General features: G+C 70.4%; 40 protein-coding genes and 2 pseudogenes (2 of these 42 running past the window's edge). 22 read left to right on the top strand and 20 right to left on the bottom strand.

The genetic code is table 11. The annotated features are described in order from the left end of the window. On the top strand, positions 1 to 2,288 hold the 3' portion of the coding sequence (locus J2S46_RS06580) for a GH32 C-terminal domain-containing protein (RefSeq protein ID WP_307349050.1). It extends 220 nt beyond the left edge of the window; 2,288 of the gene's 2,508 nt are visible here — the last part of the coding sequence; the start codon falls outside the window, past its left edge; the stop codon is at positions 2,286 to 2,288. Positions 2,289 to 2,565: 277 nt separating this feature from the next. Here the strand turns inward: J2S46_RS06580 and mihF are convergent, their stop codons facing one another. The 3 genes and pseudogenes from mihF to J2S46_RS06565 all read right to left on the bottom strand — a co-directional run. After that, on the bottom strand, positions 2,566 to 2,919 hold the full coding sequence (gene mihF / locus J2S46_RS06575; RefSeq protein ID WP_442358317.1) for an integration host factor, actinobacterial type: 354 nt from the start codon (positions 2,917 to 2,919) through the stop codon (positions 2,566 to 2,568). Between the two features lie 91 nt (positions 2,920 to 3,010). Then, the gene (locus J2S46_RS06570) at positions 3,011 to 3,238 is read right to left on the bottom strand and encodes a hypothetical protein (RefSeq protein ID WP_229913336.1); all 228 of its coding nucleotides are present in this window, start codon (positions 3,236 to 3,238) and stop codon (positions 3,011 to 3,013) included. Positions 3,239 to 3,251: 13 nt separating this feature from the next. Beyond that, positions 3,252 to 3,428 (bottom strand): annotated as a pseudogene (locus tag J2S46_RS06565) (NUDIX hydrolase); the annotation flags it as partial. Between the two features lie 128 nt (positions 3,429 to 3,556). Between J2S46_RS06565 and J2S46_RS06560 the strand changes: the two are divergent. Beyond that, complete coding sequence (locus J2S46_RS06560) at positions 3,557 to 3,904, top strand: glycosyltransferase family 2 protein (protein ID WP_191294090.1); 348 nt, start codon at positions 3,557 to 3,559, stop codon at positions 3,902 to 3,904. Positions 3,905 to 4,827: 923 nt separating this feature from the next. Here the strand turns inward: J2S46_RS06560 and J2S46_RS06555 are convergent. Next, the gene (locus J2S46_RS06555; RefSeq protein ID WP_370882169.1) at positions 4,828 to 5,970 is read right to left on the bottom strand and encodes an ABC transporter substrate-binding protein; all 1,143 of its coding nucleotides are present in this window, start codon (positions 5,968 to 5,970) and stop codon (positions 4,828 to 4,830) included. 1,328 nt (positions 5,971 to 7,298) lie between these two features. Beyond that, the gene (locus J2S46_RS06550) at positions 7,299 to 9,707 is read right to left on the bottom strand and encodes an ATP-binding protein (RefSeq protein WP_191294731.1); all 2,409 of its coding nucleotides are present in this window, start codon (positions 9,705 to 9,707) and stop codon (positions 7,299 to 7,301) included. Positions 9,708 to 11,755: 2,048 nt separating this feature from the next. Here J2S46_RS06550 and J2S46_RS06545 point away from each other — a divergent pair. Together J2S46_RS06545 and J2S46_RS06540 are read left to right on the top strand one after the other, a co-directional pair. Then, on the top strand, positions 11,756 to 13,459 hold the full coding sequence (locus tag J2S46_RS06545; protein ID WP_191294730.1) for a CAP domain-containing protein: 1,704 nt from the start codon (positions 11,756 to 11,758) through the stop codon (positions 13,457 to 13,459). A 402-nt stretch (positions 13,460 to 13,861) separates the two neighbouring features. Then, entirely contained in the window at positions 13,862 to 15,400 is a 1,539-nt protein-coding gene (locus J2S46_RS06540) for a CocE/NonD family hydrolase (protein WP_229913441.1), read from the top strand. Between the two features lie 1,159 nt (positions 15,401 to 16,559). Here J2S46_RS06540 and J2S46_RS06535 read toward each other — a convergent pair. Beyond that, entirely contained in the window at positions 16,560 to 19,052 is a 2,493-nt protein-coding gene (locus tag J2S46_RS06535) for an RICIN domain-containing protein (protein WP_307349039.1), read from the bottom strand. Positions 19,053 to 19,707: 655 nt separating this feature from the next. Then, entirely contained in the window at positions 19,708 to 21,024 is a 1,317-nt protein-coding gene (locus J2S46_RS06530; protein WP_307349037.1) for an ROK family protein, read from the bottom strand. 370 nt (positions 21,025 to 21,394) lie between these two features. Between J2S46_RS06530 and J2S46_RS06525 the strand changes: the two genes are divergently transcribed. From J2S46_RS06525 to J2S46_RS06510, 4 genes are read left to right on the top strand one after another with little or no spacing between them, the layout of a single operon-like run. Next, entirely contained in the window at positions 21,395 to 22,702 is a 1,308-nt protein-coding gene (locus tag J2S46_RS06525; protein WP_307349034.1) for an extracellular solute-binding protein, read from the top strand. Between the two features lie 2 nt (positions 22,703 to 22,704). Next, a complete protein-coding gene (locus J2S46_RS06520) occupies positions 22,705 to 23,706 on the top strand; it encodes a carbohydrate ABC transporter permease (protein ID WP_307349030.1) in 1,002 nt (333 codons plus the stop codon). A 20-nt stretch (positions 23,707 to 23,726) separates the two neighbouring features. Continuing rightward, positions 23,727 to 24,599: a carbohydrate ABC transporter permease gene (locus J2S46_RS06515; RefSeq protein WP_229913456.1), complete on the top strand. Its 873-nt coding sequence runs from the start codon at positions 23,727 to 23,729 to the stop codon at positions 24,597 to 24,599. Between the two features lie 34 nt (positions 24,600 to 24,633). Beyond that, a complete protein-coding gene (locus tag J2S46_RS06510; RefSeq protein WP_307349026.1) occupies positions 24,634 to 26,598 on the top strand; it encodes a DUF5107 domain-containing protein in 1,965 nt (654 codons plus the stop codon). A 315-nt stretch (positions 26,599 to 26,913) separates the two neighbouring features. On the opposite strand, the gene J2S46_RS06505 is transcribed toward J2S46_RS06510, so the two are convergent. The 3 genes from J2S46_RS06505 to J2S46_RS06495 all read right to left on the bottom strand — a co-directional run bounded on the left by J2S46_RS06505 (position 26,914) and on the right by J2S46_RS06495 (position 29,753). Continuing rightward, entirely contained in the window at positions 26,914 to 27,282 is a 369-nt protein-coding gene (locus J2S46_RS06505) for a transposase (RefSeq protein WP_191294767.1), read from the bottom strand. Between the two features lie 26 nt (positions 27,283 to 27,308). Beyond that, a complete protein-coding gene (locus J2S46_RS06500) occupies positions 27,309 to 28,505 on the bottom strand; it encodes an ISL3 family transposase (RefSeq protein WP_191294768.1) in 1,197 nt (398 codons plus the stop codon). A 174-nt stretch (positions 28,506 to 28,679) separates the two neighbouring features. Then, positions 28,680 to 29,753 carry a PP2C family protein-serine/threonine phosphatase gene (locus J2S46_RS06495; protein ID WP_191294769.1) on the bottom strand — a complete coding sequence of 358 codons (1,074 nt, stop codon included), beginning with the start codon at positions 29,751 to 29,753 and terminating at the stop codon, positions 28,680 to 28,682. A gap of 646 nt (positions 29,754 to 30,399) precedes the next feature. On the opposite strand from J2S46_RS06495, the gene J2S46_RS06490 reads away from it, so the two are divergent. Continuing rightward, a complete protein-coding gene (locus tag J2S46_RS06490) occupies positions 30,400 to 30,570 on the top strand; it encodes a hypothetical protein (protein WP_191294770.1) in 171 nt (56 codons plus the stop codon). Positions 30,571 to 30,741: 171 nt separating this feature from the next. On the opposite strand, the gene J2S46_RS06485 is transcribed toward J2S46_RS06490, so the two are convergent. The 8 genes from J2S46_RS06485 to J2S46_RS06450 form a co-directional block, all read right to left on the bottom strand. Beyond that, entirely contained in the window at positions 30,742 to 32,043 is a 1,302-nt protein-coding gene (locus J2S46_RS06485; protein WP_191294771.1) for an ArsB/NhaD family transporter, read from the bottom strand. Next, positions 32,040 to 32,561, bottom strand: a complete 522-nt coding sequence (locus tag J2S46_RS06480) for a CBS domain-containing protein (RefSeq protein WP_191294772.1) — start codon at positions 32,559 to 32,561, stop codon at positions 32,040 to 32,042. The genes J2S46_RS06485 and J2S46_RS06480 overlap by 4 nt, the downstream gene beginning before the upstream one ends. Before the next feature lie 2 nt (positions 32,562 to 32,563). Then, positions 32,564 to 33,862, bottom strand: coding sequence for a cation:proton antiporter (locus J2S46_RS06475; protein ID WP_191294773.1), 1,299 nt, complete (start codon positions 33,860 to 33,862; stop codon positions 32,564 to 32,566). 177 nt (positions 33,863 to 34,039) lie between these two features. Beyond that, a complete protein-coding gene (locus J2S46_RS06470; protein ID WP_191294774.1) occupies positions 34,040 to 34,408 on the bottom strand; it encodes an STAS domain-containing protein in 369 nt (122 codons plus the stop codon). A 24-nt stretch (positions 34,409 to 34,432) separates the two neighbouring features. Then, positions 34,433 to 34,564, bottom strand: coding sequence for a hypothetical protein (locus tag J2S46_RS06465; protein ID WP_307349014.1), 132 nt, complete (start codon positions 34,562 to 34,564; stop codon positions 34,433 to 34,435). Positions 34,565 to 34,760: 196 nt separating this feature from the next. Then, positions 34,761 to 35,156 carry a nuclear transport factor 2 family protein gene (locus J2S46_RS06460; RefSeq protein ID WP_191294775.1) on the bottom strand — a complete coding sequence of 132 codons (396 nt, stop codon included), beginning with the start codon at positions 35,154 to 35,156 and terminating at the stop codon, positions 34,761 to 34,763. Positions 35,157 to 35,834: 678 nt separating this feature from the next. Continuing rightward, entirely contained in the window at positions 35,835 to 36,311 is a 477-nt protein-coding gene (locus tag J2S46_RS06455; protein WP_191294776.1) for a CBS domain-containing protein, read from the bottom strand. Beyond that, a complete protein-coding gene (locus J2S46_RS06450; RefSeq protein ID WP_307349011.1) occupies positions 36,311 to 36,775 on the bottom strand; it encodes a DUF5994 family protein in 465 nt (154 codons plus the stop codon). The genes J2S46_RS06455 and J2S46_RS06450 overlap by 1 nt, the downstream gene beginning before the upstream one ends. A gap of 346 nt (positions 36,776 to 37,121) precedes the next feature. On the opposite strand from J2S46_RS06450, the gene J2S46_RS06445 reads away from it, so the two are divergent. The 7 genes and pseudogenes from J2S46_RS06445 (at position 37,122) to J2S46_RS06415 (ending at position 44,741) form a co-directional block, all read left to right on the top strand. After that, positions 37,122 to 38,429, top strand: a complete 1,308-nt coding sequence (locus J2S46_RS06445) for a PP2C family protein-serine/threonine phosphatase (protein ID WP_191294022.1) — start codon at positions 37,122 to 37,124, stop codon at positions 38,427 to 38,429. Positions 38,430 to 38,985: 556 nt separating this feature from the next. Further along, positions 38,986 to 40,423 (top strand): annotated as a pseudogene (locus tag J2S46_RS06440) (NF041680 family putative transposase). Between the two features lie 31 nt (positions 40,424 to 40,454). Then, on the top strand, positions 40,455 to 40,769 hold the full coding sequence (locus J2S46_RS06435) for a hypothetical protein (RefSeq protein WP_191294023.1): 315 nt from the start codon (positions 40,455 to 40,457) through the stop codon (positions 40,767 to 40,769). 217 nt (positions 40,770 to 40,986) lie between these two features. Next, positions 40,987 to 41,553, top strand: coding sequence for a lytic polysaccharide monooxygenase auxiliary activity family 9 protein (locus tag J2S46_RS06430; RefSeq protein ID WP_191294024.1), 567 nt, complete (start codon positions 40,987 to 40,989; stop codon positions 41,551 to 41,553). Positions 41,554 to 41,848: 295 nt separating this feature from the next. Beyond that, entirely contained in the window at positions 41,849 to 42,841 is a 993-nt protein-coding gene (locus J2S46_RS06425) for a S8 family serine peptidase (protein WP_191294025.1), read from the top strand. 381 nt (positions 42,842 to 43,222) lie between these two features. Beyond that, positions 43,223 to 43,660 carry a hypothetical protein gene (locus J2S46_RS06420; protein WP_229913323.1) on the top strand — a complete coding sequence of 146 codons (438 nt, stop codon included), beginning with the start codon at positions 43,223 to 43,225 and terminating at the stop codon, positions 43,658 to 43,660. A gap of 547 nt (positions 43,661 to 44,207) precedes the next feature. Continuing rightward, positions 44,208 to 44,741: a hypothetical protein gene (locus J2S46_RS06415; protein WP_229913324.1), complete on the top strand. Its 534-nt coding sequence runs from the start codon at positions 44,208 to 44,210 to the stop codon at positions 44,739 to 44,741. Between the two features lie 337 nt (positions 44,742 to 45,078). On the opposite strand, the gene J2S46_RS06410 is transcribed toward J2S46_RS06415, so the two are convergent. Next, complete coding sequence (locus tag J2S46_RS06410) at positions 45,079 to 47,523, bottom strand: phosphocholine-specific phospholipase C (protein WP_191294026.1); 2,445 nt, start codon at positions 47,521 to 47,523, stop codon at positions 45,079 to 45,081. A gap of 1,541 nt (positions 47,524 to 49,064) precedes the next feature. Beyond that, entirely contained in the window at positions 49,065 to 50,066 is a 1,002-nt protein-coding gene (locus J2S46_RS06405) for an ROK family protein (RefSeq protein WP_191294027.1), read from the bottom strand. Between the two features lie 335 nt (positions 50,067 to 50,401). Here J2S46_RS06405 and J2S46_RS06400 point away from each other — a divergent pair, with 335 nt between their 5' ends. From J2S46_RS06400 to J2S46_RS06375, 6 genes are all read left to right on the top strand, one after another. Then, complete coding sequence (locus J2S46_RS06400) at positions 50,402 to 51,718, top strand: ABC transporter substrate-binding protein (protein ID WP_191294028.1); 1,317 nt, start codon at positions 50,402 to 50,404, stop codon at positions 51,716 to 51,718. A gap of 95 nt (positions 51,719 to 51,813) precedes the next feature. After that, entirely contained in the window at positions 51,814 to 52,785 is a 972-nt protein-coding gene (locus J2S46_RS06395; RefSeq protein ID WP_191294029.1) for a carbohydrate ABC transporter permease, read from the top strand. Then, the gene (locus J2S46_RS06390; RefSeq protein ID WP_191294030.1) at positions 52,782 to 53,657 is read left to right on the top strand and encodes a carbohydrate ABC transporter permease; all 876 of its coding nucleotides are present in this window, start codon (positions 52,782 to 52,784) and stop codon (positions 53,655 to 53,657) included. Before J2S46_RS06395 ends, J2S46_RS06390 begins: the two co-directional genes overlap by 4 nt. A gap of 178 nt (positions 53,658 to 53,835) precedes the next feature. Then, on the top strand, positions 53,836 to 54,870 hold the full coding sequence (locus tag J2S46_RS06385) for a LacI family DNA-binding transcriptional regulator (protein WP_191294031.1): 1,035 nt from the start codon (positions 53,836 to 53,838) through the stop codon (positions 54,868 to 54,870). A 166-nt stretch (positions 54,871 to 55,036) separates the two neighbouring features. Then, a complete protein-coding gene (manA, locus tag J2S46_RS06380) occupies positions 55,037 to 56,260 on the top strand; it encodes a mannose-6-phosphate isomerase, class I (RefSeq protein WP_191294032.1) in 1,224 nt (407 codons plus the stop codon). A gap of 536 nt (positions 56,261 to 56,796) precedes the next feature. Continuing rightward, positions 56,797 to 57,671, top strand: partial view of a LacI family DNA-binding transcriptional regulator gene (locus J2S46_RS06375; RefSeq protein ID WP_191294033.1) — the 5' portion only. It continues 151 nt past the right edge of the window; the window shows 875 of its 1,026 coding nt (coding positions 1-875); its start codon is at positions 56,797 to 56,799; its stop codon lies beyond the right edge, outside the window.

Genomic DNA, 57,671 nt, shown 5'->3' with positions numbered 1-57,671 from the left:
ACAACCCCTCGGGGAACACCTGGGGCAACATGTCCTGGGGACACGCGACCAGCCCCGACCTGGTCCACTGGACCGAGCAGCCGATCGCCCTCCCGCAGGACGCCAACGAGATGGTCTTCTCCGGCGGAGTCGTCCTCGACAAGAACAACACCACCGGCTTCGGTACCAGCACGAATCCCCCGCTGGTCGCGATCTACACCAGCTACCACAAGTCCGACGGAGTGCAGGCTCAGTCGCTGGCCTACTCCACCGACGGCGGCACCACCTGGACCAAGTACGCCGGGAACCCCGTCCTCAACATCGGCTCCCAGAACTTCCGCGACCCCAAGGTCTTCTGGAACGCCCAGACCAACAGCTGGCTCATGACGGTCGCCCTGTCCGCCGACCACAAGGTGAGCTTCTACTCCTCCCCGAACCTGAAGACCTGGACCAAGCTCAGCGACTTCGGACCGGCCGGCGCCACCGGCGGCCTGTGGGAGTGCCCGGACCTCTTCCAGCTCCCGGTGGACGGCGACCCGTCGCACACCAAATGGGTCCTGGTCGTCAACATCAATCCCGGAGGCCCCCAGAACACCTCCGCCGCGCAGTACTTCGTCGGCGACTTCGACGGCACGACCTTCACCCCGGACGGGCCCGCCACCTCCACGCCGCCCGCGGGAACGGTCCTTGCCGACTTCGAGGGGAGCACCTACGGGTCCTGGGCGACCACCGGCGCCGCCTTCGGCACCGGCCCCGCTCAGGGCACCCTCCCGGGCCAGCAGAGCGTCAGCGGATACCTCGGCAAGGGGCTCGTCAACTCCTTCCTCCAGGGCGACTCGATCACCGGTACTCTCACCTCCCCTGCCTTCACGGTGGACAAGCCGTACCTGAACTTCCTGGTCGGCGGCGGCAACCACCCCAACTCCCAGCCCAACCCCACCACTGTCAACCTGGTGGTCGACGGCGCGGTGGTCAGGACCGTCACCGGCAAGGACAACGAGGCACTCGACCCCGTCCAGTGGGACCTGCGCAGCGTGGCCGGCAAGCAGGCCCGTATCCAGATCGTCGACAACAACACCGGCGGCTGGGGCCACATCAACGCCGACCAGTTCACCCTCACCGACCAGGGCCCGAATGTCCTCGCCGACTTCGAGGGGAGCACCTACGGGGCCTGGGCGACCACCGGCGCCGCCTTCGGCACCGGCCCCGCCCAGGGCACCCTGGCCAACCAGAACCAGGTGACCGGCTATCTCGGCAAGGGGCTCGTCAACTCCTTCCTCCAGGGCGACTCGATCACCGGTACTCTCACCTCCCCTGCCTTCACGGTGGACAAGCCGTACCTGAACTTCCTGGTCGGCGGCGGCAACCACCCGAACTCCCAGGCCAGCCCCACCGCCGTCAACCTGGTGGTCGACGGCGCGGTGGTCAGGACCGTCACCGGTAAGGACAACGAGGCACTCGACCCCGTCCAGTGGGACCTGCGCAGCGTGGCCGGCAAGCAGGCCCGTATCCAGATCGTCGACAACAACTCCGGCGGCTGGGGCCACATCAACGCCGACCAGTTCACCCTCACCGACGAGCCCGTCCAGAACCAGGCTTCGAACGTCCACTGGATGGACTACGGAGCCGACTTCTACGCCGCCACCTCCTTCAACGACGAGCCCGCCGGCCGCCGCGTCGTCATCGGCTGGATGAACAACTGGCAGTACGGCGGGAACATCCCCACCTCCCCCTGGCGCAGCGCAGACTCCCTGCCCCGGGAGCTCTCGCTGAAGACGGTGAACGGCGCCCTGCAGCTGGTGCAGGTGCCGATCAAGGAACTGGAGCAGTTGCGGACGGGGACGGTCAGCACCGCGCCGACGACGGCCGTCGCGGCCGGTGCCGCCGTGCCCCTGAACACGCAGGGCAGCCTGCTCGACATCACGGCCACCCTGCGGGCCGGCACCGCGAACGACTTCGGCCTCAAGGTCCACACCGGAGGCGGCCAGGAGACCCGCATCGGCTACGACACCACCACCCAGGAGCTGTACGTCGACCGGACACGCTCGGGAGACTCCTCCTTCGGCGGGAACTTCGCCGCCGTGCACCGCGCACCGCTCAGCCTCGACGCGGACGGCAAGCTGCAGCTGCGCGTCGTCGTGGATACCTCCTCCGTCGAGGTGTACGCCGCGGACGGCCAGGTAGTTCTGACCGACCAGATCTTTCCCAACCCCTCCAACAACGGCGTCTCTGCCTACGCCACCGGCGGCAGCGCATCCCTGGACGCCTTCAGTGCCCAGGAACTGAACTCCATCTGGGCCAACCGCTGACCGGCACCGCCCACAGCCCCGGAGCGCACCTCCCCACCCGCGCTCCGGGGCAGCCCTGATCCCTTCGTGTCCTGACGGAACGTCTCCTGGCCAGCGGTGGGCGGCCCCTGCACGGCGTCACTCCGCGTTTGCGGTCAAGTAGCGCTCCGGCATCGCCGCCGCCACCCGCAGGGAGATCCACACCTGGTGGAGCCACCTTGTTCGATCGGCCGGTCGCAGACACTGCAAGAGCAGGAACAGTGCGAGGCGGGGCCGGGGACCTCTGCCACGGGGTCGATCACCCCTGGGATGCCAGGAGTTCGAGAAGGCGTTCGCGCTGGCGCGGGCCCAGGCCCTGGACGCGGCGACTGTCGGAGATCCCGACCTCGGCCATCAGCTTGTCGGCGCGGACCTTGCCGATGCCCGGCAGGGCCTCCAGCAGACGGCGCACCGAGGTCTTCCCGACGACGGTGTCCTCGCGGTCCAGAACATCCGGCAGCGAGACGGCGCCGCTCTTGAGCGAGCCCAGGATCTCGCCGCGCTCGCGGCGCACGGCCATCGCCTTGTCCAGCGCCGCTGCGCGGACCTCGGCGGACAGTTGGGGCAGAGCCACGAGCATCCCGTCGTCGTACGGGTTCGAGGCGATCATCATCACCCCATCGCGAGAGCCGCCACCAGGGGTTTACGGAAATTCTCCACCGCCACCCGGCCCAGGTCGGACCACCGCGCGACGTGGGCCGGGTTCACCGGCGGGTGGTGCCGTAACCGGCGCCACCCGCCGCCAACAGCGCCTGGACCCCGCCGGCGTACCACGGCATCAGCTCGCCGGCCCGCGCCACGGGCACCCAGGCCACCTCGGACACGTCCTCGTCGAAGTGAGGGGCCGACGGTGTGCCCGAAACCAACGTGACACGGAAGACGACGAACAAGTCGTGCAGCTCGCCGTCGATCCGTTCGCCGACGTGCACCACCGCGCCCCGCCTCGACGACGACGCCGGCTTCCTCCTTGGTCTCGCGCACAGCTGCCTCCGCGAGGCTCTCGCCGCCCTCCCGCCGGCCGCCCGGCAGACTCCAGGTGTCCCGGTTGCGCACCAGCAGCACCCGCTCCCCGCCCTCGTCACTCACCAGCGCGTACGCGACATCGACCCGTACCGCAGCCATCACCCGCCTCCTCCCCTCACTACCGATATTCCCGCAACCGGCCACCGACCCCGCCCGGCCGACGCACGCCGCTCATCCGGCAGCAGCCTCCCTTCCGTCGCGGGCGAGGCCCCGCTGGACCTTGGGGTTTGGACCTCTGCTGGCGTCTGGCCGACCTCGGATACAACGGCTGGTACGCCCCCGGGATCGTCGTCCACCACCCCGCAAGCGACCCCGCCCGCCACACCCTCTACCTGCGCCTGGTCGCCCGTAATCGCGTCTGGATCGCCTACCGACGTCTCCCCGCCGTGCTCATCCCCGTCTACCTGACGGTATGGGTGCTGATCACTGTGGCCAGGACCCGGGACCGCAAGGCCCTGGCCACCTGGGCCTCGGGGTTCCACCAGGGCCTGCGCGGTGGCCACGGAGAACGCCGCCCGATGTCCTGGCGCACCGCCTGGCGCCTCACCCGCGCGGGCCGCCCCCCGATCGTGTAGCGCAGGCGCACCGGAAGGCGGTCCGCGTCCTACGCGCAGGCGGCGCGGAGCTGGGGAAGGCTGGTGTGCGGGGTACGGGGTGCGGGGTGCGGGTCACGCGGGCATGGTCCCGCGGCTCGGCCGGACGGTGGACCAGCTGGTCACGCCGGGTTGACCGCACGCGGTGCGCGACCGCGGCGGGGCCTGCCCTGAGGCCCGGGCGAGCAGGCAGCGATGCACCCTCGGAGGTGGGGCCGCATATTGACGGTCCGAAGAACGTCCGTCCCCCGCATCCACCGGTCGGGCCGGCCGTGAGCCTGTAGGTACATCCACGGAAGGTTGCCGTGTCGGACGAGCCGAGTTCCGAGCTGCTCAGGCGGTCGTCGCGCCCGCCGGCGTAGGTCTGGCGGGCCCAGGACCGCAGCGCTTCCCCGTGGACGCCGAGATTGCAGGCGACATGCGCCACTGGGCGTCGACTCGAGCGGGGCCTTGCGGACGGCACGCTAACGGAGTTCATCAGCGTTTCACGTGATGCTGCCACCGCTCGTGGTTCTCCCTACGTAAGGATCGTATGCCAGATTCTCTGGACCGAGTTGCTGTCGGTGGCGCGCGAACCGTGGTTCTGGATCACTTTCAGTGATCCAGAACCCGCTTTCGGCCGTCGCCGACAGTTGCTGCGCCACGCGAGCAGTGGTGAGCGGCTGGCAACGGACCAGCTCGTACAGGCCCTGCACGCCAGCGTGCTCGACATCAGCCGGATGAACACGACCGAGGGGGCTGCGGCCTGGGATCGATTCGCCGGGCGCCGGCACGCCCGGCACCGTACACGGACCGGGCCAGGGACCACCGCCGGCGCGGTTCCTGCACGCACCCACGTCCGGGGCCCGCCGGCCGGCCGGTCATGACATCGCGTCGGACTGACCGTGCCCGGTCCGTCGGGTCGGTCAGCCGAGCACGGCCGTGGGCCAGTTGGTCCGGACGGTCTCGTGCGCCTTGGCCAGTTGCGCCTCCGTCGGGAAGGTGGGCGTACCCTCGACGGTCGGCAGTCCGCCGGCGAGTGCGGTGTCGAGAGTGCCGTTCTTCGCCATCGCGTCCATCAGCACCGGGCGGGCGAAGTCCACCAGCCGCAGGTTCTGGCCCTCCGGGCCGGCGAGGTACTCCTCCCAGAGGCGGGCCGCGGCGGGGTGCGGGGCGTCCTTGTTGACGGCCTGCGCGTAGCTCTGGGAGAAGCTGCCGTCGAACGGGATGGAGACCTTCCACTGCACGCCCGACTTCTTGAGCTCGTCGGCGTGCTGGAGGTTGAGGAAGTCCCACTCGATGGCGATCGGTGTCTGGCCGCCGGCGATCGCGCTGACCGAGGCGTTGGCGCGGTTGTAGTTTCCGGCCTTGTCCAGGTCGGCGAAGAAGTCGATCCCCGGCTGGATGTTGTCGAACGAGCCGCCGTTCGCCAGGGCGGCCGCGTACACGGCCGCGAAGGCCGACGCGGCGGTCGCCGGCTTGCCGGTCAGCGCGACCATGCCCTTGTACTCGGGCTTGAGCAGGTCGTTGAAGGAGACGGGGCAGGTCTTGACGCGGTTGGCGTCGCAGCCGATGGAGACGTAGCCGCTGTAACTGTTGACCCAGCGGGCCTTGCCGTCCTTCTGGGAGGACGGGATCTGGTCGTACACGACGGTGCGGTACGGGGCCAGCAGACCCTCCCGCACCGCGGACTGGGCGAAGACCTCCCCGAGGTCGAGCACGTCGGGTGCCTGCGGCTGCCCCTTGAGGCGCTTGACGTCGTCGATCTCCTGCTGGCTGTTGCCGTCCGGATTGTCGTCGACGACCTTGATGCCGTACTTCTGGGCGAATCCGTCCATCAGAGCCCCGTAGCCCGCCCAGTGGGGCAGCAGGGCGCTCGTGGTGAGCCGGCCCTCCGCCTTCGCGGCGCTGATCAGTGCGTCCATCCCACCCGCGGCCTGGGCGGACGCGGCCCGGTCCGGAGCCACCGGCTGCCCAGCCCTGACCAAGCCGCTGCCGCCGAGCCCCAGGGCCACGGCACAGAGGCACGCGGCGACGGCGTACGCGCGACGCCGAGGAGAAACAGCCACGATGCCTGCCTTCGGACGCGTGCCTTCGGAAGGGCTTGGAGGTCTCTCGGAACGTTCCGCCCCTCCGAGACGGCTGAAACGTTCCTGGTGGCCGCGGCTACACCGCGGCCTTGAGCACCGTCACGTCGCGCGCAGCCCCGGACGCGCCGGCAACGATGTCGCCCGGACGCGCCGCCGGCCGTCCTCCCGGCCGCGGTGACGGTTAGTTTCAGCCTACTCTGCCGACCTGCGGTTCTACCGCCCGGCAGTCGCGGATCGTAGCCGGGGCCGAGGACTCCGACGAATGCTTCGCCGACCGGGCGAGGCAGTCGCCGGACCCTCGACCGGGTGCGGACCGGGTGCCGGCCGACACCGTCCGCGTTCCCCGCACCAGGCCGCCGTCCATGGCGCGCCGCATGCCGTGCTGAAGGTGTACGGGTAGCGGCCGGAGAGGTGGCGGGACGCCTTCGAGAGCCTGGACGAGGATCTGCCGGCCGAGCCGCGAGCGGGGCCGCGGCTTCAACGCCGGTCCGCCGGCCGCGGGCGACGGAGCGGTGCGACTCTGCTGCGGGAGCTGGCCTGCTGGCGCCGTGCGATCGGCCGAGAGTTCAGCGCGGTCATCTGCGCCCTGCAGGACATCTCCACTCCCCGGCTCGCCGACCTGGGCCACCTGAAGGTGAAGGGGCGCCCCGGCCGGCGGCAGGAGCGGGGCCGCGCCGCCCCGCCAGGATGTCGACCCGAAGTCACCTCTCCCGGCCACCGAAAGGCCGGGACGGATGGGCGCAAGCCGCAGTGCGACGAGGGTGCCTCGGAACAAACGGACGGCGGCACCGCTGAGGGCTGGCCGGGGCGAGCAGGCTGGGACCGCCGCTGCCCGGACGGCGCAGCTGGCCTCCGCGACCACTCAGCGGCAGGACCGGACGGCCAGGAATCCACCCCCCATCAGGATGGTCGACACCACCAACCGGCGGGCCGCGTCTCCCACCTGCAGCGGACCCGGACCCCCGCGCCGGGTCGCAGTGCAGGGAGAACAGCGGGACCTCACGATCACTTGCACCATTGTGATGTTGACGCAAACATGTGATGGTGAGAGCGTCGGGGCAATCGGTTTTGTCAGGAGTTCCGGCTGATTCAGCCTGGCCTCCGATGGTGTGCGGCACGGGGGCCAGGACGCGAGGCACCGACACGCGAACCAAACGGATCATGAGACAGATGCACGGCCGAGCCGCGTTCCCCCTGCTACGCCACCCATCCTCATCCAGTGACCACTACACAGCGCTACCGCCGATTGCGGGACACAGCCGTTCAATGGACAGACCCCGCCCGCGTTTCAACGCCCTCGATCGCCCTCAGGTGTGCTGGCCCGGAGGCAGCGGGGTACCGGCCGCCGGAGGTGGCGACGCCCTCTGGTGCCTCGCGGGGGGATGCTGCACGGTGTTTGCGGTCCGGACGACCCAGGCGGCGATCTGTGTGCGGGAGGAGAAGCCGAGCTTGGTGAGGATGTGCTCGATGTGGCCTTCGGCGGTGCGCTGGGAGATGACCAGGTCGGCCGCTATCTGCTTGTTCGACAGGCCCTCGGCCACGAGATCCGCGACCTGCCGTTCGCGTCTGGTCAGCGGACTGTCACTCCGGCCGGGCCGGTCCATGGCCGCGCTGTCGGCGCCGTGCGCGAACGCGACGGCCTGGTCGAGGTCGAGCCCGGTGCCGTAGGCCACTGCGCCCCGGAATTCGGTTTCGCCGAGTTCGGCGCTGGCCGCGGCTTCGAGTGGCTGCATCGTCGGGCTGAAGAGGGCCGCGATGCCGAGAGACATGCCGGCCTGCTGCCAGATGCCGCGGCAGATTCCCGTGAGCACGGCGCCGCGTCGGTGATCTCCGGTCGCCATGGCGGTATAAGCCAGGCAGAGCAGTGCCAGACCGACGGTCGTGGGGTCGTCGAAGTCGTGGGCAATGTCCATGGCTCGGACGGCGTACGCGGCGGCTGCGGCCGGATTGCCCCGGCCGATCTCGGCGTATCCGATGTGGAGGAGGGCCGCGGCCAGGTACCAGCGGTCGCCGGACCGGGAGCAGAGCCGGCAGGCCTCCTCGGCCGCTACGGCCGCCTGGTCGAATGCGCCGAGCTGGAGCTTGGCCAGGGCTACGAGGAGCGGGAGATAGATGTACTGCTCCGGTGGGTGGTGTAGCCGGCGCAGGCGCTCGGCCGACTCCTGCAGGTAGGGAAGACCCGCTTCGGGGTCTCCTGCGGTGATGGCGGCCTGCCCGAGCATGGCCATGGCCTCCGCGTCCAGGACGCCGTCTCCCAGTCGACGGGCGATGGCCCGGCACTCCTCCAGCGCAGGGACGGCGGTGGCCGCGTCGCCCTGTCTCGCGGCGATGGAACCGAGCCGGCGCAGCCCGCTGGCCCGTTCCGGGGTGGGTTGGGGGTTGAGGGCGAGTGCCCGCTCGAGCCAGTGCCGGCCCTCGGTGATGTGCCCGCATGCCACCCAGTAGTGGATGAGGTCGGTTGCCATGACCAAACCGGCCCGGCCCTCGCCGGGTGTGGTGAGGCAGTGGTCCAGGGCGGCCCGCAGGTTGGCGTGCTCCGCCCGCATCCGCCGGGCCTGCTCGACCTGGCCGGGGCCGAACCACTCGGTGGAGAACCGTGTGGACATGGCGGCGTAGAAGTCCCGGTGGCGGCGGCGGACGGCGTCCTCCTCACCGGCTTCGCGGAGCCGGTCCCGGCCGTAGCGGGCGAGGGTGTCCAGGAGGCGGTAGTGGATCTCGGTGGGATGCCGTTCGGGAATCAGGATCGACTTGTCGACCAGGCCGGTGACCAGGTCGAGGACGGTGTCGGGGGGAATGCTCTCGTCGCTGCAGACCTGCTCGGCGGCGGGCAGGGTGAAGCCGCGGGCGAAGACGGACATCCGGGACCACAGGAGCCGTTCCTGCGGTGAGCACAGGTCGTAGCTCCCGTCCACGACCGCCCCCAGGGTGCGGTGGCGGGAGGGTGCACCACGGTCGGTGGAGGCGAGGATGCGGACCCTGCCGTCGAGCCGCTCCAGGATGTCGCCGGGGGAGAGGACCCTGGTGCCGGCCGCGGCTAGTTCGATGGCCAGCGGCAGGCCGTCCATCCTGCGGCACAGCCGCGACACCTCGGGCCAGTTGTCCTCGGTGAGGACGAAGTCGCTCACCGTCGCGGCCCGTGCGGCGAACAGCGCCAGCGCTTCGGACTCCGGGACGGCGGCGGGCTGACCGGTTCGGTCCGGATCCGGTACGGCCAGCGGCGGCACCTGCCACAGGCGTTCCCCCGTGACTCCGAGACGCTGCCGGCTCGTGGCCAACACCCGCACGTCGGGGGCGGCGCGGAGCACGGTGTTGACCAGATCCGCGCAGGCGTCAACCAGGTGTTCGCAGTTGTCGAGCACCAGCAGCGTCTGCCGGTCCCGCAGGAAGTCCGTGATGACGTCCACCTGGTCGTGCGGACTACGGCTCGCGATGTTCAGGGCATCGCTGACCGTGTAGGCGAGCAGGTCCGCGTCCCGCACCGGAGCGAGGTCGACGAACGCGACCCCCTCCGTGAACGCCCTACGGACCTGGTCGGCGACCCGCAGTGCCAGCCGTGTCTTGCCGATACCGCCCGGGCCTAGCAGGGTCACCACGCGGGCGGTGGACAGCAGGCCTCTCACCTCGGCGATCTCCCGCCTGCGCCCGACGAAGCTGGTCAGTTCGGCGGGAAGACCGGCGTTGGCCGCGCCCCGGCTCCGCCGTTCGGACTCACCCATACCCGCAGGCTAGACCGCCTGCCCCTGGGCGGGCAACGGAGACCGGCGCGAGGGTCCGACCCGGTGCCGGACGACGAACCGCCGGACTCGTCGAGGACCGCTGCCCGGCGATCGCGAGGTCGACGGTCGCGTTTCGCCGACCGTGTCGAAGGTGAGCCGCCGAGCGCGAATGCCTGTCCGACCCGGCCGTGGTGGCGGAGAGCTCCGCGCTGCCGGACACCTCGCAGTCTCGGCTGCCCGGTGAACCACTTTTCGATCGTGATCGACCTGGGGTGCAAGTCATGGCCGACCGGGAGACCGGGAGCGCCGTTGCGGGCCACGAAATGGCGGACGGATCGTCAGGGAGTGGCAGCGTCATGGCGATCACAGGGTCGAGCGGCGCTCGGAGGGGCGCGGCCGATGCGGCCCCGCCCCCGGTCGTGTTGGCGACGATGGCATCCGCGGCACCCTTGATGTCGGTAGCTGTGACGGCACAGCGGAACTTGTTCCAACTGTTCCACCCCATCTGCGGGGTGCGCCCGAGGTGGTTGTCGAGGGCGGCCGCGGGCGGGGCGGACACGACCTGGAGGGCGGTGGTGGCCACGAGCGTGGTGGCGGCCACGAGGGCGGCCGAGGCGGTGGCGGCCAGGCGCCGCCGGGTGGTGGAGCGGGGGTTGGTCATTTTCGGTCCGATCGGTGGGGCCGGTGAGCAGGGGTGGGGTGTGCTCTGTGCTGCAGCGGGGCACGCCTGACGGATTACTGACGGTTGGTCAGAAAAATGTCACACAGGCGTCGGCGGAGCGAAGGCCACCTCGTTCGTACGGCGGCGATCGGGGACCGGGTACCGGGCTGCCGGGAGACCGGGCCCCCTCGCGAAGATTGGGCCGACTTGAAGGGACCTGCCTGCGACTCCGCCGCACAGCCGAGTCGACGCGGACGGCAACACCCTCGACCGTGACGAGACGCAGCCCTGGACAGCCCGGCCCGTGGACGCCGCAGGGCAGGTGCTCAGGACCACGTGCGAACCGGCCCGGCGGCGCTCACTCATACCCGCATCGGCAGGCACAGGTAGTTTCCGCGTAGTACCCCCGGTGTGCGTGTCGGCCTGCCGGGTGAGGGTGGAGGACATGGTTTTCGCAGATGCGACTTCGGATGACCGCTCCCGTGTCAACCCCCTCGTGGCGGAAGACATGCAGAGGAGACCTTCCATGGACACCACCGTCACCATCCCCACCGACACGCCGCCCGGCCTTGCCGACGGTGCGGCGGGTTCCACGACCGCCCCCCCGAGCCGCCCGGCGGCTCACCGCCGAGCAGAACCCCAGCGGTCTGGGAGGTTGCCCACCACTCCGAATCCGCCGGCGCCGCCCGCCGGCGCGCCCGCACCGACCTCAGCGCCTGGGGCATGGACACAGAGATCGACGGTCAAGTCCTACTCGTCGTCGCAGAAGTCGTCATCGACGCCATCGAGCACGCTCCCCCCGATCGGCCTCCGCCTCCACTGCTAGGCGGTCCTGAACCCTTCGAATGCCACCACCGCTCCCTCTCCCAGTAGGTCGTCGGCAGCGACCGGCCCGGCGGCTGCGCGGACTTCGAGCGGGCGGGAAGGCGAAAGGGATCAGGGGGAGGTCTTGACCGGCTCGAACTCGGCCGCTCGGCTTGTCCGACCGGGAGCGAGCAGGGGAGCGGCGGCGCCGGCAACGACGTGAGCGTGGTGAGGCGGAGTCCTTCCGGCCGAGTCGAACCCGCGGAAATAACGTTTTCATTGGGCCCTTTTCAGTGGTGTTCGATCGGATGACGATCCTCCTGCTGTTGACCGACCTGCTGCCTTGCGTTCGCAGCTGGAGCTTCCCTTCTGAGCCGAGCGACGGCCGGGCGCCGGACGGGCTCCGCGGGTAACACAATTTCTTGGTGCCGTTCGTCATTGTTCGAACGCTTCAAGTCCGGATAACGTCCCAGTCGGTCGATAGGTAAGAGCAGGAGAGGATTTTTCGATGAGTCACCCTGACGACGGGCAGCGTTCACCGGCTGCCCTGGTCGTCGCAGCTCAAGGAGGAGATCGGGCTGCTATGCAGGAGCTTTTGAGCTTCTGCCTGCCGATGACGTACGCAATTGTCGAGCGAGGCCTCACCGGGCAGGCCGATATCGACGATGTCGTACAGGAGACAATGCTTCGTGCGATAAGAGACATACGGGCGCTTCGCGACCCGGAGCGTTTCAAGGGCTGGTTGTCGGCCATTGCCCTGCATCAGGTCGACGACCGCCGGCGGCGGCTGCACAGGGATTCCGAGCGCACAGGGATGATCGATGAGGCTGCCGTCCGGACCGGCGGCGCAGGGGCGAGCTTCACCAAGCTGTCGGCCCTGAAGTTGGATCTGTCGGAACAGCGCCGCCGCACTGTCGAGGCCGCCCGCTGGCTCGACCCCGTCAACCAGGACCTGTTGTCACTGTGGTGGCTGGAGATCATCGGTGAGATGAACCGCTGCGACGTCGCCGCCGCTCTCGGTCTGTCACCCGCACACGCCGCCGTCCGCATCCAGCGGATGCACGCGCAGCTGCAGATCTCGCGCACCCTGGTCGAGGCGTTGAACACCCGGCCCAGGTGTGCGGGGCTGCAGGCCACCATCACCGCCTGGGACAACGTTCCCTGCTCCTTGTGGCGCAAGCGCACCGCGCGACATCTGCGCCGCTGCGCCGCCTGCGCAGGTCTTTCGGACCGCCTCGTACGTACTGAACGGCTGTTGGCCGACTTCATGCTTGTCGGTGTTCCAGCCGGGTTGCTCGTGGCCCTGGCCGACAGGCAAGTGGTTCCGACGGGCCTCGCCACAGGGTACGGCCCGTCTGCGATCCCGCCCGCACCGCAGCCAGGGACGCCTTCCGAACTCTCCGCATCGACGTCCTTCCCTGCAGGACGCGACTCGTCCGCCACAGCGGCGGAAACCTTCCGTACCGTTCATCAGGACAGGACCATCAAGGTGACATACGCGTCCCCCTCCCGCCGTCGTGGGAAGACCATTCGCAACGTGGTGTTGGCAGCCTCTGCCACCTGCGCGATCGCAGGGCTGACCGTTGTTGCGGCCAGAAGCATGACCGGCCAGGAACACAAGGCTTCGGGCAGGGTCAGCGCCCCTGCCGCCGACGGGCGGGGCGCCCCCGGGGCCGCGGAAACGCCGGCGGAGGCGCGGTCGGCCACCTCCGCGCCAGCCACGCCTTCGCCGGTTTCGGCGCCGTCTTCCCTTCCTTCCCCCGGAGTCGCGGAGGCAGAGAACGTAGCGCTCGGTGCACCGTCCCTGAAGCCGACAGCTTCGGGTTCAGCATCGCGTGCCACCGGCAGTGGCAGCGGTGACCCCGCCGCCCCTCCGAAGGCCGCCCTCATGACACCGCTGGAGCAAAGGGTTGTCGACCTCACGAACGACGCTCGGGACAGGGCCGGCTGCAAGAGCCGTCTGAAGGCCGACAGCACCTTGGTGCTGATAGCTCGGGATCACGTGAACGAGGAGATGGCCAAGCAGTATTTCGGCCACACCTCTCCTTCCGGTGAAACGGTCAACGACCGTGCCAAGAGGCTCGGTTTCATCGGATCGGTCGGCGAAAATCTGGCGGCCGGTTCAAGCTCACCGGACGCCACGTTCCAGGGCTGGTACTCGGAAGGACCGAGTGGCGGTCACTACCGGAACATCGTCAACTGCGATTACACGCGAATCGGTGTCGGATACAACAGTGGTGGCATCAAGCCCTACGGCAACGGCACCTGGTCCGAGCTGTTCTCCTGACCGGCAGGGTAACCGCTGTAGCGGCTTTCTCATCCACTCGTCCGGCTCGAAGGTGGGGAAGGATTCAAGGTGCACATCCGTCGCTGGTCGGGCCGAAGATTTGTTGCAGATCCCGGTAACCTTGCAATGTCGAGCGGCCGTGCCGGATGACCCGATGGGACCGGCTGACGAGGACGGGTACCACCGCAAACGCCACCCTCGCATCACATGTCCGCCCGGCAAAACACCCCGGCTGGCGGCTGTGGAAGGCACGTGGATCATGACTGAGCGCATGGAAGTCGACTTCGAAGTCCCCGTCGCGATGCGGGACGGCGTCCTGCTGTACGCGGACGTCTATCGGCCCGGGGGCCAGGCCCGTGGCCGGCTCTCCTCGCCAGGACCCCGTACGAGAAGTCCTTGCCGATGATTGCGGCGGGGCTGGACCCGGTCGCCGCGGTCAAGCGCGGCTACCTGGTGATCGTGCAGAACACCCGCGGGCGGGCCTCCTCCCAGGGCCGGTGGCAGCCCCTGACCCACGAGGCCCACGACGGCTACGACACCGTGCGGTGGGCCGCAGGGCTGCCCCGCTCCACCGGAGATGTCGGCATGATCGGCGCCAGCTATCTGGGCAACGCCCAGTGGATGGCCGCCCTGGCCGCACCCCCGGAACTCAAGGTTCTGACGCCCACCTTCACCTGGTCAGACCCCCACGACGGCCTGTGGACCCGCGGCGGCGCCATTGAACTTGGCCTCAGCGGATACCTGTCGCTCGTTTTGGGCATCGACTACCTCACTCGCACAGGCCCGGCTGACCCCGCCCAGCGCCGGGCCGCGACGCTCGCCCTGATCGCCGACCTCGACCACCTCAAGGACCGAACCTACTGGGAACTGCCCGCCGGCCGATTCCCCGCCTTCGCCCGCCACCGCATCCCGGAAGTGGGCTTCGAACGTGCCCAGGACGATCCCGCCGCCGAGGACGACACCCGCGTCGCGGGCAGACACTCCAGGATCTCGCTGCCCACCTTTCACGCGGGCGGCTGGTATGACGTCTTCGCCCAAGGAGTCCTGGACAACTACACCGCCATGGCCGCCACCGGATGGCCCGCCCAACTGACGATGGGTCCCTGGGACCACGCCAGCGGCCATCTCAGCCGGGTCGGCCAGGTCGACTACGGAACCGCCGCCAGTGCCGCCTCCCTCGACCTGACGTCGTCCCTGATCGCCCGACGCCTCGACTGGCTCGACCGCTGGCTCAAACCCCCCACGGCGCTCTCTCCGGAGCCCGAGACCGCACCCGTCAAGATCTTCGTCATGGGCCCGGACCGCTGGCGCGACGAAGACACCTGGCCCCTGGCCCGCGCCACGCAGACCTCCTTTTACCTGCACGCTCAGGGCAAGCTCTCCCAGCGACCCCCGCACCACGGTGAGGATCCCGACTCCTATTGCTACGACCCCACCGACCCAGTGGCGACCTGCGGCGGAAACCTGCTGATGGCCAGCGCCTACCCGCCGGGCCCGCAGGACCAGCGCGCCGTTGAGCAACGCCCCGACGTCCTTGTCTACACCAGCGAGCCGCTGAGCCATGACCTGGAAGTCACCGGCCGCCTCACCGTGCTACTCGATGCGGCCAGCGACGCGCCCTCCACCGACTGGGTCGCCCGCCTGTGCGACGTCGACCAGGAGGGACGATCCCTCAACATCGCGGACGGGATCCGCCGCATCCGATGTCGGCCAGGCGAACCGGACGAACATCGGATCGACCTCTGGTCGACCGGCCAAGTCTTCCCGGCCGGGCACCGTCTGAGCGTCCAGATCACCTCCAGCAGCTTCCCCCGCTGGGACCGCAATCCCAACACCGGCGCCCCTCCCAGTGAGGCGACCATCCTGCGCACGGCCCGGCAGACGGTCTTCCACAACCCCGCACACCCCAGCCGCATCCTCCTGCCGGTTATCCCCCGGTGATGAGGCAGGCCGCCCAGTGTGGGCCTGCGGAGGGGGAGTCCGGATACGGGGTGGACTACCTATCGTTCCCTTGCGAATGACGCGAGATGTAGCCGAACCCGAGTTCCCGGACCATGGACTCGAATTGCCCGTCGGCGTTCTCTGGGAACAGAGGCGGACATCAGATTCTCAACCCCGAGTCGGGCGCCTCCGGAGGTCCTTGGAGGAGGCGGACGTCATGCGCATCAACACCGCTCGAAGCGCCACCGGGGAACGGCGATCTACCTGCGCTGCTATCCGTACGACAGGTGGCAGAGGGAAGGCCACCTGCAGCGCCGTTTGCCGGATGGCCAGTCTGCTCGGGCTGCCCGAGTCGGTGGTCCATCTGGACAACGGCTGCCGCTCCCGTGGGCCGGTGCCCGCGCTGGAGCGACTGGTCCACCAAGTGACGGCCGGCCTCTGCCGTGTGCTGCTGGTGCCCGGACCGTTCGTCTTCTCCCTGCACACCACCGAGGCCCGCTCCATCGTCCGGCAGCCCAACGCGGTCGGCTGCCAGATGCTGGAACTGCCCTCCCCCACGCGGAGGCCGCCCGCACAACTACGGACGAGTGGTGGAGCGAAGCCTGACGGAAGCGTTCACCGGGACGGCGACGTACGGCGAAGTCGTCAACCCCCTGACCCTGTGGTACCCAGAGCGCGGGAAGCGTCACACACAACAGTGCCCGCAGGGCGGTGGGGATCAGAAGTTGTCGATGGTGGTGCGGAGATCGGTGACGTTGTTGCGGGTGGTGTGAAGTCTTGAGGACGTTGGCGACGTGATGTAGGTCCTCCAGCACCAGGGCCAGGGGGCTCACGGCGTCGAGCACGGAGCGCACCGCGCCCATCAGCTGGAAGCGTCCGGCACGGGTGTCGTCCGGGAGGGCGGGGTGCGGGGGCAGTCGGTGGGCGAGAGCGGGCAGCAGCGGGGCCAGTGCGCCGGCCTGGGGGTTGAGGCGTTCGGGCGGGGGCGCTCCAGGACCGCGGACGCCGTCGGATTGTCCGGCTCACGCGCAGGGCGCGCTGGGCCGGGAGGCCGGATGCTGCACCCGGCCAGGTCGGGGAAAGGGGAGGGGGCCCTGCGGTGGGTGTCCGCAGGGCCCCGTCGGCTGGGTGGGTCAGGTGCGCCCTTGTGGGGTGGCGGTCAGTTGATGATCCAGTGCTGGAGGGCGGAGCCGGTGTCCGGCTGCTGGGTGACCAGGGCGCCGTTGGAGGTCGAGGCGGTGGTGAGCAGCAGCCCGCTGCTCTTGGAGGTGACGGTGTAGCCGCCGGTGATCGGGGTGATCACCCAGTGCTGGTTGTTGCCGCCGGTGCAGGTCCACTGGATGATCTGGGCGCCGGCGTTGGTGGAGTTGCCGCTGACGTCCATGCAGAGGTTGGAGAGGCCGTTCACGATCTGGTAGCTGCCGTCCGTCTGCTGGGTGAAGACCCAGTTCTGGTTGGTGCCCCCGTTGGTCGCCCAGGTGATGAGCTGGGTGTTCGGGATGGTGGAGCTGTTCGGGTCGTCGAGTGCCTTGCCTCCGGTGGTCAGGGTGTGGGTGCCGCTGAGTACCGGGTTGACGGCCCAGGTGAAGGAGGTCGTGCCGGTGGCGGTGCCGGAGGAGGCGGTGACCGTGACCGTCGAGGATCCGGCGGTGGTCGGGGTGCCGGTGATCAGGCCGGCGGAGTTGATCGACAGGCCGGCGGGCAGGCCGGTGGCGGAGAGGGTGAGGGGCTTGCCGGCGGAGTCGTTGGAGCTGAGCTGCAGCGACACGGCCGTGTTGACGTTGCCGGACCGGTTGCCGGGGTTGGTGACCGTGACGATTTCGGGGGCCGGGCCGGTCTGGGTGAGGGTGAGGGTCTGCTCGTTCGCGGTGCGGGTCCCGCCGACCGTGTTGCCGGTGGTGTTGGTCCAGCTGCGGGTGGGGGTGGTCTCGGCGAGCCGGGCGGAGTCGGCGGAGAGGCCGATCACCAGGCCGCTGTGACGGTTGACCAGCTTGAGGGTGCCGGTGGCTGCTCCGGAGGTGGTGGTGCCGGGGACGACCCACCACTGCTGTCCGACGCTGGGACCGCTCGGTGCGGCGGTGGTGACGGTCGGTTGGGCACCCCAGGTACGGCCGGTGGTGGTGGTGTCGACACCGAGCAGTTGGCTGGTGGAGGAGTTGGTGATCCGGTAGGACCCGTCGCCGTTGGCGCTGAAGATCCAGGACTCCAGGGCGGAGCCGGTGGCGCCGGCCAGCGAGGTGGTCGCGGAGCCGCCGGAGACCTGGGCCAGGATCCGGCCGTTGCCGTTGGCGATCCGGTAGGTCTTGGTCGGATCGACCGGCGCCGCGGCAGGGGAGGAGGGGGTGATGGTGAGGTCGACGTACTCGCCGGACGAGGTGGTGCCGTCGGCCTTCTTCGAGCAGCCGAAAGAGCAGTAGGAGCGGAAGCTCTTGCCGACGATCGTGTTGTTGGTCCTGTTCGCGCCGTCGAGGAACCAGCGGTACCAGGACGCCGTGTGGTAGCTGCCGGTGTCGCCGATCGGGTACCACTTCTGGGTGGAGAGGTCGTCGGTGGCGTAGAGGTACTGCGGCGACGTGCCGTCCTGGGTCACGGCCTGCGGCTGGCCGATGTAGAGGCCCAGGTAGGCGTTGTAGGTGATGTCCATGACGAACAGCGGCGAGGTCGCGGGCATCGTGCCGGCGGCGATCTGCTGGGCCGCGGTGCCGGTGTTCGCGGGGTTGTACTCGCCGGACACGGGGGTGTAGCCGGTGGTGCTGCCGGAGCCGACCGGGACCATGTTGCTCTCCTGGCCGCCGACGCCGGGCTGGGTCCAGGCGCCGTTGTACCACTTCTGCCAGGAGCCGGGTGCCATCTTGCCGGAGATCGGGGCACGGGCCACGTGCTCGTAGAAGGCCTTCCAGCCGCCGCCGGCCCCCTGATCCACGATGCGCGAGCCGTAGTAGACGTAGAAGTACCCGGAGGCGGTGTCCACGAACAGGCGCTGGTCGCCGTCGCCGTACGAGTAGGTCTTGTTCGGGAACGCGGTGGTGTCGCCCCGGGTGGTGCTGTACGGGGAGGTGATCACGTGGCTCTTGATGTCCCAGGTCCTGCCCTGGTCCTTGGACACCGTGTAGTCGATCGCGTCGTAGTGCAGGCCGTCGCCGAAGGGCTGCGGGCTGAACTCGTTGTGCACCAGGCCGTACCAGTCACCGGTGTCCGGGTCGACCCACACCCCGGCGAGGTCGCAGTAGTTCTTCTGGGCGTAGTTGGAGCCGCTCGGCGCGTACGTGGCCTCGACGCCGGTCGGGCTGTTGTTGCACCGCCACGTGGTGTCGTTGTTCTTGTCGCTCGCGTTCGCGGGGTTCACGTAGTTGCTGATCGCGCTCGACTTGGTGGCGGTGTCGAAGTCGGTCCCGGTGTAGAAGCTCCAGAACCGCGGCCCGGTGGCCTCGTACTGGGCGTTGGACTGCTGGAAGTAGAAGGTGCCGTCCTTGTCGACGTACGGGGCGGACGGGGTGTCGTTCGGGTAGGCGTACGGGACGGGGGACCCGACGCTGATCGTGTAGGTACCGCTGGGTGGGGTCGCCGACGCCGGGGACACGGCGGTACCGGACAGCGTGAGGACGCCAGCGGTGATCACCGCCGCCAGAGCTCTGCGGGAAGGGGAGAACACGAGTGCTCCTTCGATGGGCAATGCACGGTGTGGGGGAGCCGTGAAGTGGCCGTTCTGGGCGCGGGGCGGCCGGAACGGCCGGAGCAGGATCGCCGGGGTGGAGGCGCGGAGCCGTTCGCCGCGGCCGCCTGCCTGCGGCCGACACGAATCCGTCGGCCGCTGCCGCCGTGGGCGGGAGGTTTCGGGAGCTCCCGCCGACGGGACGGCCAGGTATGTGGGCCTGTCCCCTCGCCGGTGCTTACTTCTCCTACGAGCACCCGCCAGGTGGCAAATGGTGTTCCTGGATGCTCGTTTAATGGTTAGTTCGAGCATCTGTGAGCACAAGGTGGCAGTACTTGCCGGGAAAAGTCAAGAGTTCGTCCTGTGCGAGCCTTCCGGCAGGGCAGGGACGCCCAACGGCCCACGGTGGTGCGGGGCAAGGGCGCGCGCGCCCGAGCCCGGCGCCGTGCCGCCGGCCCGTCGGCACTCCGGCTGTTCACCGAGTGGATCGAGTATGAGGGGCTCTCGACCCAAGGTCGAGCCCCACTCGTCCTGCTGGTGATCGGTGTCGCGGCACCGTCGACACGGTCCCCTGTCCGCGGCGGAAAGGTCGGTCGTGCGCGCCGCGTCCGGACCCGAAGCTCTGACTCCTGCCCTCAAGTCTGGCGGTCGAGGCTCAGTGGGACCATGCGTGCTCGCCTGTCGGTTCGGGTCGGACCGGGAGGTCGGAGGGGTCCTGGAAGATGCCTTCTAGGGCGAGGTGGGCGCCGCCCCGGGCGGCGTTGGAGAGGCCGAGCGTCGAGGCGGTCACGACCACCCGCCCGGGGGTGGGCGCGATCCTGCGGTCGTCGAGGACCCGCTGCGCCGCGTCCACCAGGTAGCGGCCGAACACGGCGAAGTAGCCGCCGAGGACGATTCTTGGTGGGTTGAGTACGTCCACCAGGATGCCGAGTCCCAGGGCCAGGTCGTCGGCGAGGGCGGCCAGGGCGGCGAGCGTGCGGGGCTCGCCCGCGTCGGCGCGGCCCAGCAGGTCGTCGAGCCGGTCGGCGAGGTCGACGGACAGGTCGTGGACCCGGTCGGAGGGGTCCGCGGCGGCGTCGAGGAAGGCCTGCAGTCCGACGGCGACCTCCCAGCAGCCGGTCCGTCCGCAGGCGCAGGGCCGGTCGAGGCGGTCGAGCCTCATGTGGCCGATCTCCGAGCCGCGGATCAGTTTGCCGCCCGAGATGCTGGCCCCGCCGACGCCGATCCCGCCGGTGACGTAGACGAGTTCACGGACGTCGGCGCCGGGGGCGGCCAGGTACTCGGCGAGGGCGCCGGACTCGGCGTCGTTCTCGACCAGGACGGGCGGTGCGTGCCGCCCGAGCCGTGCGCGCAGCTCGTGCACCGCCCGTACGTCGCGCCAGCCGAAGTTGGTGGCCACGGCGACCGTGCCGGAGGCGGCGTCCACCGACCCCTGGGTGACGAGCGTGATCCCGATGGCGTGCATGCCGAGGTCGGCCACCGCGCTGAGGCAGTCGGCGACCTGGTCGGCGACCTCGCGCAAGGCGGCCTGCGGGGTGAGGGCGGGCACGTCCAGGGCGCGGCGGTCCTCGTGGACGACGGTGCCGCGCAGGTCCAGGGCGAGGACGGTGATGTGGTCGGGGCCGATCTCGGCGCCGACGCCGCAGATCCAGCGGCCGTCGAGGTCGACCATCCGGTGCGGGCGGCCGACCGCGCCGGCCCGGTCGGGCGCTCCTTCGCGGACCAGTCCGCGCTCGATGAGATCGGCCACCAGGACCGAGACGGTGGCCTTGGGCAGGCCGGTCGCGGCCGCGAGATGGGTGCGGGACTGCTCGCCGTTCTCCCGCAGGTGGCGCAGCATCACGCCCAGGTTGGTGCGGCGCAGCGAGGCCTTGTCGGCGGGCTCCGGATAGCCCGCCAGGACGGCGCTCGCCCTGGTGGAGGCCGTGCTGCTACTGCGGCGGCCGGTGGTGTCGCGTTGCTCTTGCCGCACGTAGTCTCCTCGTTCCGGGGCCTGCCCGCAGGCCGCTGTAGACCCTGGTCATGTTAGTTCATGCACCGCCTCAACTAACTTGGCCCCTGTCGCCGCTCCGAGTGCTGATCCGGCCGCGGAAGCCTGTCGACCGGCAGTCGGGAATGCCATGTACTGAGCCAACAGCCCTCTAGATATGGCGAGTTGTGTTCTTCGGTCGGTTCGCATGGCCGTTTGTTGCGTTTGTGGAACGGTCCATCGAACCCCTTGACAGCGCCCGTTTTCAATTAACACACTAGCGGAACTAATAACCCGCAGCATTCGGCGGGTCCCCCACCACCGCGCCCGGGCCGAGCCCCGCCCCGCGGTAGGCAGCAGAAGTGGACCTCCCATGAAGAACCGCGCGTTCAGAACCGTCACCCTCGCCGTGGCGATCGCCTCTCTCGCCGGCACCGCCGCCTGCGGCTCCGGCGGGTCGGGCGGCTCCGCAGACAAGGCGTCCGGTCCGGTCAAGATCGAGTTCTGGGGTTGGGCCCCGGGCTACGAGAAGTCGGTGGAGTTGTTCAACGCCTCCCACCCGGGCGTCCAGGTCACGTACAGCAAGATCTCGCCCGGCTCGAAGGGCGGCTACACCAAGATGCTGAGCGCGGTGAAGGCGGGCAACGCCCCCTGTGTGGGTTCGGTCGGGTTCGAGACGCTGCCGACGTTCGCGGCGGCGGGGGCGTTGCAGGACGCGACGGCGGCGGCGGCGCCGTTCGCGAAGGAGTACGGGGCTTCGGCGTTCGCGCAGTCCGGGGTGGCGGGGCACACCTACGGCCTGCCGGTGGACATCGCCCCGATGGGCCTGATCTACCGCAAGGACCTGTTCGCCAAGTACGGCATCAACGAGGCGCCGAGGACGTGGGAGGAGTACGCCGCCGACGCCGCAACGATCCACGCCGCCGACCCGAACGCCTACATCGGCTACTTCGGCAACGACGCCTACAACTTCGCGGGCCTGGCCCAGCAGGCGGGCGCCAAGTGGTTCGCCACCGGCGGCGAGAAGTGGACCGTCGACGTGAACGACGCCGCCACGAAGAAGGTCGCCGCGTTCTGGCAGGGCCTGATCGACAAGAAGCTCGTCAAGGTCGTCCCGAGCTTCGACACCGCCCTCTACAAGGGCATGGGCGAGGGCACGATCCTCTCCGACGTCAACGCGGTGTGGGACACCCCGATCCTCGCCGACAGCGTCAAGCAGACCTCCGGCAACTGGGCGGTGGCGCCGATGCCGGTCTGGGACGCGACCAAGCCCGCCTCCGGAAACGCCGGCGGCACCCCCAACGCCGTGCTGAAGGGCTGCGCGCACGTGAAGGAGGCGGTGGAGTTCGCGCACTGGTTCGGCACCGACCCCGCCAGCGTCACCAACCTGATCAAGGAGACCGGCATCTACCCCGCCGCCCTCACCGGCCTGGACAACCCGGCGCTCACCGAGCCCAACCCCTTCTACGGCGGCCAGAAGATCTTCGACGTGTTCAAGGCGAGCGCCGCCCAGGTCGATGCCGGCTTCCAGTGGGGCCCGGTGATGACCAAGACCTCCGGCGCCCTCGGCGACGGCCTCGGCAAGGCCGGCGCCGGCACCACCACCCTGGACGCCGCCCTGGCCGACACCCAGGCCCAGACGCTGGCGGAGATGAAGACCCAGGGCATGGAAATCGGCTGACCATGCACCCCGCACCCACCACCCCCACCACCGCGGCCCCGGTGCGCTCCCACGAGGAGCGCACCGGGCCCGCCCCGGCACCGTCCGGCCCGACGCCAGCCCCCGCCCCACGGGGGCGCGCCGTCGACTGGCGTCGCTGGACACCGCTGGGCTTCCTGCTCCCCTTCGGCACCCTGTTCCTGATCACCTTCGTCGCGCCGATCTGCTACGCCCTGCATCAGAGCCTGTTCAAGTTGCACCGCTCGGGTCTGGGGCTCACCCCGCCGTCGACGGTGTTCACCGGGTTGTCGAACTACGCGGACGCGCTGGCGGACGGGGCGTTCACGTCCTCGGTGGTGCGGGTGCTGCTGATCGGTGCCGTCCAGGTGCCGCTGATGCTGGGCCTGGCGCTGCTGCTGGCGTTGCTGCTGGATGCGCGCCGCACGCCCGGCAAACGGTTCTTCCGGCTGGCGTTCTTCCTGCCGTACGCGATCCCGGGTGTGATCGGCGGGCTGATGTGGTCCTTCCTCTACCAGCCGGACGTCAGCCCGATCGCCGACGCGCTGGCCGGCATCGGCCTGCACGTCGACTTCACCTCGGACAGCTGGCTGCCCTGGTCGGTCGGCAACATCCTCACCTGGGGCTGGACCGGCTACAACATGATCGTCATCCACTCCGCCCTCAAGGCCATCCCGGACGAGCTGACGGAGGCCGCGGCCCTGGACGGCTGCACCGGCTGGCGCCTGGCCTGGCACGTGAAGATCCCGCTGGTGCGGCCCGCCCTGTTGATGACCACGGTGTTCTCCATCATCGGCACCGCGCAGCTCTACAACGAGCCGGTCGTCATGAAGGCCGTCGCCCCGAACCTCTCCAGCAGTTGGACGCCGATCATGGCGGCCCAGAACGAGGTCGCGGCGAACAACTACCACGCGGCGGCGACCCGCTCGGTCCTCCTCGCGCTGGTGATCTTCGTCCTCTCGTTCGGATTCATGCGGTTCGTCAACAAGCGCGGAGCGGCACTGTGAACAAGGCTTCGAGGATCCCGGTGAAGCAGTCGTCCGCCGGCCCGGCGCGGGCCGGCGCCACCCGTGCGGCCGGCCGGATCGGGGTGCTCGCCGTCCTGGTGCTCGCCGCGCTCTACTCCCTGCTGCCGGTGTGGTGGCTGGTCGTCTCCGCCACCAAGAGCAGCAGCGACCTGTTCTCCAGCAACGGGTTCTGGTTCGCCGGCCGGATCGAGATCGTGCGGAACGTCTCCACCCTGCTCGGCGTCCAGGACGGCATCTACGGACGCTGGCTGCTGAACAGCCTCCTCTACGCGGTCGGCGGCGCCCTCGCCGCGACGCTGCTCTCCGCGATGGCGGGCTACGTGCTGGCGAAGTACACCTTCCGCGGGCGTGAGGCGGTGTTCAACACCGTGCTCGGCGCGATCCTCATCCCCGCGCCGCTGTTCGCGCTGCCGCTCTACCTGATGTTCTCCGCCACCCACATCGTGAACACCTTCTGGGCGGTGTTCATCCCCAGCATCGTCAGCCCCTTCGGCGTCTACCTCTCCCGCATCTACGCCGCAGCCGCCGTCCCCGACGAACTGCTGGAGGCCGGACGCATCGACGGCGCCGGCGAGTTCAGGATCTTCCGCTCCATCGCCCTGCGGGTCCTGCAGCCCTCACTCGTCACGATCTTCCTGTTCCAGTTCGTGACCATCTGGACCAACTACCTGCTGCCCTCCCTGATGCTCGCCAACGACCGGCTGCAGCCGGTCACGGTCGGCCTGGTCGCCTGGAAGGAACAACGCGGCCAGACCGTCCCCTACAACCTCATCATCACCGGCGCCCTGCTCTCCGTGATCCCCATCGTGGTGATGTTCCTCCTGCTGCAGCGCTACTGGAAGGCCGGACTCACCTCCGGCAGCGTCAAGTAGCCCACCACACAACCCCGAAGAGGCATGGCAACAGATGAGTGAGCTGCGGCTGACCACCCTGACCCTGCCGACCGCCGCGGTCGGCCCGGTCAACCCCCTCCCGCCGCTGTTCGGCGGCGCCGACCTGCACCAGGTCGAGGACACCTCGCAGGCCGACGAGGAGATGCGCCACAACATCGGCTACGGCCGCGTCCCCTCCGTCATGCCCTACCTGATGCAGGACGGCTACACCCGCGAACGCGCACCCGCCGAGCACCCGGTGGCGGTGCTGGAGAACGCCACGCTGCGGGCCACCTTCCTGCTCGGCGCCGGCGGCCGCCTCTGGTCCCTGATCCACAAACCCACCGGACGCGAACTCCTCTTCCGCAACCCCGTCTTCCAACCCGCCAACCTCGCCCTGCGCGGCGCCTGGCTGGCCGGCGGCGTCGAATGGAACATCGCCACCATCGGCCACACCCCCACCACCTGCGAACCCCTGCACACCGCCCGCCTCACCCGCCCCGACGGCACCCCCGTCCTACGGATGTGGGAGTACGAACGCATCCGCGGCGTCGTCTACCAGATCGACGCCCACCTGCCCGACGACTCCCAGGTCCTGCTCGTCCACATCCGCATCACCAACCCCCGCGACACCACCGTCCCCATGTACTGGTGGTCCAACATCGCCGTCCCCGAAGCCCCCGACGTGCGCGTGCTGGCACCCGCCGACGCCGCCTGGCAGTTCTCCTACGACCGCCGCATCCACCACATCGACCTGCCCGCCCCCCACGGCACCGACCTCACCCGCACCACCCGCTCCCGCGACGCCGCCGACTACTTCTTCGACATCCCCGACCACCGACGCCACTGGATCACCGCCCTCGACGCGAGCGGCCGCGGCCTGGTCCAAACCTCCACCCGCCGCCTGCGCGGCCGCAAACTCTTCCTCTGGGGACAGGGCGAAGGCGGCCGCCACTGGCAGGAATGGCTCTCCGAACCCGGCCACGCCTACCTCGAGATCCAGGCCGGCCTCGCCCGCACCCAACTCGAACACCTCCCCATGCCCGCCGGCGCCCAATGGTCCTGGACCGAGGCCTACGGCCTCCTGGAAGCCGACCCCGACGCCGTCCACAGCACCGACTGGACCACCGCCCGGGAAGCCGCGCAGCACAGCCTGGACCAGCTCCTCCCACAGAGCGCACTGGACGCCGAACTCCAAGCCGCCACCCACTGGATCGACCAACAACCCGACGAGATCCTCCACACCGGCTCCGGCTGGGGCGCCCTCGAACACCACCGCCGCACCAAAACCGGCGAAGCCCCCCTCAGCACCCCCGGCGCACCCTTCCCCGACACCACCCTCGGCCCCGAACAGGCCCCCTGGCTCGAACTCCTCCACCACGGACGCATCACCGCCGACCCCGGCCGGGCACCCGCCTCCCACCAGAGCGACCCCGCCTGGGGGGACCTGCTCCGCGCCGCCGACGGCTGGCTCGCCCAACTCCACCTCGGCACCCTCCACGCCCACACCGGCGACCACCAAGCCGCCCGCAAAGCCTGGCAACACTCCCTCGAACTGCACCCCACCCCCTGGGCCTGGCGCAACCTCGCCACCCTCGCCGCCCACACCGGCGACCCCGACGAGGCCGCCCACGCCTACCGCCAAGCACTCCAACTCGCCCCCACCCTGCTCCCCCTCGTCCTGGAGAGCGCCGGCCTCCTGCTCCGGGCCGGCCACCCCCACGAGGTACTGGAGCACCTCGAAACACTCGACACCACCCAACGCGCAACCGGCCGGGTCCGCTGGACCGAGGCCCGCGCCGCCCTCGACACCGGCGACACCGACCGCTGCGGACGCCTCCTCCACGAAGGCATCGAAGTCGCCGACATCCGCGAAGGCGAGAACTCCCTCCACGAACTCTGGTTCGCCCACCAACGCGCGACCAGCGACATCACACCCGGCCTCCCACTCCCGCGCGCCTACGACTTCCGGATGCTCACCGCGGACGCGACCAGCTGACGCCTGAACGCGAAGCCGTCGGCGGGCATGCGAGCCAGTGACATTGGCGATTACTTGTCGATGACGGACCGAGGCCCCGAGACTCCCCTACCTCACTGTTCCGTTGATGGTCGTCGCGCGGGCGGCCTGGTGCGGGTTCGGTCCCTGGGCCCGCTCATCCGCTGTAGCAGGCGCGGCGGCCCGCCGCGACCAAGCGCAAGCAGATGGCCCTGGTCTCCGCCCCACCCGCCCCTGGTGCGAGGCCCGGGTGCGGCATGCCAGGCCGGCTCGATCGCGGTGGGCTGCCCGCAGGCGGTCAAGGTCTTGGCTGGCTGATCATGGTGATAGGAGGATGCGGCGGCGTAGGAGGTCGAACTTGGCCTGCCCGTACATCTGGCGCTTGAGCAGCTTGATCCTGGTCACGTTGCCCTCTACTGCTCCCGAGGTGAGTGTGGTGTTGAGGGCCGCGAGAACGGCGGCATGGTCGCGTCGGATCCCGCCGGCCAGGCTGCGTAGTTCGGGTTGCCCGTCGAGGCGGACGTCGGCGAGCCAGACATCCAGGGCCAGGTGCTCGCTGCGGCGTTCGCGGACCGTGGTCGCCAGGCGTCGGGCGTACTCACTGGTCGTGGCCAGGGCCGGGCTGCGTTCGCACAGCTCGTCGAGGCACTTGCGTTCGGTGTCGTCGAGCCGCTCGGGTCGGCGCATGATCCAGTCGGTGACGCGGCGGACGGTCAGGTGGGGTGGTGGGCCTCCGCCGGGATCGCTCCGGTTCGGTAGAGCCGCAGATGACGCTGAACAGTGTTGACGTCCCCGCGGTAGCCCAGTTGCTGGATCTTGCGGGTGAGTGCGGAGGCGTTGGTGCAGCCCTCCATCCACCGGTGGTGCAGGTAGCGCCGGTAGTCGTCGATCACGCTGGGGCGATGGGTCGCCGCGACGAGGAGTTGCTCCACGTCGGCGGCTCGGGCGAAACGCAGGACGGTGCCGCGACTGAGGCGGAGCTCACGGGCGATGGCCCGCAGGCTGTCGCCGCGCTCGATCCGTTCGTGGATCTGCTGGTGACGCTCGCGCGTGCGGGCGACCAGGGGACGCGGCCGGCCGTGGACGTCCAGCTCGTTCGAGCCGGCAGCTCCGGAACGGGGCATCTCATCCCGCTCTTCTCCGAGGTCGAGGGATTCGCGCAGGTCAGCGCGATGGCGGCCGACGACGCGCTCGACGGCCTCGGCGAGGTTGTGCAGCAGGTGCCAGGCATCGGCGACCTGTTGCGCCTGCGGCGCACCCGTGCGGGCACCGTCGCGAAAGGACCCGGCGCGGTCGCGGCAGATCGTCCGCACTTCGGGGTGGTCGCGCAGCCAGGTGGCGAAGGTGTTCGCGGCACGACCGGCGAGGACGTCGACCGGCCGGTGGGTGTCCATGTCCACGAGGACCGTCGCGTAGGTGCGACCGCGCCGGATGGCGAACTCGTCCACCCCCAGACGCGGGACGAGGCCAGACGACGGGACGGGTGGCGCCCGGATGAGACGGAGCAGGGTGTCCCGGCACGTGGTCATGGCCAGACGCCCGGAGATCCGGGCTCCGGCCCGGCCGCCCAAGAACAGGGCAATGTCGGTGAGCTGAGCCGTGAGCGCGGCCGTGCGACGCGCGTGGCGGGACGTCAAAGCGGGGATCTGCTCGGCGAACGTCCGCCGGCCGCACTGGTCGTTGCCGCACACGAGACGACGCGCCCTCAGGTCCAGCCGAACCCGCCTCCCCGCGACCGGACGGTCCGCAAGACGCCGCCGGTAGTAGCAGTGCAGCCGCGATGATCTCCGCTCGCACCCCGGGCAGACGGCCGATGCCGCCACCGACCGCACGGCGAGACGAACCTCGCTATCCCCAAGAACCATCTCCTCGACCTCCACACCGATCCCCGGGAAGAGAAGGTCCGCCACACGCACCGAATCCATCACGCCGAGGTCATGCCCATCGCCCGATCACGGCCGGCACGGACCCCTCAATCAGCGACAGAGCCCGGAAAGTGATCCAGAACCAGTTTCACCCGTCGCCGACAGGAAGTCGACAGCTCACGCAGTCTGCTCGCCCCGTGCTGGATCCTTCGGGTCGCCCTACTCGGGGGTGAACTCCAGCAGGAGGAGGGCAGAGTCGTCATCGGACGGGGCGCGCGTGAACTCGGCGACGTCGGTTCGGACGCGGTCGAGGGCTTCTTGCGGACTGCCTTCCTTCAGCAGTGGCCCCGCTCGCTCGCTCACGGGGTAGAACCGCCCTTCGCTGTCCCGGGCCTCGCTCAGGCCGTCTGTGTAGAACAAGAGCCGGTCTCCGGCACAGAGGGTCCACCTCGTCACGGTGGCCTGGAAGGGACCTGCCAGGGTGGAGAGACCGAAAGGCGGGACCGGCTCGTCCGCTTCTACGAAGCTGATCCTGCCGTCGTGCGTGAGCAGCAGGGGCGGGGGGTGACCGTGATTGAGCACCTGGAGGTGTCCGTCCGGGCTGATTTGGGCGAGAATACCGGTGACGAACCGTCGGCCGTCTGTTCGGCGGTCCAGCGCAGCTTCAATACGGTGGCCGACCTCTGCCAGTTCCTCCCGTTCGTGGCCGGCTTCACGGAACGCGGCCAGCACCACCGCCGCGCAGCGTACGGTCTGCAGGCCTTTGCCCTGGACGTCGGCGATGACGAGGCGCACGCCGTGCGGGGAGGGTGCCGCCTCGTACAAGTCTCCCCCTACGCGGGTGGCGCGGCTCGCGGAGACGTAGGAAGCTCCGAGGCGGACCGGCCCGATCGCCGATGGAAGGGGGACGAAGAGCACGTCTTCCAGCGTCTGGGCGACTTCCTGCACGTCCAGCAGGCGACTTTCGGTCTTCTGCCGGGACCTTGCCGCGTACACCGCCGCAAGTGTCACGTAGACGATGGCGACCAGCGCGACGTACATTCGCAGGGCGCCGAACCGGCCCGCCTTCGCCGCGAACAGGATACAGAGGCAGATCGCGACGGCACCCATCGCCACGACGTTCCGGATGGTTCCCCGCGCGGCGGCGATCGCAGGGCCTGCCGCGTACACGGGCAGCAGGTTGTACTCCGAGCCGGTGAAGGCGTCCATCACCGCAACGCCGAGCATCACTGCCAAGGGCAGCGCACTGGGTGAGTGCCCCACCGTTCTCACCGCTCGGCGCCAATCGGTCACCGCACCTCCCGTACGATCTGCGACTCGAATTTCGAAGGTCGAAATATCAACATGGATCAAAGCTCGATCCGGCTGGTTGAGGCACCAGCATAGAAATAGTGAGTCGCGCCCGCGATCCGGAACCGCCGTTGGTATACAACTCGAATCGGAGTGGTCATGGCTCGGTGAAGGAGCCTCGGCCCGGGTACCTCGCGGAGGCTCACCGGCCCGGGGCGGGTGAGTCGGCTGCTCTCACGGCGTGATCGAATGCGGCAGGCAGCGGTAATTTCGATCTTCCCCTACAGGGAGGCGGGCCGGGCTGATGGAATGGCTTGCGTCCAATCCCCTCTCCCCTCGCCGTGGAGTCCCGTGAACTGGCTGGACGCCATCCTGAAGGTTGTCACCGCCCTCGAACCGATCGTCGTACCGCTGATCACGTGAGGCGCGACATCAGGCGGATCCCCTGACCGGGCCGCCGCGACGGACTGCAGGAACCGTGCGCTTCACCGGCCTGACCCGGCCGGGTGGCCTCGGCGTTCCTGCGCCCCACCGCCGAGGATCGAGCGGGCCGCACCCTGCACCGGTCCAGATCCGCACCCTCCTGGGCGGCCTGCCCGTCAGGGAGTGACACTGCGGCCGGGTCCCCGACATCCTGCACATCGGCCCGATGGCCCAGGTCTGGCGTGCCGCCTGTGGCCACGGCTCGCGCGAGAGAACCATCGACGTCGTCGACACCCAGGGCGGTCTGACCGCCGCCGTCCAGGGACTTTCCCGCCGCCTGCGCCACCACGAGGAACAACGCGCCGCACGGATGCCCTTGTTGTTCGAGTACGACTGATTCCCTGCTTACGGTCTCGCCCCCGCGACCGAAGACGCCATCAGCCGCCTCACCGCGAACTGCGCACCTCCTGTGGGTGCCGTACCTGACGGTGCCGCAGCCATCGCTACGGCCGCCCGCTCCGGCTCATCCGCGCCCCATCGGGAGGCCGGGCACCGTGACCGGGGGTGTTCATGCTGCGAGGGCGAAGTAGCGGATCCAGAGGTAGAGGGCGGAGACGGCGATGGTGACAGCGGCGACGGGGGCGCCGTAGCGGGTGAAGGTCCAGAAGCTGATGGGGGTGCGGTTGCGCTCGGCGATGCCGAGGACGACGACGTTGGCGGAGGCGCCGATGGCGGTGGCGTTGCCGCCGAGGTCGGCGCCCAGTGCGAGGGCCCACCACAGGACGTGCCCGTAGGGCTCGCCGACGGTGTGGACGAGGTCGGCGGTGATGGGGGCCATGGTGGCGACGTACGGGATGTTGTCGACCACCGCCGACAGGATCCCGGAGGCGACGAGCAGGAGCATGACGGCGCCGAGCGGGTTGCCGCCGGTGGCGTCGGCGAGGGCCTTGGAGACGGTCTCGATGACGCCGGTCTCGATGAGGGCGCCGACCATGACGAACAGTCCGGCGAAGAACGCGAGGGTGGGCCATTCGACCTCGGCGAGGACGTCCTTGACCTCGACCTTGGAGATGGCGACCAGCAGGCCGGCGCCGAGGAGGGCGACCACGGACGGGGCGTAGTGGACGACGGGGTGCAGGACGAAGCCGGCGATGACCAGGGTGAGGACGGTGAGGCCCTGGGCGAGGAGGCGGTGGTCGTGGACGGCCTCGCGTTCGTTGAGGGCCATGACCTCGGCGGCGCGGTCCTCGTCGTGGACGAAGAAGCGCCGGAACATGACCCGGCACATCACCAGCAGCACGCCGGTCAGCAGGACGGCGAGGGGGGCGAGGTGGACGAGGAAGTCGTTGAAGTTCAGGCCGCCGCGGCTGGCGATGATGATGTTCGGCGGGTCTCCGACCAGGGTGGCGATCCCGCCGATGTTCGAGGCGAGGACCTCGGCGATCAGGAACGGCTCCGGCTTCAGCCCCAGACGTTTGCAGACCAGCAGGGTGACCGGGGCGACCAGCAGCACGGTGGTGACGTTGTCGAGCAGCGCGGACGCGGTGGCGGTGATCACAACGAGCATCGCCATCACGCGGAAGGGCTTGGCGCGGGCGCGCTTGACGGACCAGATGGCCAGGTACTCGAAGAGGCCGGTGCGTTTGAGGACTCCGACGATCATCATCATGCCCATGAGCAGGAAGATGACGTTCCAGTCGATGCCGGAGTCGGTGGAGAAGAACGCCGACTCGTCGTCGGTGGCGCGGACGGCGAGCATGAGGGCGGCGCCGCCGAGGGCCGCGGCCACCCGGTGGACCCATTCGGTGATGATCAGGACGTAGGCGGCCGCGAAGACCGCCAGGGCCGCCCAGGCTTGCCAGTTGTTCACGCGTTCCCCAGGAGTCGGTGCAGCAGGTTGGAGGCGGTGATGACGCCCAGCAGTTCCCCGCCGCTGCCGCTGCCGCTGCCGCTGCCGCTGCCGCTGCCGCTGCCGCCGCCGCTGCCGCCGCGGCGGCCGGTGGGGTGTTGGACGACGGCGACCAGCGGGCTGCGGGTGCGGGCCATCAGGGCCGCGACCTCCACGGCGGTGTCGTCGGCGGCGGCGACGGCCGGCGCGGGTGCGTCCCTCGGCAGGCACTCCCGCACGCTGACGCCGGTGAGTTCGTCGCAGAGCCGGTCGGCGTGGGCCTCGTCGATGACCGCGGCGAGCGAGGGGTCCTCGATGACGTAGCCGGGCACCAGCATCCGCACCAGCTGGGAGGCGGGCAGGACGGCTCCGGGGTGGCCCGACTCGTCCAGCACGAGGAGGCCGGGCAGGCGGTGCTCGGCCAGGAGCCTCGCCGCGTCGAGGGCCTGGTCGTCCAGGCTCACGGTGGGGAACGGCTCGGCGAGGTCGCGTGCGCGCATCGTCAGATCTCCTTCGTCACAGGCAGCGTGTCGGCGGCCCGTCGGGCCGGGACGGTGTCGGCCGTCCGGGGCGTCGTCGGGGTGGGGTCCTCGGGTCGTGCGGTGTCATCCTGGCCGTCGGGCAGGGGCACCAGGTCATCGACACGGAACAGGCGGGCGACGGGAACGTCCGAGCTGGAGTGCAGGGCGATGGAGACGGCGATGCACACCGCGATCAGCGTGTACGCCTGCCCGCCCTCGGGGATGCCGGCCTGCAGGACCAGCAGCCCGTACACCACCGACGCGAAGCCCTTCGGGCCGAACCAGGCGGCGACCAACTGCTCGCGGCGGTCGATGCGCGAGCGGAGCAGGGAGATCAGCAGGGAGGCGGGGCGGATCAGCACGATCGCCAGCACCACCGCGACATACCCGCCGACGGACAGGTCCCCGAACAGGCGCGGGGTGAGCAGGGCGCCGAAGACCAGCAGCGCGGCGAACTTGCTCAGCTCCGCGAGCGCCTCACCCAGCGGCTCGAACGTCGCCTTGGACTCCGGCGAGACGGACGCGAGGACCGCGCCGGCGGAGAACGCGGCCAGGTAGGGGTTCGCGCCGGTGAGGTGGCAGACGGCGTAGAGGATGACGCCGGTCGCCAGCGGCAGCAGCGGCTGCAGCTTCGCCTCCGCACCGAGCACCGGCACCCGCACCAGCAGGTTCACCACCAGCGGCAGCACAACGCCCAGGGCCAGGCCGCCGAGCAGCTCCAGGCCGATCACCCCGAAAGAGGACTCCGCAGTGGGCGACGTGGGACCGGCGGCGGCGATCAGCACCAGCACCACCGGCAGCGCGAGACCGTCGTTGAGGCCCGACTCGACGTTCAGCAACTGCCGCAGCCGGGCCGGGACCTCCTTGCGACCCACGACCGCCGAGGCGAACACCGGATCCGTCGGGGCGAGGACCGCACCGACCAGCAGCGACGTCGTCCACTCCAGCCCGACGAGTAAATGCGTCACCAGGGCCATGCCGGCGAACGCCAACGGCATGCCCAGGCCGAGCGCGCGGGCCGGGCTGCGCCACGCCCCGCGCAGGGCCGGGAAGGAGACGTGCATGCCGTCGGTGAACAGGACCGTGAACAGCGCCAGGTCGGCGGTCATGACCACGATCGGGTCGTTGGGGGCGATGTGGATCAGCCCGAGGAAACCGTCACCGACCAGCGCACCCGCCAACAGGAACAACAGCGAGGTCGACAGGACGGTACGGGCAGCGAGCCCGGAGACGAGGACCGCGGCGAGGAGCGCGACCCCGAAAACAGCGATGAGCACCATGCGAGCCCCCTGGCGAAGAAGAGATCTGTCCCTTGTTCGCCGACCAGGCTTCCCGGCACTCCACTACGGACTTTATGCGACGTTTACGCTTTCCTGACAGGTTTTTGACGGCCCTGACCCCGGATGTCGGCTCCATGGCGGAGCCCGGTCCGTCCCTGCCGGTGGTGGCGGGCGGTGTCAGGGGGTTTCGTCGCTGTAGGCGAGGAAGCGGTCCAGGCCCAGGGCCCGCAGTGCGGCCCGCGTGCTCGGGCCGGCGCGGTGGACGGTGACTGCGACGTCGTGATCGCGGGCCGCGGCGCCGAGGGGGAGGAAGACGGCGGCGACCGACGACGGCGGCAGCGCCCCGGCGTGGGCAAGGTCGATGTGTGCCTCGCGCGGACCGGCCGCGAGCAGGTGAGCCAGGGCCCGTCCGGCGCGTTGTGCGTCCTTCGCTCCGACTGCGCCGCGCAGGCCCACCACCACGGTGCCGGGACCGGCCTGTCGTACGTCCACGGCCCGCACGGGGCCGTGCGTCAGCAGCCAGTTGGTCCAGGCTCGGTCGGGCACGGCATCCCTTCCACGGTCAGCGGTTCACCGGACGGTGAGGGATTCGCCAGCGGCCTGGAGCCGAACCCGGAGGGTGGCGGCGAAGTCCTCGGCGCGCGAGAGCTCGACGCGCAGATCCGCGACGCCTTCGGTGGCAGCCTGCTCGTAGGCGCGCACCCGCTCCAGCAGCGTCTCCCGCGCGGCTGGTCGGCGTCGAGGAGGTCGGTGGCCACCGGCAGGTCGCGCATTCGGGCGAGGGAGGAACCCCGCTTCATCCGGGGGATCAACCCCGCGCGACGCCCGCCTCGACGCAGGGATGGAATCCGCCCTGGGCACGAACAGAAGGGACGACCGGACGGGCCTCCTCGGCGGCTCAATCCTGGGTAAGGGCGTCGGCGGAGGGCCAGACACCGTCTGCGGGCATTTCGAGCGTTTCGGCTATCGTCTGCCGCCAGGCGGGCGGAGTGAACGGCTCGCCCCAGTAGTCGGTCACCCGGACTGCCCTTCCGTCGTCGAGCTCGGCGACGGAGACGTTCCGGTAGACGCGGCCGTCGCCGTAGTCGGTGCTCCACTCGACGACGACGGTGTCGCCGCAGGCATGCCGCCTGCCGACCCCGAGTCTCAGCCCGACGAAGTGGGACTCCACTTCGGCGATCCGCGACCTCCCCCTGATGAGTTCGCCGCTCTGCGGCCACTGGCGTACCGCGTCCTCCGAAAGCCGGACGCCGAGCATGCGCTCAAGGCGGGTCGAGTGCGTGGGTTCTCCCATGGAGTGCACATTAGAACTGATCGCCCCAACGTCCTCGGAGGCTCGCGCGGTCGGCCGTCGCCCGTGCAAGGAGGGGATGCGGGAGGCCTTTCCTGGTGGATCGCCTGGAAGGCGGCGCGATGGAGTTCGAACACGTCACGGGCGATCGCGGCAATCTGAACGACACGTCCCGGTCGGCATCGATCTCTCCCAGGTCCACGGCGCGGTCGTCTCCGGGACGGCCGTTCCTCCGTCGGCTTCGGTGACGCAGGCCTGACGCCTGCGGCCGAGTGACGGGAGAGGCCCTGGTGCATCGCGCGCACATCACCTCGACGGCACGACGCCGAGAGCCTCGCCCTGAGGAGGGAACCCGCAGGCAGGTGCGCCGTCGCGCCCGGGATTCTCCCGGACGGCGACTTACCTGCGGCGGAGCCGGTGACGGGTCAGGAGAGGTGGCTGACCTCGGGCCAGTCGATGTCGACGGCGGCGTTCGTGCGCGGCCTCCGCCAGGAACGGGCCGTGTCGACCGTTGGGGATGAACGCGAAGGCCCGGTGCCGGGAACTGGGTGACGCCGGGGGTGTCGGCGGTGGCGCTGACGTGATGGGGGCGGATCCCTTGCGCCGGGTTCAGTAGGCACAACCGGCCGCCGACGGACGTACCGGGGATACTGCGCCTGTTACGTCGGTCGGGCGGAGGTGTCAGGCCCGGGTGCGGGGGAGGAGCCCGACGGTGTACCCGTCGTCGTCGACGACGGGCCATGCTTCCAGGTCTCGGATGCGCATGGCGGCCTGGGCGGTGTCGGCGGGCATGGACGCGTGCGCGAACGGGGCGCGGTCGTGGACGATGTCGTCCACCGAGGTGCTGCCGATGTCGTTGCCCCGGCGGTGGGGGTTGTCGCCCCGTCGGTAGGGGCCGAGTTGAGCGCTGGTCAGCAGCCCTGCGCAGCGGCCGTCGTGCCCGCGGACCAGCATGTGGCTCACGTGGGCGCTGCGGAGGATGTCGATCGCCGTGTCGGCCAGGACGTCGTCACTGATCTGCAGATCGGGCAGGTCCATCCGGTCCTGGACGGTGGCGCGGCGCTCGCCGGCGGGAGCGCCGGCCACCGCGCTGCCGTGGCCGGGCACGTCCTGCCCCGGGCTGGAGGGTTCCACCGGGAACGGCTGGTGGTTGGTCATCAGTCCGCTCCTCGCACGATGTGGGTCGGCGGCCCGGCCGCAAGCAGTTCGCCGGCGGTGCGGGTGTTCGTGGGGTCGGCTGCTGTGGCCATCAGCTTGGCGGCCGCGATTCCGTCGGTGTGCGGCGGGATCACCAGCAGGTCCAGGCGAAGCGGTGCGTAGGAGCGCACCATGATCTCGTCGGGGTCCTGCTCCTGCCGGAACCAGTCGGCATGGACGACGTGTCCGGCCACCGGGATCCGCGGGGGAATGTCGGGCCAGTGCGCGGGATTGAGGGTGACGCGGGTCACCCGTCCCCAGCGCCCGTCCAGTTCCTTGGCGAGGGAGGGGAGTTCGGCGAGAAGGTCGTACGACCGGGGCCACCAGGCACCGTCCAGCCGGCCTGGGGTGGCGTCGTCGGGCGTGAGCGTCAGACGCAGTGGTGCTGCGGGCGTCCGTGGGGTGTTCACACGGTCGAAGGTCACGGTCATGTCCCGGACCTGTCCCCGGGTCCATTCGCATGGGCCCGGCATTGTCGGTCTCCGGAGACGAAGCCGGATCGGGGTCCGGCCTGCGATGTGCCTTCGGTAGCTCCCAGGCTACTCCGGTGCGGCGCCCGACCCACCACGCCCTGCCGGGGCCCACCATGCTCCCCAGGGCCGGCCTGCGACCGGGCCCGGCCGAGGAGCGGCTGCGGCCCCGCCGCAGTGCGGACGGCAGGGCCGGCCCGATTGCCGCCGCCCGGCCGGGCCGGCCCTTTGACCACACCTATGGCCCGCCACCTGCGTGTTGTCCGGGGGACCGGTCGTGGGTGTGGTGGAGTGGGCGACTATGGCAGAGGGTGATGGGTGGCCCGACAGGGTCGTGGTGGACCGGTCGGAGGGGTTCGGTGAGCGGCTGCTCGGGGTGCTGCTGGACCGGGCGCACGAGATGCCGCCGCAGCTGATCGCCCCGCTGATCGCCGAGGAGGTCGCCATCGTCGGGGGCCGGGAGGTCTCGATCCTGCTGCAGGACTACGAGCAGCTGATGCTGGTCCCGCTGCCCGGGCGCCGGTTGAGGGTGGGGGAGCCCCAGCCGATCGACGCTTCCCCCGCCGGCGCGGCGTTCCTGCGCGCGACGGCGGTCGAGGTGGCGCAGCCCGACGGGGTGCGGATGTACCTTCCGCTGCTGGACGGCAGTGACCAGGTGGGGGTTCTGGCCCTGACGCTGGATGCCGTGGACGACGACGACCGGCGGCTGCTGCGGCGGCTCGCCGGTCTGGTGGCCGACATGTTGGTGACCAAGAACGGGTACACCGACGAGTTCTTCGAGGCGCGTCGCCTCGCTCCGATGACGACCGCTGCGGAGATCCAGTGGTCGCTGCTGCCGCCGTTGACGATGTCCACCCCGCAGGTCGAGGTCGCCGGGATCCTGGAGCCCGCCTACCAGGTGGCCGGTGACAGTTTCGACTACGCGCTGAACGGCGACATCCTTCATGTGGCCGTGATCGACGCGATGGGCCACGGGCTGGACGCGGCGGTGATGGCGGCGGTCGCCATCGGGGCCTACCGGCACTCCCGGCGCTCGGGCATCGCGCTGGCCGAGACGTACGCCTTCATGGACACGGCGATCGCCGACCAGTTCGGGCCCGAGCAGTTCGTCACCGCGCACATGATGCAGCTCAACGTCGTCTCGGGACGCCTGCAGTGGGTCAACGCCGGTCATCCGGCGCCGCTGCTGATCCGCGACCACGACGTCGTCCAGCAACTGAAGGGCCCCACGACACTGCCGGTCGGCTTCGGCGGGGAGCAGCCGCGGATCAGCGAACAGCAGCTGCGGCGCGGTGACCGGGTTCTCCTCTTCACCGACGGTCTTGTCGAGGAGCACCTGGCCGGCGGTGAGCAGTTCGGCGAGGAACAGCTGATCGACGCCGTCACCCGGGTGGGGCGTGCGCAGGTCGGCCTGCGGTCGACGGTGCGGGAGCTGTCCCACACCCTGAAGCGGGAGCGCGGCGGAGCCACCAGCGACGACGCGACGCTCTTCCTGGTCGAATGGCGTGGCGGCAGCGCCGACCACCTCGCCACGGCCTCCTGGGACGACGCCGCCGCCACCCCTCCCGGAAGGGCGGGCAGCACCAGGCCCCCGGCCCCCCTCACCTGACCACGAAGACAGCGCCCCACCGCACGCTGCCCTTGTGCGCTCCGCACTGCCCACCAACGCGATCGTCCACGCCGCACCCGGCACCGTCCAAGCCACGCTGCCCCGGGCCGACCCAGGTTCCGGCCCGGCTCGGCGAACCTGGGCGGCGACAGCGGCCGATTGCCGGACAACCCAGGGCCGGGATCCGCCAGGGCACCGGCCTTCGGCACGGGAGCGCCGTGCGAGCGGCCGTGATGTTGTCCGCTGTCGCCCGAGTGTCAACGCCGAAGCGGGGGCTCCTGACTTGTCCGCACGGTGGGCAGGGTAAGGCCTGGGGCCCGGGTCGCGGTGATTGAGGACGACGGATACCTCGGCTGGCTGGCGTTCGAGGCCGGAGCCTGGGGGATCGGCCATGTGGCGGGAAAGGGGTTCACCAACGTCGGAGGTCTTAGCTTTTTGTTTAACCTCGCAGGTCACCCGACCTGCTGGTCTGCGGTTCTTCCCGGGACAGCGGAGACGGCCGTTCTCCACGCTTCGAGATGTCGAGTCACGAAGCCCAAGAGAACGGCCGCGGCATATGAGTCTCCCCCTTGATCCGCCCACGAGCGACGCATTGGGCATCTTGTGCCGCTTTCGGGTTGAGTTCTACGACTGCCTGTACGTCCGCGCGGACGCGCTCTTCGAGCTGACGGACGGGGTGCTGTGCACGGACGGACCGGTGAAAACGCTGGTGGAACTCTCACTCGCGGCCGAGCACCGGCGCGGGCACGGCGTCCTGTACCAGGCGCTGGACCGGGGATGGCTGGAGCTGAAGCGGCTGCGTCGCACCCTGACCGGCCTGCCGCTGCCACGGCTCGCGGACGGGAGGATCGCGCTGGCCGTAGAAGTCTCCAACTGGCTGCGGCCCGACGCCCCGACCAGCGACGAGCGCCTGTTCTGCCACGTCTACGGCCGCGGTCGAAGCGCCGACCAGTTCGTCCCCGGCTGGCCGTACTCCTTCGTCGCCGCCCTGGAGTCCGGGCGCACGTCATGGGTCGCACTGTTGGACGCGGTCCGGCTGGGACCGGCCGACGACGCGACCGTCGTCACCGCCGCCCAGCTGCGCGAGGTCGTCGAACGCATCATCGCGGCAGGCCACTGGCACCCAGGCGATCCGGACATCCTCATCGTGATGGACGCCGGCTACGACGTGACCCGCCTGGCCTACGTCCTGTCCGACCTGCCGGTCGAACTGGTCGGCCGACTACGCTCGGACCGGGTCATGCTCCGTGACCCGGGCGAGCCCCGCTCCACCCCTAAGGCCCGACGCCCGCGCCGGCACGGCGGCGTCTTCACCTTCGCCAAGCCCGACAGCTGGCACACCCCGGACGCCGCCACCACCACCGACACCACCCGCTACGGGAAGGCCGAGGCGAGAGCGTGGGACCGGATGCACCAGCGCCTGCAAAAGCGCGGCCCCTGGCTCGACCACGAAGGTGAAATCCCCATCACCCACGGCACGTTGATGCGCCTCAAGGTCGAACACCTGCCGGGCGAGAGGGACGCGAAACCGCTGTGGCTGTGGTCCTCCGCCACCGGCATCGACGCCGAGCACCTGGACCACGTTCCTGCGCAGATTCGATCTTGAGCACACCTTCCGACTCATGAAGCAGACCCTCGGTTGGACCGCCCCGCGCTTCCGCAACCCGGACACCGCCGACCTGTGGACCTGGCTCGTCATCGTCGCCCACACCCAACTCCGCCTCGCCCGCCCCCTCGCCGAGGACCTACGCCGCCCCTGGGAGAAACCGGCCCCGCCGAGCAGGCTCACCCCCGCCCGGGTCCGCCGCGGGTTCCGCAACATCCGCGCGAAGACGCCCAACCCAGCAGCCGTGCCGCAACCGACACGCCCAGGCCCCGGACGGCCACCGGGCTCGAAGAACCGCAGGCCGGCACCCCGCTACGACGTCGGGAAGACCGTCAAACGCGAACCCACGCTCGAAGCCCACCTCGCCAAAATCGCGGCGACAGCATAAAAATCAAGCTGAGGTCCCTGAGCAGCTGCGGGTGGCGCTCGCCGAGGAGCGCACTTCCACCTCGCCGCTCGCCCGGGGTCTGGGTGCCCCCACCGACACCTGGAACGTGCCCGACGGTGACCTGGTGGTGGAGGGCTGGGGCGCCGATCTGAGCCTGTGCGCGGTGCGGCGCCTGGACCGCCGCCTGGTGGGATGGATCGCCACCGCCGACGACGCCGGCGGCTGGGGGACCCTCGTCGACGGGCGCCAGGTCGTCGACGCTGCCGACGGCGAGCCCTGGCTCTCCCAGGACCCGCAGCACGCCCTCTCCCTGCTCCAGGCCGCCCTGGGCCCGCAGATCACCTGACGCCCCGACCGGTCGCGGGGCGCGCTGACCCGGCCGGCGGCGTGAAGGTGGTGCGCGCCACGGGCAATGGTGTGTGGCGCGCACCGCCCGCTGATTCTCCCAGAGCCCGCTGGTCACCCCCCGCCCGCCAGTCCCACGGGTCCTGAATGGCGGGTGAGTTGCGCGCCGTCCGGTAACGTTCCGTGTACGTATGTACGCATAGAGCAAGGAGCGTCCCATGGAGCCCAAGCACGGAGCAATCAGCTTCCCCCCGTCCCGAGCCCACCTCTACCTGGAGAACTGGCAGGCCAACGGCCTGGAGGCCGGCAAGTTCTTTCCCCAGACACAGGCGGGCCTGCCCGATCCCCTCGCCCCGACCGACGTGGTCAACGCGCAGCCGCCGGCGGACGGGAAGATCGCCAGCGCCGGGAAGGACTTCGCCGCCTCCCTGGACGAGGTGGGCCGCGACTGGAAGAAGCACCCGGTCACCTCCGGCCAGAGTCTGGAGATCACCTGGGGCTTCCACGCCCAGCACAGGACCCGCCGGTTCAACTACTTCCTCACCAAGAGCGGCTGGGACCCGGAGCAGGCCCTGACCCGCGCCCAGTTCGAGAGCGAGCCCTTCCACCGCGTCGAGCTGCCCGAACAGCCCTACTGGGAGCACCCGCTGAACCCGGGTAACCCCACCGTCCACACCCTGCGCCTGCCCGAGCGCCGCGCCGGCCACCAGGTCCTGCTCGCGGTGTGGGAGGTCGCCGACACGGGCCAGGCGTTCTACCAGGTCATCGACCTCCAGTTCACGTAGAACAACCGCCCCCGGGCGCAGCCGTGCGCCGGCCCCGCCCAGGCGGTAGGGCCGGCACACCCAGGCACCTCGGCGCCAGTCCGCAGGTCCTCCCAGGCCCACAGCCGACCGTCCGCACGGCCTGGCCGGCACGGCCCAGCCCCAGGGCACAACCGACAGCACGCCCCGCCGTCGCAGGCCCATGCCGCTCACTGGCGCTCCGGCGCCGGTGTCGCCGGCATGTCCCCGTCGTTCTTGATGCGTGCGGATCTTCGTGCACGGTCGATGGTGAAGGGTGGTCGTAGGGATGCGGCGAGTGTGGGGCAAACGCGCGGTGGTGGTGTCGGCGACGGTGATGCTGGCCTTCGGAGCCTGCACGGGCAGCGCCGACGCAAACGTGGAGAAGGGCGCTCCCTGGGGCCTGGCCCGCATCTCCCACAAGAAGCCCCTGGACCATGGGGACTACAACAAGTACATCTACGACGACCAAGGCGGGACGCTCACGAGCGTGTACGTGCTCGACAGTGGCATCAACACCACGCACGAGGACTTCCAGGGCCGGGCGAGGTGGGGAACCACCACCGTGTCCGGTGACGCGAACGAGGACTGCAGCGGCCACGGCTCGCACCTGGCCGGCACGGTCGGCGGAAAGAAGTACGGCGTCGCGAAGAAGGCTGAGGTGGTCGCGGTGAAGGTGGTGCCGTGTACCGGCACCGCCACCCTGGACGACCTGATCGAGGGCATCCGCTGGGCCGTCAAGGACAAGGCGGTGCAACTCCCGCGCCACGAGGCGGAGCGCGAGCGCCTCGAAGCGCAGTACCGCTGGCGGTGGCAGGGAGCCCCGGGCTTCGTGATCCTCATCGGCCCGCACTTCCCGATGAGCGACAGGCTCGCCCAGGAGATCCGCCGCGCCGAAGACGCGGGCCTGTTCGTCGTCCGCGACGCCGGCGCCCACGCTGACGCATCCTGCCCCACCGACGAGCGGGTCCTGACCGTCGGCGCCACCACGATCAACGACGAGGCCGCAACCTTCTCCGACACCGGCCCGTGCGTCGACATCTTCGTCCCCGGCAAAGACATCGACTCCGTATGGCGCGGCGACAACAAAGCCGCCCACACCCTCAACGGGACAGACGTCGCCGCCGCCCACGCCGCCGGAGCCGCGGCCTACACGATGTCCCTGCGCCGCGCCCCCTACGCCCCGGCGGACCTGAAGAAGAAGATCATCGCCCTTTCCCTCAAGGGCGTGCTGGGGGACCTCCCGAAGGGGACGCCGGACCGGCTGCTCTACATCGACCCTCCTGTGTAGATCCCGCTCCCTGCCCACATCGGGGCGGCGCGCACGCGCGCCGCCCCTCACCCGGTCTGAAACCGCCCCAGCGGCGCGCCGTCCGGTCACTGGTGGCCCGGCGCCGGGCCACCAGTGACCGGAGCGCTGCTTCACGCTCAGCCCCGCCCCCGCCCCCACCCGCAGCCCGCGACTCCACCGACACCACGGGCGTATGGAACCCGAATGAGCATTACCGTTCTCGCCCCCCCCACACGGGTGCGGGGAGAAGTAGTCGGCCCTCTCGCACCCCGGTTGTCCCGCACACTGACCAGCGACAACACCCGCCGAGGCCACCAACCCGAAGTAACCTCCGGCACACGGACCCGCGAAGCCTTCGCAGGCCTGTGCCGGGACACGCTGGTGGTCTTCTGGGCGATCGGCCATGAGCAGTACCTTCTCAGCGCCGTGTTCGGCCTGCTGTTCGCGGGGCTGGCCGATCCGGGCGGCAGCTACCGGCACCGCGCGTCGCACATCGCCCTCTTCGCGCTGATCGGCGCAGGGATCACCGCCCTGGGGTTCGGCAGCGGCGAGGACGTCTGGGGCTGGCTCGTGCTCGCCGCATTCGCCCTCACGCTCGTGTCCGGACTGGCGGCCGCATTCGGGGTGCGCAGGTTCGTCACCGCCCTCCTGCTCAACCTCTGGTTCATCATCCGCCCGGCGGCTGCGCCCCGAGGCGCCCTGGGACGAGATCTGACGGGCGCGCCCGGGGAAAACCGGATCCGAGGCGAGCAGCGCGAAAGACGTGTCCCGCACCGGTTTTCGGTCACCCGCAAGCTGCTTGAGTCACTGGTGGTGTAGGCCTGGTTCGCCCGGTTGAACGGTGCCGACATCGAGGGCCCGCTCCTGGCCGTCGCCGCCGAGCACTGGACCGGCTATCAGGACCCCGAAACGGCCGACCAGCATTCCGAGGCAGTGGCCCGCCCCCACAGCAGCCGAGGTCTCCGTCCAGCGTCTGGCCCAGCAGCAGGCTAATGGCTTCTTCGAGCCGCTCTTCGACATCCATCTGCCCAAACTCCAGGCCCAGGCACGGAACGCGCTTCTGGCCGCGAAGCAGAAGGTGGCGGCCGCTACGCCGAAGGGCCTCGACGTCAGTTGGCTGCTTGAGGACGAGAGCATCCGACAGGCCTGGGCGGACGCCGATCATGAACTGCGTCCTGCGGCTGCAGGCGTGGAGATCCACACCCGCGAGCGCGGGGTCGACCCGCTCAAGTTTCGGGATCGGGTACCGCAGCAGAAGAGATCCCCGCGAGCGCGGGGCCGAATGCAGAGCGGCCGGTGGACGAGGCTCGGTCACGATTCGGGCATACGGGCACGTCTGGCGTGGTGGGCTGGGATGCTCGCCGTCATGTCCGATGAGCCGCTTCCCGTGTCCCCGCCCCCGCTGGATCCCATCGTCGAACCCGTGCCGGTGGCCGCTCGACCGCGCCCCGGCTGGGTGGTGCCGCTGGCTGCCGGTGTGGCCGGCCTGATCGTGGGAGCGGGCGGTGTCGGTCTCGCTTGGGGCTTGACCGGCTCTGGCCCGACGCTTGCTTCCACAGCCACCTCCACCGCGGCGGCAACGTTCACCCTGACCGGGACCATGGAGGTTGCCGGGGCTGCGCACTGGCGTCGGGTCAGTACTCAGTGCGAGGGCACCGGCGGGTACGACGACATCGCTGAAGGCACGAGTGTGACGGTGTACAGCGCCAGCGGAACCGTTGTGGGCACGGGTCGGCTGACGAACGGGGTCGTGTTCGGGTCGGCGTGCTCGCTGTCGGTGATGGTGGAGAAGGTGCCGGTGGGTGCGGACTTCTTCCAGGTGGAGGTGTCGCATCGAGGGAAATTGACGTTGTCGGCGGCGGATGCGAAGGCCGGGAAGTTCGCTGGGTCGCTGGGCTGACCTGACGGGGCCCGGCCGCTGGTGGCGGACGGGCCCGTCCTTGGTTACGGGTGCGAGCTACGGCTGGGCCTTGGGGTAGGAGTCGAGCGCGGGCTTGGCCCTTCCCGTTCGTCCAACGACCTGGCGTGCTCGGCTTCGGGGACGATCCCTGTCCCGTTCTCGGACTTCTTGATCACGGCCGGGAGGCGGGCTTCGGCGTCGGGGTGGGTGCGGCTGATGGCCACCGTCGGACGCCGTGGAGCCCTGAGTCATGTCGGCAGAACTCCGCAGCCCGTGGCGTCTGTTCGCGTGCCCGCTGGTCGCGACCCCGCGTCGGCCTTCTCCACCCCGCCGGGGATCAGGAGCCGGTGACGGTGATCTCGGCGGCGGAGGTCCACGGGCCGCGGTTGCCGGCCTCGGTGAGGGCGCGCAGTCGCACGTACCGGCCGTTGACGGTGGGGAAGGTCACGGTCTTGGGACCGGCGTCGTCGGCGAAGGTGCCGGTGGCGACCGGGGTGCCCCAGTTGGTGGGGTCGTTGCTGACGTAGACCTCGTACTGGCCGATGCGGCCGTTCGCTCCGCCGCTCTGCCTCGGCAGGTAGCGCAGGCCGGTCACCGCGTGCGGGCCGCCGGTGTCGAGCTGGATCTCGTGCGGCAGGGGGGCCGGGGTCGGGGACCACTGGGTGTGCCAGATGCTCTGGGGGTCGCCGTCGACGGCGTTGGTCGCCGCGCCGTTCTCGCCGCTGGTCTCCTGGCTGTCGACGTATCTGACGCTGGTCCCGAGGACGCTGGTGACGGCAGGATCGGTGGTGCTCTCCTGGCCGTTCTCCACGTGGCCGGCGAACCGGCGCAGGAAGCCGTCGGTGGTGTCGGCGGTGGCGGTGAGGTCGTACCACCGGTTGCTGTCGCTGATCGCCCAGGAGTTCTGCACGGTCGCGGAGGCGGGCAGGGTGAACGTCCAGGGGCCGTCGGTGCGGTAGGCACCGGCGGTGACGGTGACGGTGCACGGGGCCGTGCCGCTGTTCACCATGGTGAGGGTGAGGCGGCCGTTCGCGCCGTCGGCCCGTGCGGTGACCTCGGGGTTGGCCTGCCCGGCCGTGGTGGCGGTGACCCTGTTGCCGCGGAATCGCCGGTGCAGGCCGTTCGGGCCGTAGAGGGAGAGGTCGTAGGCGCCGGCCGGACTCCCGCTGACGAAGTAGTCGGTGAGGGTCCTGCCGGCTTCGACGGTGTGCCGCCACGGGCCGTCCGTACGGTAGGCGTTGGGGTAGAGGTGGACGCACTGCCCGGCTGTGCCGGTGTTGGCCATGTCGATGTAGAAGGCCTCGGCGGCGACGCGGCCGGAGGCCTCGAACGCGTACGGCAGTGCTCGGGCCTTGCGATGCCCGGGCTCCTGCACGGGGAGCGTCTGGACGGCGGGCACGGCCGGCGAGGGGAGGTTCGCGCACTGCGCGGCGGCCTGGGCGGAGTAGTTGGCGGTGCTCGGCAGGGCCGGCCAGGTGGTGTTCGCAGAAGCGAAGTCGAAGGCCGACAGCAGGTCCCCGGTGACCGCCTTGCGCCAGGGGCTGATGTTCGGCTCGGCCACCCCGAACACCTGGGAGCAGAAGCGGATGACCGAGGTGTGGTCGAAGACCTGCGAGCAGACGTACCCGCCGCGGGTCCACGGGGAGACCACGATCAGCGGCACGCGGAAGCCCAGCCCGATCGGCTTGCCGTCGGAGATCTCGCCGGCGGTGGAGACCGTGGAGAGCCCGTCGGAGTCGGAGGTCGGCGGCATCGGCGGTGGCACGTGGTCGAAGAAGCCGCCGTTCTCGTCGTAGTTGAGGATGAACGCGGTGCTGGACCAGACGGCCGGGTTCGCGGCGAGTTTGGCGAGCAGCCTCGCGGTGAGGTTCTCACCGTCCGCCGGGCGGTAGTTGGAGTGCTCGGACAGGGCCGTCGGGGCGACGATCCAGCTGACCTGCGGCAGCGTGCCGCGTGCGACGTCGTTGCCGAAGGCCGTGACGATGTCCGCGACGGTGGCCAGGCCCTTGGTGCGGAGGGGACTTGACACCCCCGACTGCTTGAAGGAACTGAACCAGGCGAGTGCGTTGTCGTCGAAGTTGTCGGCCTGCTGGTAGACCTTCCAGCTGACGCCGGCCGCCTGCAGGCGCTCGGCGTACGTCGTCCAGCTGAACCCGGCGCTCGGCTCCGTGTTGTCCATGACCGCGGACTGGCCCACCGAGAGGCCGTTGCTGCCGGTGAAGGCGTGCAGCCGGTTGGGGTTGGTCTGGGTCAGGGTGGACTGGAAGTAGTGGTCGCAGATGGTGAAGTTGTCCGCGAGCTGGTAGTAGAAGTCCAGGTCCGGGCGGGTGAAGTAGCCCATCCCGACGCCCGGGTTCCGGGCCGTGTTCCACGCGTCGTACCGGCCGCCGTTCCAGATGGAGAGGTCGGTCGGCCAGTCCATGGCCGGGGCGTTGGCGCAGGTGGCGGACGTGGTCGTGGTGTTCATCCGGAAGGGCAGGATGTAGCCGGGGCCGCCGGAGGCGGGTTGGTACCAGACGGGGCTGCCGCCCGGGAGGCTGACCGCGTTGCGGTCGCCGAAGCCGCGGACTCCGCTCAGGGACCCGAAGTAGTGGTCGAAGGCGCGGTTCTCCTGCATGAAGATCACCACGTGCTTGACGTCGGCGATCGTCCCGGTCCCGGCCGTCACCGGGGCGGCCATGGCCCGACGGAGCGCGCTCGGCAGCGCGGTCAGGGCGGCCGCGGCGGCCGCGCTGCCGAGGAGGGCGCGTCGGCTCACGCCGGGGGTGGGTTCGTCGTTCATCTGCGGAACTCCTGCACAACCGAGGGGGCGGGGGAAGCCGGTGGACGGGGGATCTTCGTGGACGCGGCCGCGCGAAGCGGTAGCTGTGAGACGGGCGGGACGGGGTGTGCGCCACGGCGATGCGGGCCGTACGCAGGGGGTTCCGTCGTGGCTGTGGGCCGCGGCCGAAGGGCGCACCCCGTCGGCTGCCTCGACGGGGCCCGGTGGGGACGCCGGTGGGGCCGGTTGTGCCGGCCGTCGGAGTCCGTTGTCCTGCTCCGGCCGGGCACGCCAGGGACCTCGAGGACGCGTGCACCGTGCTCGTGTTTGCGCCAACAGGGTGCTGGCGCACAGCTTCCACCGTCGACAGGCGGGGAGTCAAGCAATTCACGCGGCCTGGTGTGAGTCGTGAGCGAAGCTTGCCTGGATCGGAAGTTCGGTGCCTGATGTGGAGAAAGCCCCCGGGGCACGCCGGGCCAGGGGGCGGATCCCTGCCCTCGCCGCGGTCCACCACCTCCTGGGGTCGGTGGTCGGGCGACGGCATCGGTGGCCTACGCCGAGCCGTGGAAGGCGCCTGATCTGGCCGAACGCACACCGCAAGTCCGGGTTCCGCGACTGGGTTCACCGCTACCCGCGGTCCGCACCCCACGGCCGGGTTCACGCACCGAGTCCTGTGAACCGGCGAGTCGGTGCAACGCCCCCGGGCATCCGCCGCCTCGGAGGCGACCGCACCTCTGTTGCTCGCACCGTCGGCGAAAGCCCGGCCGGGGTGGTGGGAACCCCTTGACAGTCTCCGATTCGACTCCGAGACTCTGCTCGCCATCTGTTTGCGTCAACATGGTTCACTGTCGAAGGCGCAAAGGCACGAACCAGGCCGACTCCTGGGAGGGGGAGGAGGCAAGCGCGCGGCTTCGCGGCGGTCGGCCGGATCGACACCGTCGACCTCCCGCCGGACGCACCGCTGCTGGCGACCGTCCGCCGGCTGCACCGCGAGGCGCCCTGGGACGAGATCTGACGGGCGCGCCCGGTCGGGGGAACGGGCTGCCGGTGCTGCAGCCAGCAGGTGTTCCTCGGGCGACGTCACCGGAACCGCACGGAGGACGCCCGAATGCACCGTTCCGAGGCAGCCATTCCTCAACTGCAACGATCTGTGGCCGGTCGCCTTCCTCGCGTTGCGGCGTTTCGTCCACAACGGCCTCACCTCCGGCGCCACCAAGCAGCCGCCTACGGGGAGCCTCCGCCCCACCAGCAGGTCCACGTCCCGTGCGGGCCGCTGCTCCCTGGTCGCCGCACGAGCTCGAACCTTTGAAGGAGTGATCCGTTGGGCCCGTTGATCACCATGCGCCACCGGGATTGGACGGTTCGCCTGGTGCCCCGCCCCTTGGAGCTGACGCTCGGGAACCTGCAGTCGCGCGCCTTCGCCCGGACGCCGAGACCCCCGGCGCACTTCAGGCGACCGGGGGTTCGGGTGGCTCGACCGAGACGGAGGGCGGCGGCGGTGACGGCCTGTCCGGTATCGCCTCTGCGCCCCGGCAGTACTCGTCGTCGCCCGGCCCTGCCGGTCAGTGCGCGGTAGGGCCGGACAGGAGGGCGAGGGCGGGCCGGGCGAGGGCTGCCGCTCCGACGAGGCCGGCGTCTGTGCCCAGCCGGGCCGGGACGAGGACGGTGCCGGCGGTGAAGGGCAGGGTGGCGTAGGTGGCGAAGTGCGTCCGCAGCGGAGCGAAGAGGACGTCACCGGCCTGCGCGACGCCGCCGCCGATCACCGCGGCCTCGATCTCGACGAGGGTGGCGGTGGCGGCGATGCCGGCGGCGAGGGCCCGGGCGGCGCGGTCGAAGGCGTGCAGCGCGAGCGGGTCGCCGGCCCGGGCCGCGCTCGCCACGGCCGTGGCGGAGACGTCGCCCTCCACGGGTCGCCAGCCCCGTTCGGCGGCGTTGCGGGCGATGGCGGTGCCGCTGGCGATGCCCTCCAGGCAGCCGCGTGAGCCGCAGGGGCAGGGCCGCCCGGCGAAGTCGATGCTGATGTGGCCGAGGTGGCCGGCGTTTCCGGAGGGGCCGGTGTGCAGGCGGCCGTCGATGACCAGACCCGCCCCGACGCCGGTGGAGACCACCAGGCACAGGACGTTGCGGTAGGGGCGGGCGGCGCCCCGCCAGTGTTCGGCCGCGGTCATCGCCACGGCGTCACCGCCGAGGACGACGGGCAGGTCCTTGACGGCGGGGTGGGCGGCGACCTCGGAGCGCAGCGGGAAGCCGCGCCAGGCCGGGATGTTCACCGGGCTGACGCTGCCGACCTCGGTGTCCACCGGCCCCGCGCTGCCGATGCCGACGGCGCGCACGGAGGCCCACCGCGGGTGCTGCGCGAGCAGGTCGAGGATGCTGTCCACGGTTCCCATGAGGTCGCGGCTGCTGCCGAGGGCGGGGGTGGGCAGCTGGACCTGGTGCAGGAGGGTGCCCTCGGTGTCGACCAGGCCGCCGGCGATCTTCGTTCCGCCGATGTCGAGGGCGGCCAGGAGCGGTGACGCGAGGGTGTGCCGGGCAGTAACGGCAGCGCCAGTGTGGTAACTCATTGTCGTCGTCTCCGCAGGTGTGACGGGGCGGCGCCGCCGTGTTCTGGGCCAGGCACTGCCGGTCGGTTTGCCGATTGTGACGCGATGGGACAACGTTGTCGACCCCGATGTGATCGCAGTTCATCAACGAGACTGAATCGTCATTGGTTAAGGCAAAGGTTTAGTAAATTAGGCGTTCATTGGCAACAAATGACCTGGGTACCAATGTTGACCGATCTATGGACATGGCCAGGATGTGACGTCTACGTTAAGCGTCCAGCAGCTCTGGGAGCCGAGCTCCAGTCCCGGGCATCGCTTCCCGATCCCGGGGTGACCAGTGCGAAGGATGAGCGAAGATGCGCAGAGGACGGGTGGCCGTGGTGGCCGCAACCATGGTTGTGCTCACTGCCTGTAGCGGCAATGCCGGCGGGAGCTCGTCCTCGGCCGCGACCGCAGCCGCCGACCCGGCGAAGGTCGCCGGTGAGATCACGGTGCTGACGAACCGGACCGACCAGGTCGCCGACGGCTCGCTGAAGAAGTACGCCGACGAGTCCACCAGGGTCCACCCGAACGTCACGGTGAAGTTCGAGGGCCTCACCGACTACGAGGGCGAAGTCAAGATCCGCATGAACACCGAGAACTACGGTGACGTGCTGCTCATCCCGGACAACCTGTCGATCACCCGGTACCCGACCTTCTTCGCGCCCCTGGGCGACTCGGCCGAACTCTCCAGGACCTACGACTGGACGGACTACGCCACCGTCAAGGACAAGGTCTACGGCATCGCCGACTACGGCACCGCCACCGGCCTCGTCTACAACAAGGCCGTCTGGCAGCAGGCCGGCGTCACCCGGTGGCCGATGAGCACCCAGGAGTTCATCGACGACCTGAAGGCCATCAAGGCCAAGGGCACGGCGACGCCGTACTACACGAACTACAAGGACGCCTGGCCGCTGCAGAAGTGGACCGACGACATCGGCGGCCCCAGCTGCGACCAGGGCGGCAAGGACAAGCTCTCCACCACCGCGCAGCCGTGGGCGGCCGGCCAGGACCTCAACGCCATCGACGGCCTGCTGTACGACACCGTCCACCAGAAGCTCAGCGAGGACGACCCGACCACCACCAACTGGGAGGGGTCCAAGACCCTGCTGGGCACCGGCAGGATCGGCGCCATGCTGCTCGGCTCCTGGGCCGTCCCGCAGATGCAGGCCGCCGCCATCGCCGCCGGCCGGAACCCCGACGACATCGGCTTCATGCCGTTCCCGCAGGCGACCGGCGGCAAGCTCTGCACCATCATCCAGCCCGACTACAAGTACGCGGTCAACGTGCACTCCAAGAACAAGGAGGCCGCGCGCGCCTGGATCGACTGGTACCTGACCAAGTCCGGCAGTGCGCAGGCCGAACAGGCCGTCTCCTCGGTCAAGGGCAGCCCCCTGCCGGCCTCGCTGAAGCCCTTCGAGGCGCAGGGCGTCACGCTGCTTCCCGGCCAGAACCAGGTGAACGCCGCCGTCATCAGCAAGATCGACAAGAATTCCGAGATCGGCCTCGGCAGCCCCGACTACCGCCAGAAGCTGGTCGACATCGCCCGCGGCGCGGCCCCCGGTGACCACGACAGCTACTTCGCGGAGCTGAACGAGAAGTGGTCCGAGGCGCAGAAGACGGTCACGGGCTGATCCCCCCGACGAGCGGCGCGGCCGTTCTCCGGCCGGCTGCCCCTGCCGCCCGGCCGCGCCGCTCACCAAGGTGTCCTGCACTACGAAGGAACGAGATGACTGCACTGCAGAAGGACAGAGGACCGGGATCGCCCGTGGCGGCCCGCCCGGCCGCACCACCCGAGCCCCCCGCCCGGGGCCGCGCGCCACGGCGCCAGGGCACCCGCCGGTACTGGTGGTTCACTCCCTGGCTCTACCTGCTGGCGCCGCTGGTACTGCTGGTGACGTTCACCTACCTGCCGATCGCGGACATGCTCGGCTACAGCCTCACCGACTGGGACGGCGTCAGCCCCACCAGCGAGAACGTCGGCGCCGAGAACTACGCCGACCTCTTCACCCGCCCGGAGCTCTTCAAGGTCTTCCTGGTCAGCGGTGTCTACCTGGTCGCGTCCTTCGTGCAGATCGCGGGCGCCCTGTACTTCGCCACGGTGCTGAGCTTCAACACCCGGTTCCGGAACCTCTTCAAGGGCATCCTGTTCTTCCCGTACCTGATCAACGGGGTCGCGATCGGCTTCGTGTTCCTGTACTTCTTCCAGCCCGGCGGCACGCTCGACTCCGTGCTGCGGCTGTTCGGGGCGGACGGCCAGCAGCTGTGGCTGGGCGACCCCGACCTGGTGAACAAGTCCCTGGCCGGGGTGTCGGTCTGGCGCTTCATGGGCCTGAACATGGTGCTGTTCCTGGGGGCGATCCAGTCGATCCCGCCGCACCTGTACGAGGCCGCGTCGCTGGACGGCGCGAACAGCTGGCAGCAGTTCCGGCACATCATCGCGCCCAGCATCAAGCCGATCATCAGCCTGAGCGTGATCCTGGCGATCTCCGGGTCGCTTGCGGTCTTCGAGATCCCGTACATCATGACCGGCGGTGCCAACGGCAGCGAGACGTTCGTCATCCAGACCGTCAAGCTCGCCTTCAAGTTCGACAAGGTCGGCCTGGCATCCGCGTCCGCCGTCGTCCTCCTGGTCCTGATCCTGATCGTGACGTGGATCCAGCGCCGGCTCGTGCCGGAGGAGAGGGTTGAACTGTCGTGACCACCACCGCCACCCCGAACACCCGCACCCCCCGCCGGGCGCCCGCCCCCCGCGCGGCCCTGGCCGGCACGGCGAAGTACCTCTCGCTCGTCCTCGCGAGCGCCGTCGTCGTCGTCCCGCTCATCGTGATCCTGTTCACCTCGCTGAAGACCGGCAGAGAGGTCGGCGACACGGGCCCGCTGACGCTCCCGGACAACTGGTTCAACCTCGACAACTACGTGAACGCCTTCCAGCAGGGCAACATGCTGCAGGCGTTCCTCAACACCACGATCATCCTGGTCGTCTCCACGGCCGGCACCGTCCTGATCGGGTCGATGACCGCCTACGCCATCGACCGGTTCGAGTTCCGGATGAAGAAGCTGATCGTGGGGCTGTTCCTGGTCGCCACGCTGGTGCCCGGCGTCACCACGCAGGTCGCCACCTTCCAGATCGTCAACGACCTCGGCGCGTTCAACACCCGCTGGGCGCCGATCCTGCTCTACCTCGGCACCGACATCGTCTCCATCTACGTCTTCCTGCAGTTCATCCGCTCCATCCCGGTCTCCCTCGACGAGGCGGCCCGCCTCGACGGCGCGAACTCCTTCACCATCTACTGGCGGATCATCCTGCCGATGCTCAAGCCGGCGATCGCCACCGTGGTCATCGTCAAGGGCATCACCGTCTACAACGACTTCTACATCCCCTTCCTCTACATGCCGGCCTCCGACCTGGGGACGATCTCCACCTCCCTGTTCCGCTTCAAGGGCCCGTTCGGAGCGCACTGGGAGACCATCTCGGCCGGCACGATCCTCGTCATCCTGCCCACCTTCATCGTCTTCCTCGCCCTCCAGCGGTTCATCTACAGCGGCTTCTCGGCCGGCTCCACGAAGTGACCCGGCGCCACCCGCGCCACCGCGCCTGCGTCGCGGTGGCGCGCCCCGTCCGCCGGGGCGACCTCGGCTCAAGCAGTCGCACCCTGCCCGGGCAGGTGCCCCAGCCCTACGGTTCAGCACTTCCGGAGTACGGCGACTGCGTCGCGGTACCGCACCCTGCACCGACCGAGGAGGACACGTGAGCGCGCGCGTCACCATCAGGGACGTCGCCGCCCGGGCCGGGGTGTCCGCCGGAGCGGTGTCACTGGCCTTCAACGACCGGCCCGGACTGTCGGCCGCCACCCGGCAGCGGATCCGCGCCGCGGCCGCCGACCTCGGCTGGATCCCCAGCCAGGCCGCCCGCAGTCTGGGCAGCCGCGGCGAGCGGGCCGACACCCTGGGGCTGGTGATCGCCCGCCCCGCGCGACAGCTCGGCCTGGAGCCGTTCTTCATGGAGTTCATCTCCGGCATCGAGAGCGTCCTGGAGCAACGGGCGGCGACTCTGCTGCTCAGGCTGGTACGCAACCGGGACCAGGAGACCGCCGTCCACCGCGAGTGGTGGAAGGCCCGCCGGGTCAGCGGCTCCGTCCTGGTCGACCTCGCCGAGAACGACCCCAGGATCCCCGCCCTCGCCCAACTGGGCATGCCCGTCGTCGCCGCGGGCCACGCCGGACTCCTCGGCCACCACGTCACGGCGGTCTGGACCGACGACGCCGCCGCTGTCGAGGAGGCGGTCCGCTACCTCGCCCTCCTCGGCCACGGCCGGATCGCCCGGGTCGGCGGCGACCCCGCGCTCGGCCACACCGTGATCCGCACCCGCGCCCTGGAGCGCATCGCCGCCGAACTCGGACTGAGGACGCCGCGCAGTCTGGCCACCGACTACTCCGGGCAGGCCGGCGCCCGCGCCACCCGGATGCTCCTGTCCTCCGGCGACCGCAGGCCCACCGCCATCATCTACGACAACGACATCATGGCCGTCGCCGGCCTCGCCGTCGCCGCCGAGTTCGGCCTGCAGGTGCCGCGGGACCTCAGCCTCATCGCCTGGGACGACTCCCAGCTGTGCCGGCTCACCCACCCGACCCTGTCGGCGATGAGCCACGACGTCCACGGGTTCGGCGCCCAGGTCGCCCGCAGCCTGTTCGACCTGGTCGACCGCCGTCCCGTCTCCTCCGGTCCCACCGCGACCCCGGTCCTCGTCCCCCGCGGCAGCACCGCGCCCGCCGACGCGCCCTGACCCGCCCCAGACCCCGGCCCGCCCCCGACTCCTCCTGAGGGTGAGGAACCACGGGGGCGGGCCGGCCCCGCACGAGGAGCCGGGCCCGTCACAGCCGTCGTACCCCCACGCTCTCCCACCTCCCTCGCGTCCCCCAACCCGGCCCATCCCGATCCGGAGCACCGCCATGAGCCAGTCCCAGCCCCCCGCCGGCCTGCTGACCAACCAGATCCGCCCCTACGCGTGGGGATCCCGCACGGCCATCGCGCGCCTGACCGGCCGTACGCCCGGCGGCGGGCCCGAGGCGGAACTGTGGATGGGCGCCCACCCCGGGGCCCCGTCACGGACGGACCGCGGCGACGGACCCGAACCGCTCGACCGCGTCATCGCCCGTGACCCCGTACGGGAACTCGGCGAGAGCGTCACCGGGCGCTTCGGCCCGCGCCTGCCGTTCCTGATGAAGATCCTCGCCGCCGAGCACGCGCTCTCCGTCCAGGTCCACCCGACGACCGCGCAGGCCGAGGCCGGATTCGCCGCGGAGGAGGAGGCCGGCATCCCCCTCGACGCGCCGCACCGCATCTACCGGGACCCGCACCACAAACCCGAGATGCTCTGCGCCCTGAGCGGGTTCGACGCCCTGTGCGGCTTCCGCGAGCCCGCCGCCACAGCGGACCTGCTGGCCGCCCTGCACCTGCCGGTGCTCGACCACTGGATCGGGATCCTGCGCACCGCCGAGCCCGAGACCGCACTGCGCACCGTCCTCACCGAAGCGCTGGGCACCGACCGCCCACGCGGAACCGCTGCCGCCCTCGCGCTGGCCGCAGCCCTGGAGGACGCCGCCGGGGCGTCCGGACCCGACGCCGGCACGTACGCCGCCTACGCGGGGGCCGCCCGCGACTACCCGGCCGACCCGGGGCTGGTCGCCGCGCTGCTGCTGAACCACGTCCGGCTGCAGCCCGGCGAGGCGCTGTACCTCGACGCAGGCGTCCCGCACGCCTACCTGCACGGCACCGGAGTGGAGGTCATGGCCAACTCCGACAACGTCCTGCGCTGCGGCCTCACCCCCAAGCACGTCGACGTCGACGCGCTGGCGGCGGTCGTCGACTTCCGCCCCGGCCCGCCCTCCCGCGTGCCCGCCACCCCGGGCCCCGGCGGCGAGGTCCACTACCGGGCGCCTGCCGCCGAGTTCGCCCTCTCCCGGCTGGACCTCCCCGGCACCGTCACCCTGGACGACGACGGCCCGCAGATCCTGCTCTGCACGGAGGGGAGCGCCGCACTCCGGCAGGACCCCGCGGTCCGGCTCACGCTCGGCCCGGGCGCGAGCGCGTTCCTCCCAGCCGCGGGCGCACCGGCCGAACTGACCGGCGCCGCACGCCTCTACCGCGTCCGGGTCGGCTCCACCCAGCACTGACGTACCCCCACCCGCCTGCCCGCCGACCGCTGAGGCCGACCCCCGTGAACGCTCCGCCCGGTACCACCGATGCCGCCGACGCGCCGGCCGGCGTCCCGGAGATCGGTATCGCGGTGCCCTGATGCCCACCACTTCCGCCAGGCGGGAAGGAGCTCGTGCCGTCGGACCTGTCTCCTGGCCATCGAGCGCTTCCGCTGCTGCGGCATGACGTCGGCCGGCGCCGTCGCCGCTGTCGTAGGAGCGACCACCCGGTACCGGCCGGCCGGTCCACGCGAGCGGTGCGTCCGCCGGCTCGCCCTGATCGAACCGTTCCTCGTCCTGGTCGTCGCCGACAGGCGGGAACGGCGGACGGGCCCCGACGCCCGTCTGCCGGGAGCCGACGGGCCGCTACGACAGGCGGCCGGCACCACGGGCCGGAAGGGGCCGGCCGCCGGCGTCCCGTCCACGCTGCTCGGCTGCCGTCGTCCTGCCGACAGCCCGGGACCGCTGGGATCCGGCCCCCTGGCCCGCCTTCGGCGACTCCGTATGATCCCCATATGCTGACCAGCAGAAACGGCACCAGGCCGACCATGAACGACGTCGCCGCCGCGGCCGGCGTCGGCCTGAAGACGGTCTCCCGGGTCGTCAACGGTGAGAGCGGCGTCACCCCGGCCATGGCCGAGCGCGTCCGCGCCGCCATCGCGGAGCTGGGCTTCCGTCGCAACGACAGCGCCCGGCTGCTGCGCACCGGCCGCACCGCGAGCATCGCCCTGCTGCTGGAGGACATCGGCGACCCGTTCTCCTCCGTGCTGTCCCGCGCGGTCGAGGGCGTCGCCGCCGAGCAGGGCTGTCTTCTGTTCACCGGATCCAGCGCCGAGGACGGCGACCGGGAGCGCGAGGTGGCGCTGGCCTTCTGCGCCCGCCGGGTCGACGGGCTGGTGATCGTCCCGGCCGGTGACGACCACTCCTACCTGCTGCCGGAGATCGCCTCCGGCACCCCCGTGGTGTTCCTCGACCGGCCCGCGGCGGGGATCGAAGCCGACGCGATCCTCAGTGACAACGCCGGCGGCGCCCGTGAGGGCGTGGCACACCTGATCCGGCACGGGCACCGCAGGATCGGATTCGTCGGGGACCTGCCGGGCATCCACACCTGCGCCGAGCGCCTGCGCGGCTACCGGCAGGCGATGGCCGACGCGCACCTGCCGGTGGACGAGCGGTGGATCGCCACCGGCCCGACCGACCCGGCCCGGGTCGCCGAAGCCGTCGACCGCCTGCTCGACGGCACCGAACCCGTCACGGCGCTGCTGACCGCGAACAATCGGGTCACGCTTGCTGCCTTGCAGCGCTTTGCCCGACGCGGTTCCCGGCCGGCCCTGGTCGGCTTCGACGACCTCGAACTCGCCCCGCTGCTCACCCCTGGCCTCACCGTGGT

It is taken from the genome of Kitasatospora herbaricolor (assembly GCF_030813695.1).
Taxonomy (GTDB): Bacteria; Actinomycetota; Actinomycetes; order Streptomycetales; family Streptomycetaceae; genus Kitasatospora; species Kitasatospora herbaricolor.
This window is presented reverse-complemented; position numbering and strand designations above follow the sequence as displayed.

Excerpts from the sequence above, each read along its gene's own strand:
- J2S46_RS06405 (WP_191294027.1), bottom strand. The coding sequence starts at position 50,066 with ATGAGTTACCACACTGGCGCTGCCGTTACTGCCCGGCACACCCTCGCG.
- J2S46_RS06545 (WP_191294730.1), top strand. The coding sequence starts at position 11,756 with ATGCAGGAGCTTTTGAGCTTCTGCCTGCCGATGACGTACGCAATTGTC.
- J2S46_RS06510 (WP_307349026.1), top strand. The coding sequence starts at position 24,634 with ATGAGTGAGCTGCGGCTGACCACCCTGACCCTGCCGACCGCCGCGGTC.
- J2S46_RS06540 (WP_229913441.1), top strand. The coding sequence starts at position 13,862 with ATGATTGCGGCGGGGCTGGACCCGGTCGCCGCGGTCAAGCGCGGCTAC.
- J2S46_RS06395 (WP_191294029.1), top strand. The coding sequence starts at position 51,814 with ATGACTGCACTGCAGAAGGACAGAGGACCGGGATCGCCCGTGGCGGCC.
- J2S46_RS06445 (WP_191294022.1), top strand. The coding sequence starts at position 37,122 with ATGGCAGAGGGTGATGGGTGGCCCGACAGGGTCGTGGTGGACCGGTCG.
- J2S46_RS06400 (WP_191294028.1), top strand. The coding sequence starts at position 50,402 with ATGCGCAGAGGACGGGTGGCCGTGGTGGCCGCAACCATGGTTGTGCTC.
- J2S46_RS06415 (WP_229913324.1), top strand. The coding sequence starts at position 44,208 with ATGTCCGATGAGCCGCTTCCCGTGTCCCCGCCCCCGCTGGATCCCATC.
- J2S46_RS06455 (WP_191294776.1), bottom strand. The coding sequence starts at position 36,311 with ATGACCAACCACCAGCCGTTCCCGGTGGAACCCTCCAGCCCGGGGCAG.
- J2S46_RS06475 (WP_191294773.1), bottom strand. The coding sequence starts at position 33,862 with ATGGTGCTCATCGCTGTTTTCGGGGTCGCGCTCCTCGCCGCGGTCCTC.
- mihF (WP_442358317.1), bottom strand. The coding sequence starts at position 2,919 with ATGATGATCGCCTCGAACCCGTACGACGACGGGATGCTCGTGGCTCTG.
- J2S46_RS06460 (WP_191294775.1), bottom strand. The coding sequence starts at position 35,156 with ATGGGAGAACCCACGCACTCGACCCGCCTTGAGCGCATGCTCGGCGTC.
- manA (WP_191294032.1), top strand. The coding sequence starts at position 55,037 with ATGAGCCAGTCCCAGCCCCCCGCCGGCCTGCTGACCAACCAGATCCGC.
- J2S46_RS06490 (WP_191294770.1), top strand. The coding sequence starts at position 30,400 with ATGGCCCAGGTCTGGCGTGCCGCCTGTGGCCACGGCTCGCGCGAGAGA.
- J2S46_RS06480 (WP_191294772.1), bottom strand. The coding sequence starts at position 32,561 with ATGCGCGCACGCGACCTCGCCGAGCCGTTCCCCACCGTGAGCCTGGAC.
- J2S46_RS06520 (WP_307349030.1), top strand. The coding sequence starts at position 22,705 with ATGCACCCCGCACCCACCACCCCCACCACCGCGGCCCCGGTGCGCTCC.
- J2S46_RS06525 (WP_307349034.1), top strand. The coding sequence starts at position 21,395 with ATGAAGAACCGCGCGTTCAGAACCGTCACCCTCGCCGTGGCGATCGCC.
- J2S46_RS06505 (WP_191294767.1), bottom strand. The coding sequence starts at position 27,282 with ATGCGCCGACCCGAGCGGCTCGACGACACCGAACGCAAGTGCCTCGAC.
- J2S46_RS06550 (WP_191294731.1), bottom strand. The coding sequence starts at position 9,707 with ATGGGTGAGTCCGAACGGCGGAGCCGGGGCGCGGCCAACGCCGGTCTT.
- J2S46_RS06410 (WP_191294026.1), bottom strand. The coding sequence starts at position 47,523 with ATGAACGACGAACCCACCCCCGGCGTGAGCCGACGCGCCCTCCTCGGC.
- J2S46_RS06430 (WP_191294024.1), top strand. The coding sequence starts at position 40,987 with ATGGAGCCCAAGCACGGAGCAATCAGCTTCCCCCCGTCCCGAGCCCAC.